This window comes from Gammaproteobacteria bacterium, from assembly GCA_013214945.1.
Lineage (GTDB): Bacteria > Pseudomonadota > Gammaproteobacteria > Enterobacterales > Psychrobiaceae > Psychrobium.
On sequence record JABSRT010000007.1, the window covers coordinates 173,014 to 213,412 of the forward strand.

Annotated in this window: 27 protein-coding genes (1 of these 27 cut by a window edge); 18 read left to right on the plus strand and 9 right to left on the minus strand. The window is 42.8% G+C overall.

What is annotated here, in order from left to right:
• A protein-coding gene (locus HRU23_07265) for a TonB-dependent siderophore receptor (GenBank protein NRA53929.1) crosses the window boundary here: on the minus strand, positions 1-340 show its beginning. The gene continues 1,781 nt to the left of window position 1, outside the view; only the first 340 of its 2,121 coding nucleotides appear in the window; its start codon is at positions 338-340; its stop codon lies beyond the left edge, outside the window.
• 467 nt (positions 341-807) lie between these two features.
• Positions 808-3,522: a TonB-dependent receptor plug domain-containing protein gene (locus HRU23_07270; GenBank protein NRA53930.1), complete on the minus strand. Its 2,715-nt coding sequence runs from the start codon at positions 3,520-3,522 to the stop codon at positions 808-810.
• A 561-nt stretch (positions 3,523-4,083) separates the two neighbouring features.
• Between HRU23_07270 and HRU23_07275 the strand changes: the two genes are divergently transcribed.
• The 4 genes from HRU23_07275 (at position 4,084) to HRU23_07290 (ending at position 12,967) form a co-directional block, all read left to right on the plus strand.
• Positions 4,084-6,885, plus strand: coding sequence for a cadherin-like domain-containing protein (locus tag HRU23_07275; protein NRA53931.1), 2,802 nt, complete (start codon positions 4,084-4,086; stop codon positions 6,883-6,885).
• Between the two features lie 232 nt (positions 6,886-7,117).
• Complete coding sequence (locus HRU23_07280; protein NRA53932.1) at positions 7,118-8,554, plus strand: glycerophosphodiester phosphodiesterase; 1,437 nt, start codon at positions 7,118-7,120, stop codon at positions 8,552-8,554.
• On the plus strand, positions 8,551-11,022 hold the full coding sequence (locus HRU23_07285; GenBank protein NRA53933.1) for a hypothetical protein: 2,472 nt from the start codon (positions 8,551-8,553) through the stop codon (positions 11,020-11,022). Before HRU23_07280 ends, HRU23_07285 begins: the two co-directional genes overlap by 4 nt.
• 55 nt (positions 11,023-11,077) lie before the next feature.
• Positions 11,078-12,967, plus strand: coding sequence for a hypothetical protein (locus tag HRU23_07290; protein NRA53934.1), 1,890 nt, complete (start codon positions 11,078-11,080; stop codon positions 12,965-12,967).
• 108 nt (positions 12,968-13,075) lie between these two features.
• Here the strand turns inward: HRU23_07290 and HRU23_07295 are convergent, their stop codons facing one another.
• Positions 13,076-14,089: an AraC family transcriptional regulator gene (locus tag HRU23_07295; protein ID NRA53935.1), complete on the minus strand. Its 1,014-nt coding sequence runs from the start codon at positions 14,087-14,089 to the stop codon at positions 13,076-13,078.
• A 221-nt stretch (positions 14,090-14,310) separates the two neighbouring features.
• Between HRU23_07295 and HRU23_07300 the strand changes: the two genes are divergently transcribed.
• From HRU23_07300 to HRU23_07310, 3 genes are all read left to right on the plus strand, one after another.
• Positions 14,311-15,006 (plus strand): DUF3313 domain-containing protein, encoded by a 696-nt coding sequence (locus tag HRU23_07300; protein ID NRA53936.1) that lies wholly within the window; start codon positions 14,311-14,313, stop codon positions 15,004-15,006.
• A 94-nt stretch (positions 15,007-15,100) separates the two neighbouring features.
• A complete protein-coding gene (locus HRU23_07305) occupies positions 15,101-16,174 on the plus strand; it encodes an efflux RND transporter periplasmic adaptor subunit (GenBank protein NRA53937.1) in 1,074 nt (357 codons plus the stop codon).
• Between the two features lie 25 nt (positions 16,175-16,199).
• Positions 16,200-19,271 carry an efflux RND transporter permease subunit gene (locus HRU23_07310; GenBank protein NRA53938.1) on the plus strand — a complete coding sequence of 1,024 codons (3,072 nt, stop codon included), beginning with the start codon at positions 16,200-16,202 and terminating at the stop codon, positions 19,269-19,271.
• A 79-nt stretch (positions 19,272-19,350) separates the two neighbouring features.
• Here HRU23_07310 and HRU23_07315 read toward each other — a convergent pair whose 3' ends face one another.
• The gene (locus tag HRU23_07315; GenBank protein NRA53939.1) at positions 19,351-20,262 is read right to left on the minus strand and encodes a LysR family transcriptional regulator; all 912 of its coding nucleotides are present in this window, start codon (positions 20,260-20,262) and stop codon (positions 19,351-19,353) included.
• 129 nt (positions 20,263-20,391) lie between these two features.
• Here HRU23_07315 and HRU23_07320 point away from each other — a divergent pair, with 129 nt between their 5' ends.
• Together HRU23_07320 and HRU23_07325 are read left to right on the plus strand one after the other, a co-directional pair.
• Positions 20,392-21,084 (plus strand): type 1 glutamine amidotransferase domain-containing protein, encoded by a 693-nt coding sequence (locus HRU23_07320; protein ID NRA53940.1) that lies wholly within the window; start codon positions 20,392-20,394, stop codon positions 21,082-21,084.
• A 519-nt stretch (positions 21,085-21,603) separates the two neighbouring features.
• Positions 21,604-22,128, plus strand: coding sequence for an NAD(P)H-dependent oxidoreductase (locus tag HRU23_07325; protein NRA53941.1), 525 nt, complete (start codon positions 21,604-21,606; stop codon positions 22,126-22,128).
• Between the two features lie 208 nt (positions 22,129-22,336).
• Here the strand turns inward: HRU23_07325 and HRU23_07330 are convergent, their stop codons facing one another.
• Positions 22,337-23,323 (minus strand): transposase, encoded by a 987-nt coding sequence (locus tag HRU23_07330; GenBank protein ID NRA53942.1) that lies wholly within the window; start codon positions 23,321-23,323, stop codon positions 22,337-22,339.
• 481 nt (positions 23,324-23,804) lie between these two features.
• On the opposite strand from HRU23_07330, the gene HRU23_07335 reads away from it, so the two are divergent.
• From HRU23_07335 to HRU23_07365, 7 genes are all read left to right on the plus strand, one after another.
• Positions 23,805-24,842: an amino acid ABC transporter substrate-binding protein gene (locus tag HRU23_07335; protein ID NRA53943.1), complete on the plus strand. Its 1,038-nt coding sequence runs from the start codon at positions 23,805-23,807 to the stop codon at positions 24,840-24,842.
• Positions 24,843-25,001: 159 nt separating this feature from the next.
• A complete protein-coding gene (locus HRU23_07340; protein ID NRA53944.1) occupies positions 25,002-26,219 on the plus strand; it encodes an ABC transporter permease subunit in 1,218 nt (405 codons plus the stop codon).
• 2 nt (positions 26,220-26,221) lie between these two features.
• On the plus strand, positions 26,222-27,526 hold the full coding sequence (locus HRU23_07345) for an amino acid ABC transporter permease (GenBank protein NRA53945.1): 1,305 nt from the start codon (positions 26,222-26,224) through the stop codon (positions 27,524-27,526).
• Positions 27,514-28,302 carry an amino acid ABC transporter ATP-binding protein gene (locus tag HRU23_07350; protein ID NRA53946.1) on the plus strand — a complete coding sequence of 263 codons (789 nt, stop codon included), beginning with the start codon at positions 27,514-27,516 and terminating at the stop codon, positions 28,300-28,302. The genes HRU23_07345 and HRU23_07350 overlap by 13 nt, the downstream gene beginning before the upstream one ends.
• Before the next feature lie 27 nt (positions 28,303-28,329).
• On the plus strand, positions 28,330-29,397 hold the full coding sequence (locus HRU23_07355; GenBank protein ID NRA53947.1) for a saccharopine dehydrogenase: 1,068 nt from the start codon (positions 28,330-28,332) through the stop codon (positions 29,395-29,397).
• Between the two features lie 217 nt (positions 29,398-29,614).
• Positions 29,615-30,775 (plus strand): iron-containing alcohol dehydrogenase, encoded by a 1,161-nt coding sequence (locus tag HRU23_07360; GenBank protein ID NRA53948.1) that lies wholly within the window; start codon positions 29,615-29,617, stop codon positions 30,773-30,775.
• Positions 30,776-30,840: 65 nt separating this feature from the next.
• Entirely contained in the window at positions 30,841-32,331 is a 1,491-nt protein-coding gene (locus HRU23_07365) for a CoA-acylating methylmalonate-semialdehyde dehydrogenase (GenBank protein ID NRA53949.1), read from the plus strand.
• Positions 32,332-32,460: 129 nt separating this feature from the next.
• On the opposite strand, the gene HRU23_07370 is transcribed toward HRU23_07365, so the two are convergent.
• The 4 genes from HRU23_07370 to HRU23_07385 form a co-directional block, all read right to left on the minus strand.
• The gene (locus tag HRU23_07370; protein NRA53950.1) at positions 32,461-34,257 is read right to left on the minus strand and encodes an ATP-binding cassette domain-containing protein; all 1,797 of its coding nucleotides are present in this window, start codon (positions 34,255-34,257) and stop codon (positions 32,461-32,463) included.
• Between the two features lie 217 nt (positions 34,258-34,474).
• The gene (locus HRU23_07375; GenBank protein NRA53951.1) at positions 34,475-35,278 is read right to left on the minus strand and encodes an IclR family transcriptional regulator; all 804 of its coding nucleotides are present in this window, start codon (positions 35,276-35,278) and stop codon (positions 34,475-34,477) included.
• A gap of 136 nt (positions 35,279-35,414) precedes the next feature.
• Entirely contained in the window at positions 35,415-36,593 is a 1,179-nt protein-coding gene (locus HRU23_07380; GenBank protein NRA53952.1) for a GGDEF domain-containing protein, read from the minus strand.
• A gap of 215 nt (positions 36,594-36,808) precedes the next feature.
• Positions 36,809-37,768 carry a hypothetical protein gene (locus HRU23_07385; protein NRA53953.1) on the minus strand — a complete coding sequence of 320 codons (960 nt, stop codon included), beginning with the start codon at positions 37,766-37,768 and terminating at the stop codon, positions 36,809-36,811.
• Between the two features lie 148 nt (positions 37,769-37,916).
• On the opposite strand from HRU23_07385, the gene HRU23_07390 reads away from it, so the two are divergent.
• Complete coding sequence (locus tag HRU23_07390) at positions 37,917-38,378, plus strand: Lrp/AsnC family transcriptional regulator (GenBank protein ID NRA53954.1); 462 nt, start codon at positions 37,917-37,919, stop codon at positions 38,376-38,378.
• A gap of 171 nt (positions 38,379-38,549) precedes the next feature.
• On the plus strand, positions 38,550-40,196 hold the full coding sequence (locus tag HRU23_07395) for an EAL domain-containing protein (GenBank protein NRA53955.1): 1,647 nt from the start codon (positions 38,550-38,552) through the stop codon (positions 40,194-40,196).
• Positions 40,197-40,399 lie beyond the last annotated feature (203 nt).

Below are 40,399 nucleotides of genomic sequence, written 5' to 3' on the forward strand. Positions count from 1 at the left end.
CACCATCTACTTGATAGTTTTCAATGTCAAAACCACGCGCTTGAAACGTGTTACGGACGTTATCGACTTCTTTAACTGAGATACCTACCGCACTAACTGCAACATCGGCTAGGCTATCGAAGGCTTGATCTTTAATTCTTTGGGCGGTCATTACACTAACAGACTGCGGCGTTTCTCTTAAGCTAAGCCCTAATCCGGTTGCGGTATCAATGTTCTCACCGACTGTGTATACACCCGTGACTGTAATTTTTTCAGTTTGTTCGGTGGCCAATGCCAAGCTTGGATTTAAAGCAAAATTAACTGCAACAACCAGTGGCAGTAATTTAAAACGCAGCTTCATATAATGGTCCCATTTATTATTAATAGAAAAAAGAAGCGCAATGCTAATGTAAATGATAATCGCTATCTATAACTGTTTTTGACGGTTACTGATACTATTTTGTCATTTAATTTTTGTTACTTATTTAACTAGTTGAAATGTAAGCACTATAACAGGCTGTTCTATGTAAATGGTAATGATTGTTAATATCGATATTATTAAGGGTGTGCTGAGACGATTTGTCTTAATAATTAGGCAGGGGACAAAAAATGGCTAAAAGATCGCTGATCCGGCTATTTTTTGTCAGTAACAGAGGTTTAGCGTTACGAGCTAATTACAGAGCGAATTCAATGAGGAACCAATTGTGGCGGTGAAACAATGGCACCTGTATTTCTGGATTATTTTATCAATGTTGCGCTGGTAACGGCGTAACTTGAATTTTTAACTATCAGCGCACTAAACCGATAATGCGCTGATATGCTATTACCTTAATTAAAGTGATATTTCGCGGCCAACCAGAATTGTCGCCCTACTTCAATGCCGGTACCTCCGGTCGAAACTGTATAGGTACGGGTATTAAACACATTGCTGATGTCTGCGCGTAAATTTAGCTTGTGCAGATGGCTTAGCTTAAGATCCCAATTAAGCCCAAGGTTGACAAGTACCCGTGGTGAGTACGACTCTTTTTTGTATTCCGTTAATGCATAGGTATTATTAGTACATTCGTTACAGATGTTACTTAGTTCAGAAGACTCTGCATAGTCACCCGTTGTTACTGCTTTGTCATAGGCGCTGGTGTAAGTTGCACTAATGCTTGAGTTTAAGCGATCAGTCCAGCGGCTATTTATACCAAATTTCACGCTAATCGGGTTGCCAAAAGTACTATTAATATTATTAAGTTCAGCCTGGGTAATAGTGGTGCCTTCATAAACTACTAATTGATCAATTGACGCATCGTCTATGGAGTTATCATAGTCATCAAAATTAGATTTGCTGCTGCTGTAACTGGTATTGGCCCATAAAGAATGGTTGGCGATCTGGCCGCTCCATGCCAGCGATATGCGGCGGCTAGTACCCTTAGCGGTGTTGTCTTGCTCTATGTAGCTATACCCGTCGCTACCTAGATAATACTCGCCAGATCTCGCTAATTGATCTTGTTGCCAGCGCGCGACCATTTTTAACGAAATTTGGCCAAACTGCGCCAGTGACTGTTTCCAGCCGAGTACTAATTCATCGTTATATGGCGTTTTAAGGTTTTGGTAGCGATAGCGGAAATCACTATCGGAACTTGAACGTTGCCAGCCCTGTAAGTAACTGCCACTGATATCGCGATATTGAATGTAATAAGGTATTTGCGCTTCTCTGGTTTTGTAGGTTAATAAACCAGCATCATAATAACGGCTGGCCCCAAAGATGAGTAAACTCGAATTATCAGAAAATACGTCATAGCCAAAACTGGTGCGCGGCGCAATATTAACGTTGTCAAAAACGTCATCATAATCAATACGCATACCTAAATTAAGGCTTAAGTCGCCCCATTCAATGGTGTCGGTAACAAACCCATGCAACTTAATTAAATCAACACTGATATCTTCAGCACTATAAACAACGCGCGATTGAAAATATTGTGGGGCGACGGCTATATTATTTGAATACGCAATAATATCGTTACCATCGGTCGGATCGATTGCATGGCCAAGCTCTTGTTCGAGTTGAGCTAATGGTTTGTAATAACTAATTTCAACACAATCGAGCTGATAACCACTGCAATTTAATGGCTCGCTGGTTGGGGCAACTGGGTATATAAAGGCTGAATTATATTTATAACTGTCCTGAGCACGTTGGCGATCTAATTGTTCGTGTTCAATACCAAAGCCAAGTTTAATGTCATGGTATAGCTCACCGGTGCTTAATGAATTTAAAGTGAAAGTATTTTTCCAGCTGGTGGTTTGCTGTTGTTTTTCAAGTGAACCATAACCACCTTCTAATGAGTAAGGGTTGTCCTCTGAATTGCTGGAAGCTAGCTGGCCCCAATCTTTGCCGGTGGCTTGGCGCCAAATATAATAATGATCAGGTGCTTCACGGCTATTGTCACTGCTATTAAATTGTAACTTGCTGTTGGCATCGCCAAAATCGAATTGGTGATTGAGGTTAAGTGTGGTACCGAAACCACCACCATTAATGGTGAGGTTGCTGTTTAAGGTGTCTTTTAAGCCTTCTTCCTTTTGGTAAGGGGCATAAATAACACTAAAATCGATGCTATCAATCAAGGTATCGCGCTGTGAGTATTTTAGTAATACATTACTGCTGCTGCGTTCCTTAGTGGTATTTTGCTGTAGGGATATTCCACTGACGGTACTGGTTAAATAATTGCCACTTATTACGATGCCATGGTGTTGATTAAACTGATGGCTTGCCATCACATTATACGATTGCTTGTTGAATACCGGGACTATAGGTGTATCACTGATCGAATCTTCTGATTCAATAATGTGATATTGGCCCCAGCTGCTTTGAGTGCCGCGATAACCTAGGCTAAATGAATTTTGTTCAGTATCAAACGCGTTAATTGATGAGACACTGACAACTCCCCCCGAAAAGTCACCATACTCTGCAGGAATGTTATTGTCATACACATCAATTGATTGAACAATTTCACTGTTGATACTGTAAGTTTGTGGCGAGCCTTGCACATCGTTAATTGAGCTGATTGCACGATTGTACGCATTGGGATCTTGGCGGCTGTTGTAATTCATGCCATCGAGGAAAAATCCGGTCTGCCATGGCTGACCGCCAGAAATAGACAGCTGTTTGGCGCGTACGTCGGTTAACGCTTCTATCGAATAGGCGTCATCGAGCATTTCTACCCCAGGTAATAAAGCAACTAAATCATTAATATCGCCCGTTGTGCGGGGGCTTTGCTCAATAAATTTTTTGTCTAAATGAAAACGTCCGCTCATGCCAGAGGCTTCTAAACCAACATAACGGGTACCGATCACGGTCCGTTGCTCGGTGTGTAATTGTTTTACACACTCGGCCAGCGTTGCTTGGTCAGCTTGTGGATGTTTCTCATTACACTGTTGTTGTAACACTGTGTTTGCATCGCTTGTCGCTTTTTGCGTGTTAGCTTGCTGCGATAGAGGGGCATTTTGAGCCTGAGAGGCAAATGATATTACCAGTAAGCTGAAAAGATAACTGCGCATTTTAGAGCACTCCCTTGAGCGAGTCACAAGTGCAGTGCATTGAGACGTTTAAAATCGAGCAAGAGAGTTTACTCTTGGTAAAGCGGCGCATAGTTACCTCGTAATATTGGATAGTTAAAACGGGCGTATAATAAACGTAAACGCAATCGAGATCAATTATCGTTTGCATTATCAGTTACTGTTTTTTGTCGGGTTATTTTTCGTCATAGCTGTTTGAAATTGATAAGATCTATCAAGATGATAAAGACGGTGGCTAGCCCCATTAATACTGTAATTTTGGATGAGTCGTTATCGACATCGCAGAAAAACAATCCAATATTAATTGTATGATGCTAGCCAATGAGGATTGCAGAGCTTATTAATCGCGGTCTTAACAACGTTATTAATGACTCATTTAGCCAGCTAAGTTCACAGGTTTTTCATGCTAATTAAACTCAGTAACCTAATATAATAAAAATTGAGTAATTACTTTAATGCAATTGAGAATGCTAATAGATCTCATTAATATTATGGTGTAATATGCGCGTGTTTTAATCATATTAATTTAATGAGGTAGTAGTTATGCGTCGATTTACCAAGAGCAAACTCAGTTGCTCGATGTTTTTAATTTCTATGCTATCCGCTTGTGGTGGCTCTGAAAGTTCCAACTTAGCGCCAAATGTTAGCTCGGCTAATCTGGCGCCGATATTAACTGAAGACAGTGTTTTTCAGGGGGTAATCACGGCTACGGACGATAACAATAGCTCATTAAACTTTACCGTTGGTTCGGCTGCGTCACACGGTATTTTTGCGTTAAATAGCGATGGCAGTTATACCTATACACCAACGGCTAACTTTGTTGGTACTGATACCGTAACCGTTAATGTGTCTGACGGTGAAATGACGACAGCAACGACACTGACTTTCACTTCGACTAATGTCAACGATGCGCCAGTTTTACTTAGTCATAATGTTTCAATTGATCTTCAAGGGGTAACTCAGGGGAATCTGGTTGTTGAAGATGCTGATGGCGATGATTTAACGTTTGCGATTGTTACAGATGTCGATACCTTAAATGGTGCCTTAACGCTAGACTCTGCGACTGGTACTTTTACTTATACCGCCCAAGGTGAGCTTGACACTGAGTTTAGAATTTCATATACCGACGGTATTATTGATGAGCCGATTGTTGCAGTAATATCAATTCAGCCTAGTTATGTGACGAATCAAAATAAGTCAGACTATTACTATAGTTCGGAAAAGTCTCACTTAGTTAAAGCGCAAGCGGTATCAGCTGAGTTAACCGGTGATAATGCGGTTAACGAATTAACCTCGCAACTCGCTAATGGATATATGCTTGCGAGTGATCAGATTAAAGCTAATGCGTTATTAGACTCGATAGCCGAATTAGTGTCTCAAGCTAAAGCATATCGTTTATCTGCTGATACGTTACAAGAAAAGGGTGATTTTGCCGGTGCTCAAGCTTTACGAGTTAAAGCGGAAATAGCGTATAATTATTATTTAGGGCAAAAAGGCATCGCTAATATCAGCAGCAGTGATGCTTCTTTTATGTATGCATTGTTTAACGATTATATTGATGGCGGCAGCAGCAGTAGCAGCGAAAAAGCGATAGCTTATGGGGCGACGATTGCCACTTTTTCTGCTGAGGTTAACACCGACGTTTCCTCTAGACCCTATGGTTATTTTGTTAGTGCTTTGGCTAGTAGTGCTCAAGATCGTTTCAATCGTTATATTAGCGATCGTACAAGCAGTAATTATGATATTGCTCTGCAGGCGATTTCTGACTATGCAAGCTTAGCTGAAGGCATGGGCTATTTAGTCAAGTCTAGTGGCACCTACTATAGTACAGCCGTTTATAACACAGCAAAGGCGGCAGGTTTGTTCAACCGTTTGGGCGCGCAGGAATTGGCAAAAGAGTATACCGCCAAGGCGTTATCTTATTACCAAGCAGTAAATTACGATAGTGATTTTACATACCCAGTTAAAGAATACGCAGCAACCACGCTAACTAAATACCCAACAGGACTTACCGCAATCAGCGGTTTATTTGCCGCATTGTACCCAAATGAGCCAAATCTACCGTTGGCGTTAGTGCTTGCCGAGGAAGGGGCGGCAGACAAAGATTACACTAAAGCGGTTGAACTTCAATTGGCTTACACTGCTTATAATGCGGTTTTAAATGGCACTGATATAGCGACAGCAATTGTGCCACTTAAAGAACATTTCATTGAAGAAGAAGGCGACTACCGTAGCTACTACCAAGCGTTAGTTGAATATGATGTAAACAATCCACGTTTAGGCACGCTATTAGCAGAGAAAGGAGAAACAAATAAAGCGCTTGAGGTGTATCAGACCGCCTCAACGTTATTAACCAGTGAAGCTTATGTCGGCTCTCAAACCATGAGTATGTATGTGACAGGTTATAAGGGTTGTACACGCCTCACTCAGCTAACGATAGCAGCTGGTGGCGATAGCCTAAATCAAGCCGCAGAGTGCCAAAAAATTGTTGATCAGTATTTTAAGTTGGCGACAGGGAAATTCACACAAGATACGTTATTCGCGGCTAAGTACGAAGTAATGCGCGCACATTGGGACATCGAAAGTCTTGCTGCAATCGATGCTGTAGCTGTGACGTTAAATAGTGAACTCGAGAGCTTAGAAAGCGACAGTGCGACGCTAGAAGAGCAATTTGGACTGGCTGAGCGTTATTTGAAACTTGCCGGTTATTTAGCGACTTACCAGCGTTATGATGATGCTAAAGCTGCTTACACTACGGCAATGGTTAAATTGCAAAGTTTGAGCGAAAACGATCAAACCGACGCCGCTTTACTTAAAGATATTTTGGGTCTGGTTGAAAATGACATTGCGTCTTATGATCCTGCTAAAACAGGTGCCTTCGAGCGCAAAGCTTATTTAGTTGCGCTACGCCATGGAGCTGGACAATTTAATGAATATGAGAACCAGCTTAGCGAAACACTTGCAGCGTTAGCTAACTTAACGGCGGTGAACAATAGCAAGGTTGCACTGCTATCGGTTAATGAGCAGCAAGGTGTTATTGAAGATCAGCTATTGATTAATCTGCACGCTGGTCTTAATGATAGCGCTGATGCATTAATTAACAGTGTGGTTAACGAAGCGGTAGAGCAGCAGGAGCTATTATTGCTTAAGGGCGGATTCTTAGCACAGCAAAATGCATTTCCAGCGAGTAATATCGCCAGTGTCGATACTGATAGCGATGGCATGCCAGACTTCTTTACGTTAGAAGCAACAGCAGCACAAATTGTTGCTAGTGGCCTGACGATGGACAACGACAACGATAACGATAATGTTCCGAATGCCGCAGATATTACGCCGATTGGTTAATAAGTACTAATTAAGTAAAAACACAAGAAAGGGTGGAGACACCCACAGTAAGTGTTGAAAGGGCAGTGCAAGAGTGGGGAGACCTGATTTTGCACTGCCTTTTTTTGTCATGAGACGATAAATTGAACCGTTTGTGCGAGGTATTTAAGCAAGAAAGTTGTTCTCATCCGACTTTATTTTTTGATGTTAGTCTGTATACTCTGGTAACTTTTCATAAAAATCATAAGATTGCATGGCAGTTATATTAAATAGGAAGTTTAATTTCGGTCTACTTATCTTGGGAGTATTGATTTTACTGTCGGGGTGTCAATCGACAAGCAAACCAACCTCAACTGCCGATTTTCCGGCACAACTACTGTCGTTTCCGCGTGATAGCAAGATACTGGGTGACGATATTGTCGATGTTCAGTTAGCGTTGGCCGATCGTAACCTTTACCTGTCAAATAACGACCGGATTAAGATGTTGGCTACAGAGCAATGTAGCATAGATATTTCTGCTCATCGTGGTGACTTTCGCGAGCCAGAAAATAGCGCGCGAGCGATTACCAGCGCGTTAAAAGATAACTTTAATAGTGTCGAAATTGACGTGATGTTATTGCGAGATGGTACTTGGGTTAATCATCATGATAAACAATCTGGTCGTGCGACGGTTTATTATTCTGGCCAACGCCATAAAATAGAAAAGATGAGTCTGCGTAATTTTGGTGGCTTAAAGCTTCGCGCTAAAAACAGCAATGAGTTGCTGGATGAGCGCCCGATTACCGCTTATGAATCGTTTAAAGCCTTTGCTGATTATCGCAATAATCAGCAACAACTCAATGTTGAGGTTAAATCTGACGCGACTGGGCATCAGTTGAATAAACTCGACCAAATGTTACGTTTAACAGTTGGGCAAGGCGGGTTTTATTATTCGTCGTTAAATCGCGAGGTGTTACGTAAATTACGAGGCATTAATGCCAAGGTTTATATTGGCTTTATTGCCGGCGCACACCCAACGAGTGTCAGCAAGCTTCGCGCCGCACTGAAAAAAGGGGTGAAGGACGACAGCTTATATCGTCGGTATATGAAAGAAATTGAGACGGTAGGCAATTACTCGATCAAAAGGTACCGCGCCAAATATAAAAGCTATAGCTCCGCCGCTGCGATTAAAAGCCTGCATCGTGATTTTGGCGCCAACTCAGGACTTCACCTTGATATTCGCCAGTACGTAAGAAAACCAAAAATAAAACAGTATGCTCAGCGCTTAGGCATGAAGGTATACACCTATGCAATCAACGGTTCTGACTATCACCAAGGCCGGTTAGTTGCTTTAGGGAAAAATCGGTTACCCGACGGGGTGATTGTTGACGCAACACCGTATCGGTTGTGCCAAAAATTATTCAAACCATCAATCGCGGCTCAGCGCCATCATGCGTTAAGCCCAAGTGGCGCCTATATTATGAGCCTGCCAAACGATGCCGACTTTGACCGACTCGAAGAAATGCTCGGTTACCGCCAAGAAAATTATTATATTGCGCTTTCAAGTCGCCTCGCCCCGATTAAAAAATTGCCGAGTAAATCAAGTGTAACTAAGCGGCTTACAGTGGCTTTTCCAACGATTAAAGATCAAACAATAAAGTCTAATACCAGTAAAGCAATTGTGATTAAATTATCAGGCTATCAACAATGACCGATGAGCAGTTAAGTCCATTTTCAAAGCAGCTTTTAAACCAAGCGCCAACGCAAAACAAAATGCGCCAAGCCGAGCAAGTGCTAAAAACAAGCCAAGCTAAGCAAATTAAGCAGCAACAATCTCAAGCGTCTCAAGCAACCCAGGCAGCGCAAATTGCTAAGGTGGGCAAGCCGCTGTGGTGGCTGGTATTTATGTTCGTTTGCTCGGTATTGTATTTATTTCCTGAAGCGGTTTTTAACGCGGCGCTAACCGATGTTGCGGGTGGTAAAAGTTCGACCGACGATGAACTGCGCGCCATTGAGTTATTTGGCCGGGCAATTAGTGGCATTGGCGTTACCTTGTTGTTGGCCGACTTATTACTTAAAGGCAGGTTGTTAACCAGTGGCGTTAAAGCAATCGGCAGTTTGCTGTTGATTGGGGTAATTGTGTGGCCGACGGTTTTTTTTGGTCAAAAATGGTTAGTTGATCATTATATCGTTGATGCCTCTACGGGGGCAGAGCGGCAACGGGCTTATTTGTCGCAAGTTATTCGCCGGGCATTAATTGAAAAGTCGGTCGAGATAGAGGGCATTCATTACCAGCCAGATCAGCCGCACTCAGGGGTTGAAAAAACCTTTTTATCGGTCTTTGGTGGCTTGGTGTATGCCGACGATCAAGTTATTGCGACGTTAGAGCAGCAAAAGCGCCAAATTATGGAGCGGTTTGTACGTGATCACGCAATGTCTAGCTTTGATCAGCATTACGCGCAATACGATCAGTTTCGTCAAACCCTTAAGGGCCATTATACGACCTACGCGACTAAGTCTAATCAATATAACGATGCGATTGGTGGTTCGTCGCGCCGCTCTGATCAATATTGGCTCGACACTCAAAATGAGATTAAGCAAGGCTGGGCTAAATACCAAAAAGGGCTAACGGCCTATGAAGCACGGGTTGAAGCGCGGGCGCAAAAAATAGCTCCCAAGGTGTTTGATTATTTTAAACGGCGTCAAAAATGTGCAACTTATAGCAGTAACAGCAGTAAAAATCGTTGTTATCAACGACTGCAAAAGGGCTATGACAAAGAAATTAAGAAATATGGCATTGGATATATTCCGGCTAATGATTGGTTAAAGCGTGAAGAAATTAGCACCGCCAGCAACATCGGCAGCTCATTGCTAACGGGTGTCTTAACCGGTGGCTTATCGACAATTTTACAAGCGGCCAATGCCGCGATGGGTGGTGACGGTGGTTTTAAAGATCACCGAATGATTTTCACTAATGACGTTAACCATTATAAAGCGATTCTCATGGTTAAAATGGCGGGCAGTTTTGTCAAAAGTTCAGGCGGTTATCCGCTGGGCATTAGCTCTATTCATAAGTTTCGCCATCATAAAGTCACGGCTAAAAAAGTAAGAAAAAGCTTAAACGCTAAGGGACTTAAATTACCAAGCAGCTGGACGTTGGCCCAACGAGCCACGTTTAACCGCGCGGTATTAAATAAAGTGACGGCTCAGGCTAAGGCTAAATGGCGTAGTGGCATGCAAGCGCGTGGCAGTAAAATTGGGCCAAATTTATCTTGGCGTAAATTTCAATTACACCCAGAAATTCAAGCGCGCCTAGCAAACCAAATGGCCGAGCTATATGTTAAGCCAATGCTGGCTGATTGGAACAACCGCCAGTTTAAGCAACGGGTTATTGACGTAAATATTAAGCGTAAAACCAATGAATATCTTAAGGTGATGAACGCGCAAATAGTTGAATTTGAAGACGGCGGTTCGTTCGAGTCGACAGGCAAGGCGGCGTTGCGCGGCATTATTATTCCGCCGATTTCGATGTCGATATCCTTAATGCTGGTACTGCTTACACTATTAAAACTGCCGATAAAAGCGGTTGAGCTGGTTAAGGCTAAACGAGCGACTCAAGAGGTTACGCCAGTTAAAACCAAAGGCTATATTAGCGTCTTAGTTTCAGGTGCTTTAATCGCAGCTATTGTTGCTTTGCCTTTGCTTGTTGGTGGCAACAAATTTACCCAGTCTGGATCTGCGGTTAATTACTTCTTGGTGCAAATGGATAAAAATGACTCGGCGTTAGTGTCTTTCTCGCTTAAGTGGTTATTAACGACGCAGCCATTAGTGCAACCGACCGGACTTGCGATTGATAATCTTTTGGGAATAACGACCGTGTTTAACGCCATTAGCGAGCCGCTAAATCAGTTTGACCAGCGTTTTTTTGCTGAACATGAAACGAGTGAGTTAGCAGCGAAATCTCTCGGTAAGTCGTCTAATAATACGTTGCCATTAACCATTACCACCAATGTTAAGGGCGCTAAGGTATTTATTATGAATATCAAACCCAAATATAGCCCAGGCATGATGCTGCCCAAAGGCGCCTATGATATTAAGGTTGTAAAATCGGGTTATCAATCAGTTAGAAAGTGGATTTATTTAAAAGAACGCCAAAGCAGTTTCGCGATTAATTTGTAAATGATTTTTGTGTCATTGAACAGCAATAATATTAGCAGTGGATAGGGAATTAAAATTGACTACATTAGATAAGTTTCAAGCTTTTGTGCGAAAACAAGGCGAGGAAATTACCGGGTTAGCAGTACCAGTGGTATTAAGCGAGCAAGATCAAAAAAACTCGCCACTAAAATATACCTTTGGTTGGTCAATTGAAATTGGCGTATCAGGCCATGATCACGGGGCTTATTGTCCGTCTGGTGCTGGTGTTATTAATTGTGGCAACATGCAAGGCGCCAAAGAACAAGCGCACAGCGATGCTAAAAACTATATCAGTGGTCAGCACTCTTTGTTTAACGATCGGTTGCTCGGCAATTTATCGTCTAATGTCGCGACAAATTTTACGATGGGTAATACAGATTTGGCCAGTGCGCCTCATCGTTATACCGGATCTGATCCTTGCTATAGCTGCCATGGTCGCGGTGAAAAAACATGTGGTGGTTGTAATGGCCATGGCAAAACCCGTTGCAGTTATTGCAGCGGATCGGGGCGGGTTGATACGCAGCATTACGATAGCCAAGCGCAGCGGACTATTTACTCCACCAAGGGCTGCCCAACTTGTTATGGCAGTGGTTCAAACACCTGTAGTAGCTGTCATGGTAGTGGCGATGTCCGTTGTAATGTCTGTAGTGGTGGTGGGTACCTTTATTATAGTTTTACTATTGATGGCGAAGCCAAGCGACGTACCCGTTGGAGTTTTGAAAATAACGATCGCCATGACTGGGCTGAAAGCTTTATAAATAAGCGCGGCTTGCATATTATTTCGAGCCTAACAAATATCGAAGAAGTTGATGTTCAGGGTGGTTTTGACGGCTGTACCTTTGTTTATGCAATGGCTGCTACGCTGTCGACATTACAGTTCAAAGCAACGGTCGACAGCGGTGATACTCGATTATGCTTTGCTGGCAGCAATCATCTGGTGCACGACGCAGGCGGGGTGTATGACCCAGCCGTTTGGAGTATTGGCCAGCAATTAGGTGGCGGCAATCAACAAACAGACAAAGCAGTATTGGGAGTGCCCGTAATAAAAAGCATTCTTGAAAGCCATGAAACCGATGAAAAAGTGGATTTGGTGGAACAAAACTGGGTGTCAAAAGACATCGCTAAGGCAGTGGTTGATAATTACTTGGTGCTGGTGCAGCAATTAAAACAGGCGAGCACCCAAGGCATGTTGGGGCACATGATTAAAGGGCTGTGTAAAAATGGTTACTTACTTATCGGCGTTATGCTGTTGGCCGCATTGTTAATGCCTAGTTTTGCTGATGGCGTTGGCAGGCGTTTTAATCTAGGTATTTACCCGTCATTGGTCGATGATTTTTTTACGGGCTATTATGGTTTATTTGGATTGCCGCATTGGGCCAATTATGGCTTTGCATTAGCCTATGTTGCACTGATTTCTTGGGCTGTTAATAAATTATATTGGAAACGAATTGGTAAACTAAAAAATTATTCAATAACACTATTTATCGCGTTAACCATTCCTTATGTGCTTATTTTAGCGCTAACAACCCTGCCTCAAATGTTTAATACCCGTTACGATGTCGGTCAGCTAATAGCTGGTGGCACTGTGTTTACTGGCTTTTATCTGCTGTGTTGGTGTTTGGCTCGGCCGATAAAGTGGTATTTAAAACTGACCGCTGCAATGGTGTTTTCAGCATTATTATTGGGAGCCGAAAAGCTCAATGCCAGCTTTGAACTAATTAAGTTAACGCAAGGCAGTCTGCTTAATCAGTTTAAATTTATCATGGAGCCTGCTTTAAGTTATGTCGGCTCAAATGTTATTGAGCTGAGCATAATCACGATAGCGCTAACGATTGTAGTCGTACGCAGAAGATTATGGCTGAACACTAAATCGGTGGTTGTAGACTATGACAGCCCAGTGTTGCTAAAGTCGATGAAAATGGATTAACAGCGCTATTCGGTCGCTTTGCTCTGTAGGTTGTTAAAACTATTGCATGTTCAATTACCCTAATTGAACATGCAAGTGCACCACTAGCGATAACTTATACGCGACAACTTATACGCGAAGACTCGCCCGGTATTGCAGCGGTGATAAGTTTGTGTGTTTCTTAAAGGCGCGGGCGAATGCACTAGGAGAGTTGTAACCTAGCTGATAGGTTATTTCAGTAATTGAACAGCCGCTCATTTCTAGTTGTTGCTTAGCCAATAATAAACGGACTGAACTTAGCAATTGCACAAAAGATTGATTTTCAGAGTGTAACTTTCGTTGCAGCGTGCGTTTACTCAAGTGCAGCTTAAAAGCGACATTTTCTTCATTAGCGCAGCCGGTTGGTAATAGCTCGGTAATTATCTTGGTCACCTTGGCACTGATTTCACCATTTTTCATGGCACTGAGGTATTTATTGACCGCCATTTCGTTTATCTGTGCTAACTCAGGATCGTGACTTGGCAATTGCTCATTGAGCAATGATTTTGAAAACGAAATCCCATTAATCTCTTGGTTGTCGTGGATCGGGCACTGGAAAAAATCTTGGTAAGCTTTTTTGTTACCTGTGATCGCAAAGCTAAAATAAACACCGGTTGCCGGAATGTTTTTTGCCGCTGCGATGCGAAACATCTGCAGAAAAAAACCAATGCCGAGCTGAATACCACACGGGTGGCCCTTAACTCGCTGGGCTGGCGCTAGTTTTGAATGATATTGAATTAATAGTTGATCGCCTTGTTCAATCAGCTTGATTTGCATCGCTGAATTAATTAGCTGGCTTTGCTCGACAAAACGGCGCAGACCTTGTTCTAGGTTGGCACTGGCCATCCATGCGAGCCCAATACCCTTTAAGTAAGTCGGCTGAAATAGCGAAGCGGCCACTAAGCCCAACTCGTTATTTTGGGTGGCGTCGACAGCCAGCTGCCATAAATGAAACACTTGGGTCATCGGTACCTGATGTTCCTTGCTTGAAGGAGCATTAATATCTATGCCTGCTTGCTTAAAAAGAGGAGCGGCTTCAATGTCGTAAACCGACAGAGCTTGCGATATTAGCTGAAGGACAGTTGAAATTGTTGTTTGGCTCATTATTAACTTTACGTGGCAGCAATGTATAACTTGATCCTACCCTATTGCTGACACCAAATGGACATTTTTTGGCGCGCGATGTCGCGTAAGTGATATCGGAGATAATTAAAATAGCAGACAAAATTATTAAGGAATTATGTTAGTGATTAAGTAATAATTAATGTTAATTTTATAGCAGTAGCTGTATCTAATATTTGAAGTTTTCAAGGGTTTTATAAAAAATGAAAAATAAAATGAAAGTTGTTGTTAGTAACAAAAGTGGCTTGTTGCTGATGTTATGTCTGTTTTTAGCCGGTTGCAGTAATACGATACCTCAAGTGAAGTCGGGCTTTCTTGGTGATTACTCACAATTGCAGCCTTCGACTCAATATGACAATACCAGCATCTATCAGGCGCCAGGATTTGACCGGTCAAGCTTGGCTGCTGTTACAGAGATAAAACTAGAACCGTTTGAGGTATGGATTAAGCAAAGTCAAATAACCAGCATCAATCGTGAGCAGTTACTTGAGTTGCATTCATACTTTCATCGTGAACTGACCCAAGCACTAGCGGCAGATTATAAAATAGTGACGGTTGCCAGTGCTAATACATTAACTATCCGTGGCGCTTTTTCAGGAGTTAAACTAACCAAACCAGGTTGGTCAGTATTAGATGTCACGCCATTTCGAATCGTGATTAATTCTGGTAATGCCGCATATTTAATGGCTACTGACCAAAAAGATTTATTATCAGAGGTTTCGATTGAGGCTGAGTTTTTATTGGGTACTAACCCTAATCGCGTGTTTGCGATGACCGCGAGCAAAGAATTAGATGTAACTGTTAGCCAGCAAAGTGCTGGCAATGTCGACGCTGTGACTCAAGTACTCGATATTTGGGTAGAACAGTTTGCAGCGGCTTTAGCTAATGCTCGTCAATAGCTAGTTCGTCAAAATGAAGCGGATCAAGAACAAACGGATCTAGACCTAACTAATATAAGCACCGGTTTTATAGACAAACCGATTGGAGTGACCAATGTTTAAGCGTGATTTTATCAACAGAAAAATTATATTGTGGGCTGTTGTCGCCAGTGTTCTAAGCGGTTGTAGCGAGCCTGAGCCCCCGCAAACTAAAAAACCATTGCGACCGGTTCGAACCATGACGGTGGCAGTGCCAGATTTAAGTCGTGCTTATGAGTTCACTGCCGTGGTCGATGCGCTGCGTAAAGCAGACTTGTCTTTTAAGGTGTCTGGCGAACTAATTGAGTTTAATGTCAATCAAGGCGAGCGTGTAGTTAAAGGGCAGGTCATTGCCAAGCTCAACGATCGCGATCTTAAAGTGCAGCAGCAAGATGTAAAGTCGTCATATCAAAAAGCGACCGCAGATTACCAGCGCGCTAAAAAGTTGATCAGATCAAAGATGATTTCTCAGGTCGATTTTGACCAATTAAAAGCTCAATTCAACTCAGCTAAAGCCAAACTTGCAAGCGCTAATAATAACCTCGAATATACCGAGCTTAAAGCGTCATTCGACGGTGTTATTGCTAAAAAATACACTGAGAATTTTCAAGAAATTCAGGCCAAGTCCGCAGTAGTCGCATTACATGATTTGAGCAGTGTGGTGCTAAAGATTGAAGTGCCAGAAACCTTGATGATTAGATCGCAACGCCTGGATGAACCGCTAAAATTTGTCGCTACCTTTGCCGGTATTAGCGGGGTAGAATTTCCCGTTGAGTTCAAAGAGGTGGCGACTCAGGCCGATGAAGTTACCAAGTCTTATCAGGTGACTTTAGTGATGGTAGCCCCTAAAACTCATAACATTTTGCCCGGCATGACCGCTGTGGTTAAGGCGCAACGAACGCTGTCACAAGCTAGCCTGAAATCTCAGTTTTATTTACCGGCGAATACGGTTTTAAAAGATAGCAATGGTCATTATATCTTTAGCGTGGTGAGAACCGCGGACGGTGTTGGAGAAATTAAACGTCGCGCGGTCACTATCGGCAACATTACGCCGCTGGGCATCGAAATAGCATCTGGCATTAAGCAAGGTGATGTGGTGCTAACAGCTGGCATGAGCAAAGTTACTGACGGCATGGCCGTTAAGTATTAGAAGTAACCGAATTTAGGAGTTCGATTTGAATATCACACGTTTGGCGATTACTAATAATCGCACCTCGTTTATGCTGCTCTTTGTGATGATTTTTTTTGGTGTATCGGCCTACAAGCAAATGCCCAAAGATTATGATCCGGGTTTTATTATTCGTACAGCGCAGGTTATTACCTATTTCCCCGGGGCTAGCCCAGAACGGGTTGAGCAGTTAGTTACCGATCGTTTAGAAAAAGTAATTCAGGAAATTCCTGAGCTGGACTTTGTTGCCAGTGAGTCACGTACTGGCGTATCAATAATTAGCGCTAACATCAAAGAAAGCTACAAAGATATGCGGCCGATTTGGGACAACTTGCGACGAAAAGTTGATGCAGTACAAAATCAATTACCCAGTGACGCCCAACCGTCGATTGTTAATGATGACTTTGGTGATGTCTTTGGCATTGTGATTGGCCTGACTGCTGAGGGTTTTTCATACCAAGAAATGAAAGATGTTGCCGAGCAGGCCAAAGATGATTTATTGCGTTTGAGTGAAGCGGCAAAGGTCGACATTTTTGGCGTTCAAGACGAGCGTATTTTTATTGAATATAACAATGCACGTTTGGCCGAATTAAATTTATCACCTTCGCAGTTACGCGATCAGTTAACCAGTCGCAATATTGTTATTCCCGGTGGTTCGATTAATATTTTAGATGAAAAAATTGCCCTTGAACCCACGGGAAATTTCGAGTCAGTTGACGAAATAAGAAAAACCGTTATTCAAATTCCCGGCAGTGATCAGGTTTTACATTTAAGTGATATTGCTAAGGTCTATCGCGACTACGTTGATCCTGCGACCAATATTGTTAATTACAATGGTGAACGTGCGTTAACTATTGCTATTTCAATGCGCTTAGGCGGCAATAATATTTTATTGGGGCAACAAGTAAAGACAGCGCTTGAGCAATTAACTGCGGTTTATCCAATAGGGGTCGACTTCTCGCTAATTTCCTTTTTGCCACAAGAAGTCGAGAAAAAGGTCGATGACTTTGTCAGCAATCTTGTACAAGCGATAGCGATAGTGACGCTGGTTATGCTGTTAAGTTTGGGCCTGCGTACTGGGCTTATCGTCGCCAGTTTAATTCCTGCTAGCATGATCTTTGGCATTTTGATCATGTCATTTTTTAATATTAGCATCGACCAAATTTCGTTGGCGGCCTTGATTATTGCGCTAGGCATGTTAGTTGATAACGGCATCGTGATGTCCGAAAGCATTATGGTGCAAATGGGTGAGGGGAAACCGCCGATTGAGGCGGCCGTTGATTCAGCCAACGAGCTGAAAATTCCGTTATTAACCTCGTCGTTAACCACCGCAGCGGCTTTTTTGCCGATATTTTTAGCCGAATCGACTACCGGCGAATATACCGCTTCGTTATTTAAAGTGGTGACCATAACGTTATTATGTTCATGGTTGTTGTCGATGACCATTGTGCCAATGTTGTGCGTTTATTTCATGAAACCTAAATTGCAACAGCAGCGTTTTACTAGCAAGTTTTATAGCGGTTATCATCGGTTATTATCGGGTTTGTTAAAGTTTCGCTGGACCACGTTAATTGCAACCGTTGTGGTGTTCTCAGTCGCGGTGATGGGGCTTAAGTATGTCCCTAAATTGTTTTTTCCACCGTCAGATCGTGCGTACTTTAAACTTGATTTAGAGCTGCCTGTTGGTACCCGCATTGAGGCAACCGAGAAAATAGCCAAGCAGGTTGAAGCTTATCTTCGGGAAGAGTTGTTGGTTAATGAAAACCGAGAACAGGGCATTACTGACTGGGTCACTTACGTCGGTTCAGGTGGGCCAAGATTTTTGCTGACCCACAGCCCTAAACCCGCCAGTGCCCATTATGCGTTATTGGTCATTAACGTCACCTCAGATAAAGTAATTAATGGTTTAATCGAAAAAATTGATCGTTATACCTTCGATACCTTCCCCGATTTGTTGGTCAAAGCACGTAAGATTGAAAATGGCGCGCCAATCCCCAATCCGGTTGAGGTGCGATTAAGTGGTGCTAATGCCCAAGAGCTCTTTGTTATTGTCGATCAAATTAAGCAGCAATTGGCTGAAATTAATGGCCTTAAAGCGATTAATGATAACTGGGGTTTACCGATCAAGAAGTTGCAGGTCAAGATTAACCAGACTCGTGCCCGTCGGGCTGGCGTATCGTCAAAAGACATTGCTATTTCACTGCAAACGGGTCTCACTGGGCTTGAGTTAACTCAGTACCGCGAGGGTGACAATGTTATCCCGTTGGTGATGCGTTCGAGTGCTGCCGATCGCCAAGATATCGGTAAACTTGAAGCTTTGGCGGTATATTCTCAGGCCACGGGCAGCTCGGTATCACTAAAACAAGTAGCCGACATTGAAGTTGTGTGGGAGCCAGCCACTATTTTACGCCGTGATCGTTTAAAAACAGTGACCATTGGGGCGCAAATAGACAATACCATTACTGCCAGTGAAGCCTTTGCAAAACTGACTCCTTGGCTTGATCAGCAGCAACAAACTTGGCCGTTTGGTTACCGTTATGAACTGGGTGGTGAAGCCGAGTCATCGGGCAAAGCGAATCAATCTATTGCTGATAAATTGCCGATAGCGGTCTTTATTATCGTGTTGTTATTGGTGGCGCAGTTTAACTCGATTCGTAAATCAATCATTGTAATGGCAACTATTCCGTTGGGCATTATCGGTGTTACCGTTGGTTTATTAGCGGGGCAGTCATTCTTTGGATTTATGACCTTGTTAGGCATTATTTCGCTGGCGGGCATCGTGATAAACAATGCAATTGTGTTATTAGAGCGAATTGGTATCGAATTGGAACTGGGGCAAGAGGCACCGGCCTTGGCTATCGTGACCGCTTGTCAAAAACGGTTGCGACCAATCTTGCTAACCACTGCCACGACGGTGCTAGGTTTAGTGCCTTTATACCTTGGTGGCGGCGAAATGTGGGAGCCAATGGCGTTGTCAATTATCGGTGGTTTGCTGTTTTCTACTCTACTAACCCTTGGCGTGGTGCCAGTACTTTACGCCTTGTTGTTTGGTATTAAAAACACTAATAAATCAGCGTAATAAATAATGCAACGCAGGCATTAACAGTAGTTTACTAAGACGCTGTTGATGTCTCTGCGATGTTGGTAATACATTGATATTAATCCTGGTTGATACTCATTTTTTTGCTAAAGAAGTCTTGTAAATAATTAAGTAACAACCTCAGTTTCTTGGTATTGGCGGTGCCCGGTGGAAAAACACCATACACATCGATTGCTTTAAGTTGGTAATCACTTAGCACTCTTTCTAAACTGCCCGCTTTAATTTTCGGCCACGCATCATAAACTGGAATGCGGCCAAGGCCATGCCCACCCTCGACAAAGGCGGTTCGTGCTGCCGCATTATTGGTGCTAATCGTGCCTGAAATCGCAACGCTATAAGATCTAGTCCCCTTCATTAGCTCAAGTGCGCCCGACGCTAATTTATAAATCACCCAGTTATGTTGGCTTAAATCGGCTGGCTTATTGGGGCGGCCATATTGATTCAAATAACTAGGCGAACCGCATAAGCAGGTTGGTAAGGTCGCAAGTTTGCTCGCTTGCAGCCCTGAGTCTGGCAATGGCGCACCGCGAATCGCCAAATCAATGCCTTCTTTAATAATGTTAACTACTTCGTCGGTTAGCATGACGTCGAGTTCGATTTTGGGGTAAAGCTGGCGAAACTCATTTAGCGCAGGCACGATAGTTTGCAAACCGACATTCACTGGGCAGGTTATTTTTAATAAACCCACGGGCTCATTTTTATAATTTTCGACTTGCTGGTTGGCTGCACTTGCCTGCTGAGCAATGATCCGACAGCGTTGATAATATTGGTCACCCGCTTGGGTTAAGCTAAGCGAACGGGTGGTACGATTTAGCAGTTTGATCTCAAGTTGCGTTTCGAGTTTTTTTAGGTGGTAACTGACTACGGCTCTGGACAAGCCAATATGTTTCGCCGCGGCGCTTAAACTACCTTGCTCAACGATTTGAGCAAACACCATCATACTTTTTAGCTGTTCGAATGAAACGTCCATCATCTAACTCCTGATCTCAATAATCACATTGTATCAATAAATGGAACAGTGAAGTTGATTTTATCTGCATTGTCGGTTGCTGTCGATGAGTCTATAGTGACCTCATTAAACAAACATAAGGTAATTACAATGAACAAGAAAATATTGATGGTATTAACGTCACACGATCAAATGGGCGACAGCGGCACTAAGACTGGTTTTTGGGTTGAAGAATTTGCGGCGCCGTATTATGCATTTCTTGATGCTGGAGTTGAAATTACGCTAGCCTCACCATTAGGTGGTCAAGCGCCAGTTGATCCAACGAGCGAACTTGCTGACTTTCAAACTGCTGCAACTGAACGTTTCAACAACGACGAAACGGCACAAGAAAAAGTAGCAACCACTGCAGTATTAGCATCGGTTGCCGCTAGTGATTTTGACGCAATATTTTACCCAGGCGGCCATGGTCCATTATGGGATTTAACCGATAACAGTGACTCTATCGCATTGATTGAATCATTCTTGAGTCAAGATAAAGCGGTTGCAACGGTATGTCATTCAACGGCTGCTTTGTTAAATGTTAAACAAGCCAATGGTGAGTTTGCGATTAAAGGCAAGGCAATCACAGGTTTCTCAAATACTGAAGAAGCGGCAGTTGGCCTAACTGAAATAGTGCCATTTTTACTGGAAGACGAACTCATTAAGCGCGGCGGCGATTACCAAAAAGTTGAAGACTGGGCAGCCTTTGCTGTGCAAGACGGCTTGCTGATTTCAGGACAAAACCCTGCGAGCTCAGAGCTAGCGGCTAACAAGTTATTATCGCACCTAAATATTAGCGTATAAGCAAAGCGATAACTCAAGTGACTCCCACCAAAGCCCCGCTCTAAGGGCTTTGGTTTTTATTTTCAATCAATCAATACTTATCATTTTATTGCCCCCTTCATATTGATTAGTTGGTATTAGTTGGGACGGTATTAGTTGGGACAGGCATAACTATATCTTTGATTTAACAACCTCCTAATCATAAATTTGTTATGTATGGCCATGTGTTCTCCAATATTAAAAATTTATAAATTAACTAAAGAAGTGAAACTTGGATAAGAGATAACTCAGAGCTATATTTATATCAATGGTTTATGTGGTAACTCCCCTTGAGGATATCTGTTTGGATACTTTAAATAGTGATGGAAGAATTTAGCAGTATTAATTTTGAATAATATAAAAAAAGCTTTACCTCATGTTAGGTTGAGGTTTTAAAGTGAGTGCAAATCACATCAAATATTAAGTAAACCTGATGTATCAAAGCAACGCTGATTATCAGGTAACTTAATGTTAGAACTATTGAAATGAATAAGGAAAACAATGAAAATTCTTGCATTTGCTGCCAGTAATAATAAAAAGTCCATTAACCGTAAACTCGCATCTTATACCGCTGATTTACACCCGACTGCTCAGGTTGAGGTCATTGATATTGATGATTATGAGATGCCAATTTTCAGCGATGAACGCGAAGCAGAGTTGGGACAACCGGAATTAGCAAAGTTATTTTTTAGTAAAATTGGTGCCGCTGATGCCATTATTATCTCGTTCGCGGAGCATAATGGCACATTCACTGCTGCTTATAAAAATTTGTTCGATTGGACATCACGGATTAATCAAAAAGTATTTCAAGATAAGCCGGCATTGTTTTTATCAACTTCACCTGGTCCTAGCGGTGCTGCTAGTGTGCTTGCCGCGGCTACAAATTCTGCGCAGTATTTTGCAGCCAACCTTAAAGCGAGTATTTCTATTCCAAGCTTTTATGAAAATTTTGATAGTGAGACTAATCTATTAACTAACGGTGAGCTAAAAGACCAATTGCAGCAAGCAGTTAAGTTACTGGGCTGATTTAAGCATAGATTTAAGGGACAGCCATAACTAAATAGTTGATATCACGATTACTGGTTATGGCAGCGAACACCTAGAATTTCCCCGCGTTGGATGCTATCAGGCAGTATTTTCGTAAATTACTTTGTTTCAGTTCATTTGATTAGAATTTAGATAAAGCGGTGCCGGTGATGGCTCGCATCTGCTTGGTATTATGGTAATTAATTGATTAGCTAGGGTGCTTACACCAACTTTTACCGTGAGTGTGGGCAAAGTCGCGTAAATGCTCATTCGTGCCAGCAAAGCTGCCATATTGCCGCCTAAAGTGTTTTACTGCCGTTATAAAATCCTCCTCATCGATACCCAGTGTTGTTAATATTTTAGGTTCGTCGCCATTGATATAACTCGATTTATTAGGGTCAACATGACGACCACTCCATTCAACCAATTCAAAATAATCGCGATAGCTAAATGGAATGGCTTTGGTGTTATCCGTACTAGCGAAGGGCAGTAAGGTATTTGGTTGCTCAGCTCCAGATATATCAGGGTTGTTATTGGCATGGTGTTTTTGGTGAGATTTATATTGCGCAATACGTTTTTGAATTGAGGTGAAATTACTTTCAGATAAGTTGGGTGCAATACCTGCTCTAATCGGATTTAAATCAACATAGGCCATGCAGCTAAGCAGTGCTATGTCATCAAGTAATGCTTGCGATTTAAAGCGGCCTTCCCAAAAGCGTCCTGTGCACTTATCTTCTTTATTTGCTTGTCGAGCAATGTGTTCATTTAGGCACTTCATGTACCACGATATGTCGTAAAGTCTTGCACGCCATAGTTCAACTAACTTTTCTACTGCGTCAAAATGAGCCGGGCTTATTTCGTTTTCGCTTAGGTAACGGTCGACTAATAAGTGACCATTAAACAAGCGGTACCAGCGGTCAATGACTTCATCCATTGACCATGTATCAGCTACCACCTTATCGACCTGAAGCACTAGGTGATAATGATTGCTCATGACCGCATAAGCAGCAATGTTAATTGAAAAAACATCAGACAATGAGGTGAATCTATCGACTAACCACTGCCTGCGGTGGTCAAAGTTTTTACCGCTAACGTCATCATCACCGCATAAATAACTACGACGAACACAACGGTTGATAACGTGATAAAAACTGGTTGCAGTTAAATCGATTTGAGAATGTCTTGCGCGGGTCATATATCACCTCAACTAGCCGAATGTAGCACGGGAGAGTATAGGACAAGGATGGTTGTAATTCTCACAACTTGGCTGTGTCACTGTAAATCAATAACATAGTTATGGCTGTCCCACCTTTATTTTTGCTGTTAAATCAATAATATAGTTATGGCTGTCCCATTATTATGAGCTAAAAGTATGCAATTAAATTTGTTGCTAATAACTCAAGCTTAGCTAGAGACCAAAGTCTAATAAATAAACAAATTCGGCCTATGGACAATAGTTGTAAAGGCGTTTATTGTTTTTAAGTTTTAAATATTTAACAAAAAAATAAGCAATTAAACGTTAATGCGACATTGGCACCTCACCTACGATTAATCGGTCTTAGCACAGACCCTAAGCTGGCATGTTTTCTTGGTATTTATTGGTGCTACCGGTAAATCACATCACAGCTGCATCGTAATTTTTGGGTCGCCATATTGTTTCAAATTAAGGATGAATGATGACAACGAATAAAAAAATTACGGCGACCGCTGTTGCCCTCGCAATTTCAGCTCTGAGCTTTAGTCAAGGCGCTGTGGCTTCAACACTTGATACTGTTAAAGAGCGGGGCGCAGTTAAATGTACTATCGGCAATGCCTTTCCTGGCTTTTATACCATAGGTGAAGACAACGAATGGAGCGGCATGGACATTGATATGTGTCGAGCTGTGGCGGCTGCCGTGTTGGGCGATGCTAACAAAGCGAAATTTACCCCGGTGCAATGGGCGCAAAGCTTTACCTCTTTGAAAAGTGGCTCAACCGATATTATGTCAAAAGGCATGACCTGGACACTGTCGCGTGATACCGCGCAAGGCGTCGACTTTTTAGATACTTATTTTTATGATGGCCAAGGTTTTATGGTGGCTAAAGATCTTGGAGTATCGAGCGTTTATGAGTTAAAGGGCGCGACGGTTTGTATCTTAACTGGGACTTCTTCTGAATTAAATTTAACCGACTTTAATCGATTACACGATCTGCAACTCAAGCCGGTAGTATTTGATGACTCGGGCGTGCGTAATACCGCTTTCTTTAAGGGCAGCTGTGACGTGATGACCAACGATGTCTCGGGGCTAGCATCTGCTCGTTCTTCGGCTCAAAAGCCAGACGACTACCTGATTTTGCCTGAGACTATTTCAAAAGAAGCATTATCGATGGCAGTTCGTCAAAATGACAGCGAATGGGCTAACGTCGTGAAGTGGTCTTTTGCGGCCATGGTGCAAGCAGAAGAGCTCGGAATTACCTCAAAAAACATTGATAAGGTTAAAAAGTTCACTAAGAATCCAGTGATTAAGCGTTTTCTTAGTGTCGAGGGTAATTTATATAAGGGCTTAAAGCTTGATCCAGATTGGGCTTATAACATTATAAAACAGGTTGGTAACTACGGTGAAGTCTTCGACCGTAATTTAGGGCCTAACTCGGCGCTAAAGTTAGATCGTAAAGGTACCCTCAATGCCTTATGGACTGACGGTGGCATGATGTATTCAAAGTCGTTCCGCTAACGGCTAACAAGTTCAGTATATTGCCACTGCAATGGTGGCAATGTACTGCTTAATTTTTGCTAGAGAGGTTGATAACCTAGCCGCTCTTACCGCTTTCATCACTGTTATCGCTCGTGAACGACTCAAGGTCTGACGGGGGAATAACAACGGGTATTTTCCATGAAAATCACTTCTTCGTCACAACAAAAAAATACCGGTTGGTCATGGCATAACCCGACCTTGCGTGGTTGGGTTTATCAGATTTTTACCATTATTACTGTGTTGTTTTTAGTTTATTACCTTGGCAGTAACATGATTGAAAACCTGCGTTTAATGGGTTTACCTTTTGGTTTTGATTTTTTAACCAGCACGGCCAGTTTTGATATTGGCTGGACGATTATCGATTACCGCCCAGACATGAACTATTGGCGGGTTTATCTGGTTGGCATGAGCAATACGCTTATTTTATCTTTTTTAATTATCGTTTTTGCGACCGTTTTAGGTTTTTTGATGGGGGTAGTGCGGCTTTCAAAACATCCGTTAGTGGCAATTTTAGCCCGTGCTTATATTGAAATTTTCCGTAATATTCCATTGTTGATCCAAATTATCTTCTGGTTCGTGGTGGTGTTTCTTGAATTACCCAAACCTAAAAATAGTTTTACCTTGGGCGAGTCGGTGTTTCTTAATAATCGCGGTTTATATACCCCAGAGTTACTGACTAACTCCCCCGTGCTGATGGTTTTGTTGTTAACTGTCGCAGTATGGCTGCTGTATTGGCTGCTGCCGAGCCGATTAAAACCGCAACAATCACAACTAAAGTCACCGTCAGAACCAGAAGCTAAGTCACTGGCTGTGTTGGCCACAACTGGGATCAAATGGCTCGGCTATGGACTCATGCTGTACGTGGTGTTTTTAATTTTTAGCGATGATTTTTCTTGGCAAAATCCTCAACGAGGGCGCTTTAATATTGAGGGTGGACTGTTTTTACCTGCCGCTTTTTGCGCCGCGTTAATCGCGATGACAGTTTATCGCTCGGTTACTATCGCCGAAATGGTCAGGGCTGGGATTTTATCGGTTGATCAGGGCCAAAAAAATGCGGCTCAAGCGATAGGCTTTACTCGCTGGCAAACCTTAAAACTGATACTTATTCCGCAAAGTGCTCGCTCTATTATTCCGCCGCTGATAAATGCATGGCTAACCATCGTTAAGGAGTCGTCGCTGGCCGTCGCGATTGGCTTTCCTGAATTGGTCTCATTGTTTATGCAGACATCACTTAATCAAACCGGACGGGCAATCGAAGTGGTGATGATGGTAATGGCATTTTATGTGGTGACCAGCTTATTGATCTCTGGGCTAATGAATCAGCTCAATAAACGCATGCAGATTAAGGAGCGCTAACGATGACTCAATCTTCTAAGCAAACACAGTTAAAAATATTTGTGCCGATTACTGCAAGACCACCACCCGGCGTTGCAGATACTTGGTTGGCGCGATTACGCCAGCAATATTTCTCATCCGCTTTGTCTGCGGCATTAACCGTAGCGACGCTCTTTTTGTTTTATTTGTTAATCAGTCCTTTGGTTGACTGGGCAATTATCAAAGCTGTTTGGTCGGCAGCCGATCGCCGCGAGTGTTATTCGATCAGCCCTGACGGCGCGTGTTGGGCCGGCATAGTCCACTGGTTTAATAATATTATTTATGGCCGCTATCCCGATCTTGAGCAATGGCGGATAAACCTAGTATTTATTGCGTTGGTCGCGTGGGCTTGGCCGATATTTGTTAGTCGCTTTCCCCATAAAACGCTGGTTTTTCTAAGCCTGTGGTTTATTTTCCCCTTTTTTGCGAGTTACTTATTATTAGGGGGCACACACAATATAGTTGCTCAGATATTTTTTGCCGTGGCCTGTGCCATGGTCATTATTATTGTGGCTTGTCTGGTGTGGTTACTGCTTGGGCGCGGTTTAAACCCAAGCCACAGCAGTTTGATGCGACTTAGGCTGCCAGCGCTTGGGTTGAGCGTGCTGGCCTTTGCTTGCCAATATTATTTAGTGTTAGCTCCGGTCGAAACCACTCGTTGGGGCGGCTTATTTTTAACCTTAGTGATTGCTAGTGTGGCGATAATGATGGCGCTGCCGATTGGAATTTTACTGGCCTTAGGGCGGCGCTCATCACTGCCGGTGATTAAATATTTGTCGATCACATTTATTGAGCTGGTGCGTTCGGTGCCGTTAATTACCGTGTTATTTATGGCGGTCACTATGTTGCCATTTTTTATGCCTAACTCGGTTGAACTCGATAAATTAGCCCAAGTACTGGTGGCCGTTAGTTTATTTTCTGGCGCTTATATGGCCGAAAACGTTCGTGGTGGTTTACAGGCGATAGCACAAGGGCAAACCGAAGCGGCTCAATCATTAGGCATGAATTATTGGCAAACCATGTTGTTCATTGTGCTGCCGCAAGCATTACGCTTGATGATCCCCAATATCGTCACTTCCTTTATTAGCACGTTAAAAGATACCACCTTGGTTTCAATTATTGGTTTGTTTGATATTTTGCTGATGGCAAAAAACATGGCGTTAGATAAAAAGTGGTTAGATCTGCATACAGAGCCGCTGGTATTAATTGCGACAATATTTTTCGTGCTTTGTTATGGCATGAGCCAATACAGCCTGCATTTGGAAAGGAAATTACAATGGAGCCATTAGAGCACCCCAACCAACCAGAAACTGCTATTTCGTTAAGCGGGATTAATCTGTGGTTCGAAAATTTTCATGCCCTTAAAGACATTGAATTTGAAGTGAAGACCGGTGAAATTGTGGTTGTTTGTGGGCCATCGGGGTCTGGCAAGTCAACCATGGTTCGGTGCATTAATCACTTAGAGCAATATCAGCAAGGGCAGGTCGAAATATTTGGTCGCAGCCTTGCCAATAAAAAAGTCGCTAGTCAGATTATTCGGCAAGATGTTGGCATGGTGTTTCAACACTTTCATTTATTTCCTCACTTAAGCATTTTACAAAACTGCACCTTGGGTTTGATTCATATTAAGGGCATGGGGCAATCGCAAGCAGATCACAAAGCAAAAATCTTGCTTGAACGAGTTGGAGTCGCTGATTTAGCTGACAAGTATCCCGGCCAAATTTCTGGTGGTCAAAAACAGCGAGTCGCGATTGCACGCGCATTGGTGATGGATCCAAAAATATTGTTGCTCGACGAACCGACGTCAGCCCTTGATCCTGAAATGATCAAAGAAGTGCTCGACGTAATGGTTGATTTAGCCGAGTCAGGCATGACTATGGTGTGTGTCACGCATGAAATTGGTTTCGCCCGCAAGGTCGCCGATACCGTGGTATTTATGGCTGATGGTTGCATTGTTGAAACCGGACCTGCCCAGCAAGTATTGGGCTCGCCGCAATGGGATCGAACCCAAGACTTCTTGGCCCATGTGGTCGCCAATTCACCGGCAACACAGAACAAAATTTAACTCTTTAATCAAGCTAAGGAAATACAGATGAACACTATTTTTTGGCTGCGAGCCGAAGTTAAAATCGGCGAACGTCGCACTCCTCTAACACCTGTTGGCGCCAAGGCTTTAATTGCTGGTGGCAGCAAGCTGATGGTTGAGCGCTGCGCTAACCGCTTATTTGATGATCAAGATTACTTGGCGGCAGGTTGCCAATTAGTTGAGCCGGGCAGTTGGCCGACCGCGCCTGATCAAGCCATTATTGTTGGTTTAAAAGAGCTTGAACTGCAAGACTTTGGCCTAGTTCACCGCCATATTTATTTTGCCCATGCCTTTAAAGGCCAAGATGAAGCAACGCAAATACTAAGTCGCTTTAAAAGTGGTGGTGGTGAAATTTTAGATTTAGAGTTTTTGCAAGACGATAGCGGTCGTCGTGTTTGCGCCTTTGGTTTTTGGGCCGGCTATGTTGGCGGAGCAATGGCGGTAGCAGGTTATTATCATCATGTAAAAACATCAGCGCCATTCCCGGCTCAAGTCAGTTATAACAACAAAGCCGCTTATCTTAAAAAATTACGTAGCCAAATGCTGGCTGAGGTAAAACCGCCACGCGCTTTAGTGATTGGCGCGCATGGTCGCAGCGGCAAGGGTGCAGTTGAGTTGTTTAAAGAGCTCGGCATTGAGGTGATCTCATGGGATATTGCAGAGACCAAAGTAGGCGGGCCGTTTAGCGCAATTAATGACTTTGACATTATGGTCAACTGCGCTTATTTAGCCCCCGGCACCTTGCCTTTTGTCACAAAAAAAAGCCTTGGCTGCACACCACAACTTAGCTTAATTAGCGATGTCAGTTGCGATCCAAACAGTGCTGACAACCCCATTCCTATTTATCAAGCCATTACCAAGTTACCGCGCCCTATTATTGAATCGGCCGTCGCCGGGCTTTACATTCAGGCGGTTGATCATTTGCCAACGGTCTTGCCCAAAGAAAGCAGCGAAGACTTTGCCGCGCAGTTATTGCCTCATTTACTGACTTTAGCGCAAGAAACCGACGACCAAGTCGTATGGAACAAGGCTCGAAGTTTCTATCAGCAAGCACTAGCCCAATTAAACACTTAAATATTCTGAGTTCTGAATCTACCTTTGTATGAAACAATGCAAAAAAGTACAGTTTGGAACTCAAGGTTCCATTATGAAAACAATTTGACATTAAACTTTTTCTCTATTATGGTACATACAGTTCCATTATGTTGATTTGGTCCGGTATGTTTTTTAAATTGAATCAACTTAGCGGTAAGATTGTTGTTAGCTAATAATAAATAAAATGGAGAGAGCAATGTCGACGCAAATAGTACTGCCACGAATTATGCAAGTTGGCGCTGGAGCCAGCCTTGAGATCCCTAACGTTTTACGCAGTTTAGACTGTAAACGTGCGCTTATTGTGACCGATAAAATGATGGTGCAATTGGGATACGCCGCTACTATTAGCGACGCTTTGGCCCAACAAGATATCGCGTGTGACGTATTTGACGACACTATGCCCGAGCCAACCGTTGCTTCTATTCAGGCTGGCGTTGCGGCGGCACGCGACGGTGATTACGACTGTATTATTGCCCTTGGTGGCGGTAGCCCGATTGACAGCGCTAAAGCAATTTCAATCTTGGCGCGCTTTGGCGGCGTAATGCAAGACTATCGCTTTCCACGTATGGTTAACGAGCAAGGTTTACCGCTTATTGCAATTCCGACCACTGCTGGTACGGGCTCTGAAGTAACGCGCTTTACCATTATTACTGATGAAACCAGTGATGAAAAAATGCTATGCGTTGGCCTAGGTTTTATGCCAATTGCGGCATTGGTTGATTACAACTTGACCATGAGTTTGCCAGCGCGGATAACCGCTGATACAGGCATCGACGCATTAACGCACGCAATGGAAGCTTATGTCAGCAAAAAGGCTAACCCATATAGCGATAGCCAAGCAATTGCCGCGATGAAGTTAATTGGCCCTAATTTACGCCCGACTTATCACGACGGCAGTAATAAGGCTGCGCGTGAAGCGATGATGTTAGGTTCAACCTTAGCGGGTGTTGCATTTTCTAATGCGTCTGTTGCGTTAGTTCACGGCATGAGCCGACCTATTGGGGCCTTTTTCCATGTGCCTCATGGCCTGTCGAACGCGATGTTATTGCCAAGCGTAACCGAGTTTTCAATCCCTGCTGCGCCAGAGCGTTATGCTGATTGTGCACGTGCTATGGGCGTTGCGACCTCGCAAGACAGTGATGAAATCGCTAACCAAAAGTTATTAGTTGAATTGCGTGCACTAAACGCCGAGTTGGCTGTGCCGACGCCGGAGCAATTTGGCATTGAACGTGAACAATTTTTTGAAGTATGTCAAACCATGGCTGAGCAGGCATTAGCCTCTGGTTCGCCAGGTAATAATCCACGTGTGCCATCGGTAGAACAGATGGTTACTATTTATCAAGGGCTTTGGGATTAAGACTCTTTAGTTAAAACAAAGAGAATTAACCCTGCCATTTTATATAATTTTTTTAGGAATTTGTTATGAACATTATTGGGCACCTAATTAATGGTGAAATCACTACCGACGCAGAGCGCACACAAGATGTATTTAACCCAGCCACTGGTAAGTCAGATCGCCAAGTTGCTATTGCCTCAGTTGAAACTGTAGAGCAAGCAATTGCCAGTGCACAAGCTGCATACCCAGCATGGCGCAACACGCCACCACTTAAGCGTGCTCGAGTAATGTTTAAATTTAAACAATTACTTGAAGAAAATAGCGAAAAAATCTGTCAATTAATCGGTCAAGAGCACGGTAAAATTTCACACGATGCTGCGGGTGAATTACTACGCGGTATTGAAAACGTTGAATACGCTTGTGGCGCACCTGAATTACTAAAAGGCGAGCACAGCAAAAACGTGGGTCCTAACATTGATTCATGGAGCGAGTTCCAGCCATTAGGTGTTGTTGCTGGTATTACTCCATTTAACTTCCCAGCGATGGTGCCATTATGGATGTTCCCAATGGCTATCGTGTGCGGTAACTGTTTTATCTTAAAGCCGTCGGAACGCGATCCTAGCTCAACGTTATTCATTGCCCAGTTATTAAAAGAAGCAGGTTTGCCTGATGGCGTAATGAGCGTAGTTAACGGTGATAAAGTAGCCGTTGATGTTTTATTATCAGATCAGCGTGTTAAAGCCGTTAGTTTTGTTGGTTCAACTCCAATTGCTGAATACATTTACTCAACAGCCACTAAAAATGGCAAACGTTGTCAGGCACTAGGCGGCGCGAAAAATCACGCGATTATCATGCCTGATGCTGACATGGACAACGCAGTAAACCAATTATTAGGCGCAGCTTTTGGTTCGTCTGGCGAGCGTTGCATGGCCTTGTCTGTTGCCGTAGCCGTTGGCGATTCAGCAGCTGATGCTTTAGTTGAAAAAATGACAGCAGCAATGGCGTCATTAAAAGTCGGTGCTTATAGCGATAGCAGCAACGATTTTGGTCCAGTAATCACCAAACAGCACCTTGATAAAGTAGTTGGTTATATCAACCATGCTCAAGAGCAGGGCGCAACCATTGTGGTTGATGGTCGTGAGCCACAAGTTGAAGGGTACAGTGATGGTTTCTTTGTTGGCGGCACCTTAATTGATAACGTTACGCCAGAAATGACCAGCTACAAAGAAGAGATCTTTGGTCCTGTCTTGCAAGTGGTTCGAGTAGACAGCATGGAACAGGCGATGAAGCTAATTAACGATCACGAATACGGCAACGGTACTTGTATCTTTACTCGTGACGGTGAAGCAGCACGTTACTTCGCAGACAATATTGAAGTGGGTATGGTTGGTATTAACGTACCACTACCAGTGCCTGTTGCTTCACATAGTTTCGGTGGTTGGAAGCGTTCATTATTTGGTGATTTACACGCATACGGTCCAGATGCAGTACGTTTTTACACTAAGCGTAAAACCATTACTCAGCGTTGGCCGTCAAGCGGTGTGCGTGAAGGCGCGCAGTTTGCTTTCCCGTCTTAATCATTAAGATATAAAATCGCAGCATAACTTCTGCACAAAATAAGTAAATAAAAATCCGGTGAGTCTATCACCGGATTTTTTTTGTTTATAGCTTATTTATAACGGCCGAATTAGCCTTTTTTATCAATGTTATTCGCTGTCGCTCAAGTGCTTAAACTGTAACTTAACTAATCGTTGGTACAAATCGCAACTGGCCATTAAGGATTGGTGATCGCCCATTGCAACTAAACCGCCATGATCAAGCACCGCAATTTGATCGGCATGTTTAATGGTCGACAAACGGTGAGCGATAATTAAGGTGGTGCGGTTTCGCATTAATTCAACTAAGGCTTGTTGAACATGATCTTCGCTCTCACTGTCTAAGGCACTGGTTGCCTCGTCGAGTAATAAAATAGCCGGATCTTTTAAAATGGCGCGGGCAATCGCGATACGCTGCCGTTGCCCGCCCGAAAGTCGAGCCCCGCGTTCGCCAAGGAAGCTATGGTAACCGTCGGGTAAATTAATAATGAAGTCATGTGCATGAGCGAGTTTTGCCGCCGCGATCACTTCTTGATCTGTCGCGTCGGGTTTGCCATAACGAATATTATAAAAAACATCGTTGGTAAACAGCGCCGGTTGTTGTGGTACCAGCGCCATTTTCTGGCGTAACTCTTTTGGATCTAGCTCGCGGATATCGACCCCGCCTAGGGTTATATTACCCGTTTGCGGATCGTAAAAACGTAATAACAGTTCAAACAAGGTTGATTTACCCGCGCCAGAAGGGCCTACTAACGCCAGCACCTTGCCTTGTTGTGCGGTTAAGCTAAGTGAAGTTATTGCCGCTTGATCTGGTCGCGATGGGTAATTAAAACTGACATTAACTAAGCTAAGTTCAGCGGCTAAATCAGCGACAGCACTCGGTTTATCAACGGGTGCCTTAATATGACTATCTACTTGTAAAATCTCAATTAATCGCTCAGTGGCGCCAGCAGCTCGTTGCAATTCACCTAATACTTCCGAAATAGTGGCCAGCGCTGAGGCGACTAAAATGGCATAAAAAACAAAGGCAGCAAGGTCGCCCCCACTCATTACCCCGGCAATAACGTCACTGCCACCAACCCATAACATGCCGGTAATCGCGCCAAACACAATCACAATAACCCCAGCAATTAATACCGCTCGTTGCTGAACTCGACGACGACCAATTTCAAATGATTTTTCGACCTCAATCGCAAATGAAGCACGCTCTTGGGGCTCTCGGGTATAACTTTGCACCGTTTTAATGTGCTCAATCGCCTCACCGGCATAACTGCCGACGCTTGCCATTGAGTCTTGGCTTTTACGTGACAAGGTTCTTACTCGTCGGCCATAAAATAAAATAGGCACCAAGATAAAAGGCACGACTGCTAATACCACTAACGTTAGTTTAATATTGGTCGCAAATAACATCACTACAGCACCAATCAACATTAAACCACTGCGCAGCGCCATCGAAAACGAGGAGCCAATAATGCTTTGCAATAAGGTGGTGTCAGTGGTTATTCGCGACATTATGTCACCACTACCACTAGTTTCAAAATAGCTCGGGTGCAAGGTAATAACATGATTAAATACTGCTAAGCGAATGTCGGCACTGATCCTTTCACCCAACCACGACACTAAATAAAATCGGGTATAGGTGCCAGCAGCAATTAATAGCGTGATGATAAAGATAAATAACACCGCATTTTTTAATTGCTCGCTTGATTGCTGGGCGAAACCTTGGTCGATCAGCATTCTGATCGCTTGGCCAACAGACAGCATTACTGTCGCGGTAAAAATTAAGGCGATAACGGCAGCCAGTACTCGGCCTTGATAAGGACGAATAAATTGGATTAACTCGGCTAAGATGTTTAATTTTTTGGTGTTAGCCTGCGCCGTATTTGGTGCTGATGATACCCTCGACATAGTGGTCCTTATTAACGGTTTAAATGGTGACGTTTGCATTCTTGGTTACTGAATATTAAACGTCTATTTATTATCACGATTATGCAGGGTAGTTGTAACCTATGCCAAGCTAAAATTGGTTAGCTAACGCAGCGCGTTGGTATGATTGACTGATATAAAAAAAGCGTATCAGCGGTTAACTGATACGCTTTGTAACGAATGCTTTTGGTGTGGAAATTTATTCGCCGCTATCAGCGATAGGGGAGCTGACCAGATTACTGATGTCTTCGGCCGCTTTTCGTAATAAAGGCTCAAGGGCTATCAGTTGCGGCAAGCTTTTTCTAATGATTGGGGCATGGGTATAAAGGCTGGCAATAAAATGGCCTTCAGCGTTAACAATCGGCACTGAGCAGCCAACCATACCATCCATAAACTCTTCATTATCAACGCCCATTTCATTGGCCCTGATTGTGGTTAGCGAGTCTTCCAATTTTTTTGTATCGGTAATGGTCGCACGCGAGTATCGGACTAACGGCAAGTTGTTGATGATGCGACTGCGCATATTTTTAGGCAAAGAGCTTAAATATAATTTGCCACTTGAAGTACACCACAGTGGTACGTGGCTACCTGTTTTTAAATTCATTTGCAGTGGCCAGTTCGACTCAACGCGATCGTAATAGGTCATTTCGATCCCGTCGGGGATAGCGATACCACAGGTTTCATCTAATTCACGGCTAAGTCGCTGCAAAATAGCTTGGCGCTGAACCTGATAACGACTGCTATAAATAACCCCAAGCGCTACTTTATACATTCGTTTGCCTGAAACAACCTTGCCGCGCATATTGGTTTGCAAATAACCGTCACTTTCAAGTTGCTGCAACAGACGATGGAGACTGGCTTTGGGGATCTCTAATTGAAACGACAGATCAGCCGGTGACATCGGTTGTGCCGCCAAGGCTACAGCCTCTATTATTTCCATTACCCGAGTGACCGACGGGCCACGCCCGTTACGGTTGGTGCTAGAGCTGGCTGTTGAGGTCATAAAGTTAATGCTTATTTTGGGGTTATGTGTCCCATTATAGCGCGTAAACATTTCAAGTTACTAGATTATCAATGCAATAGATGACGCTGTAATGTTTAACGGTGAGAATTTGATCACTATTTAACTGACTGCGCTCTTAAGTGAGCGCGAGTTTTTGTTGTTTGTGATAGTACATGTTTTTATCGGCACAACAGATTAACTCATCAACACTATCGCCATCGGTAGGATAGGTTGCGGTGCCAATACTGGCACCAATATTAAAGTCGACCCCATTGATCGAGTAGGTTTGCCCGAGTCGAAACTCGATCGACTGAGCCAACTCTTGCAGCTGTTGTTGACCAATAACATTTTTAATTAAAATGCAAAATTCATCACCGCCCATTCGACACACTAAGTCTGATTGTCGAGCGCAGCAAGCATTTAATCGTTGTGCCATTTCCTGTAACACCAAATCGCCATAAATATGGCCAAAGGTATCATTGATAGGTTTGAATTTGTCGAGATCAATATAGACCACCCCAAAACTGATATTGCCTAACTTGGCATTATTCTCAAGCTCACTGGCACTACTCTCAAATTTACGCCGATTGGCCAACCCAGTTAATTCATCATGCTCAGATTGGTGCTTTATAGTTTGCTGCAGCTCAAGCATCTCGGCCATTTGCTTGGTGAGCATTAGGCTTAGTGCTATTTCGTTAATCGCCCGGTGTGACATTTCAGTTGCCTTCAATGTCATCATTAGTACCCCTACGGGACATACCAGCGATGCAATCATAAGAAAGCCCTCACTGTGCCCACTGGCATGAGTCGAGGTATGGGTTAGTATTAAACTAATGATTATAAAGCCATAACCGAAATAGTATTCAGGGAACGTAATGTTGCTGATTAAGATGATTGCGAGTAAGCAAACAAGAAAAATATAATATAAGGCTAAATGATCAAAGGGAGTCTCATCGGGCAGTAAGAAACAGCTGGCTCCAAACAATACCGCAATGCCTAGACCGTAAATTAAACGTCGAGTAATTCGCGATTTCAGCAATAGGTATTGGCGCTCAATATCCGGTGAGTATTGCTGCTGGTGGTCAATTTTATAAATGGCGACAATAAAAAAAACTAACAAAGTTTGCCATATTATCAGCTGTAAAGTTGGGGTATTAAGATAAACCTGATAAGCCGCTAACACAAACGAAGCGAGCAGTAATAAAGGGCTGTTTTTTTTACTTTGCTTGAAATAACGCTCAAATCTAGCGATGAAAAGGCGGGTTTCAAACTTATTTTCAGGGGATGAACACAGCAAAAATAATTTATTTTTCATTAACCCTCCATTGGCACTAACCTTTACCAGCAGATTAACATGAAATAACAGGTTGTTAACAGGTTAAATTATCGACTTTATTTTAACTCGCTTAGCTTGCAGGTGGCCGCTGATTTTTTTGATATGCTTAATATAGATTATAGGCAGAGTTACTGCAATTATCGCTGTAACTCTGTGTATTGAACTTAACCGCCAGCATGGCTAATAATCTACGTTCACTTAACCGTTTGGTATAAATACCGTTCACAAAATTTGGTGTCTAATGCTCTTAGTCCCGCAGCAATCAGTGCTACCAGTAAGACAGAAAAGACTAATCGGCCCCAGAAGATGGTATTAAAATCGGCACCAATTAACAAAATTAATAAGGTATCTTCAATTAGGCTGTGCAGTAAATTTAGCAGCATAAAAGCGGTGAATATATCACGTGCTGGAATGTGGCCCTTTTTTGCCTCGTTAATCAGCAAACCGCCACCAAAAGACAGCCCTAAAGTGACGCCAATAATGGTTAGGTTAGTCGCCTCTTTGCTGATCCCTAATAACTTTAATAATGGGCTTAACAGTACTGCCATTAATCGCTCAATACCCAGTAGTTTTAATACTTTAAGGGTAAACATTAAGACTGAAATTATTACAAATATCATCACCAAGCTTTCAAGTTGAGCCAAGGTCCAAGCTAAATAACTGTGATCTGAATTTTGAGTGGGTTGCCACACGATTTGAGCTGTTTGCTGCAAGGCACCAGTGCTTTGGTAAGTTAGGTGTAATATCCAAGCGAGTAATAAGCTGCCGCCGATCCGAATTAGCAGGGTAACCCACAGGCTTACTCCGGCTCTTTTGGTTATCGCCGCCTCAACAGGCAATGAATGGGCAACTAACATTAAGGTCCCGAGAATTGAAACTTGCGCAATGGTTAATTCCATATCTAGGTTTACAAAGACCATTAGTCCGGCATAAATACCGGTCGCTAAAGTCGTGGCCCAAACTAAGCCCAGCTCACTTGGCAGGCCAATAGCAGACATTAATGGCTCGAGCCATTGGCTAAGTAATACAATGCCGCCCATTTCTTCGATAATTTTTATAACGATAATAATAGGGATCATCACTTTAAATAAAGTGATGGTGACCTCAATAACTTCTTGCGCGAGTTGTTTGAAAAATGTGATGAATGCGCTCATTGCCTAATTCCGGTTTAGTAATTCAGAGCCATATAATAACGTTGTTTGTGATAATTATATTTTTAATTGAGGTCGTAAACTAGACTAAAATTTCTTTTTTGACTACATTATGAAATATTAGGTAGTTATATGGTGCTTCTGAGAAATAATGGAAATTGACCAACTAGACCGTAGAATTTTAGTGCTATTGCAGCAAGATAACCGTAAATCCAATGTTGAACTCGCCGCAGAGGTTGGTCTGTCACCGCCGGCTTGTCTAAAGCGAGTTAAGCGGTTACGTGATAACGGGGTGATTTATGCCGATGTCGCGCTGGTAAACCCAGAGTTAGCCGGTAACAAAATGACCTTAATGGTGTCGGTAGAAATGGAACGTGACCGCCAAGATATTTATCAGGCGTTTCGCCGTTCAATTTTACAGGCCGCTGAAGTTACTCAATGTTATCAAATAACTGGCAGTTACGATTTTGTTTTACTGATTTCAGTGCCAGATATTCAAGCGTTTGAGGCCTTTGTTGAGCGCGTATTGCATACAGATTTAAATATTCGTAAGTTTCATACATCGTTGTCTATTAGAACCGTTAAATTTACCACTGAAATTTCGTTAAGTTAGCCATTGATATCAGCTTGTTTTTGCGAATAAATTTAGTTGTTTGATTGTTTTGTAATAGCTAAGCTTGGCTTTTAGAAAGCATGAAAGTCCGATATTCGGCCTGTCTATGCTATAGTGCGGCGGTTGTGGCCTACGCGTCTCAATATATTTTTAGTTCCAGTGAGCGCTACAATGAACAATGCAGAAAACCTATTACTGCCAGTCATTACAGTCGAAAATGGCTTTGTAATAACGTGTAATGAATTATTTTTAGAATTATTTGGTTATGCCGAGTTAGATATTATCGGCAATCGATTACAAGATCTATTATCAGTTGAGGCCCAACAACCAGAGGAAATAGCGAGTCTTGACCAGCTATATACCGATGCTAGTTGTACTAAAACTGGTGTTTTTGGCGCTGGTAATTTAAAAAATCAACACCATTATTGTTTGCCCGTTAAGCTGCATTGCCAAAGCGATAGCGAGGGCAAGTACCAGTTGCGTTTTAGAATAGTAACTGACAAATCAATAGATCCTATTACTGGCCTGCCTAATGGCTGGGCGATTAGCTCTAAAGGTAATTACCTGCTCAACCAACCTGAAACTACGCCTTTTGATCTGGCGCTGGTTATGTTTCGGGTTGATAATTTTTCAACGATTAACTTTCGCCATAGTTATCAAGTCGGTGATGATTATTTAGCAATTCTGGGTCAGAAACTGCAACAAATAGTGCAAAATAATGGTTTAGTCGTCCGTTATTCAAATGCTAAATTTGGTATTTTATTGGATAATCATCAAAAATTAGACACGAGTAAATTCCGAAAATATATCGCTACTTTATGCCAAACGTTATGCGATTTGTCCGCCCAACCAATTGAGCTAGCAAACGATATTAAGATTAGTAAATCTTTTAGTATTGGCATCAGTGAATTAGGTGGTGAATACGATAGTTACTTTGAAATGGAGGTTGCTACCGATACGGCGATGCAGCAAGCCGGAAAATACAGCACCTCAGAATATGCTTATGCAACCACGCAAGCAACCAACAGTTTGCTGTTCAATAAGATAGTTATTGATGAGTTTCCTAATGCAATCGAACAACACCAAATCGAAATATATTATCAGCCGCAATATGATCTTGGCAGCAATAAATTAGTCGGTTTAGAAGCGTTATCTCGGTGGCACCATCGAGAACTCGGTACCATATCGCCAGATGTTTTCGTGACGATTGCCGAAGACATAGGTTTACATTTTGAATTTGATTTATCGGTATTTACCCGGGTGTGCTCGCAAATAGTTGCGTGGACCGAGCAGGGGCTCAAGCCACCAAAAATAGCCATTAATATCTCATTTAAAACCTTAGAGATGACCACGTTTATTCCCCGCATCGCTCAAATTATTGAGCAAACCAATTGCCCGACCTCGTTAATAGAAATTGAAATAACAGAAACGACCAGCGCTAAAAATCTTAATGTATTGATTGAGAATGTCGTTAAAGTTAAGCAACTTGGCATTGCTATTGCGGTTGACGACTTTGGTTCTGGTTACTCGTCATTAAGCTTAATTCGGACCTTGAATTTATCATTGGACAAATTAAAACTTGATCGAAGTTTGGTTGAAAACATCTGCAATACGACAGTTGATCGAGAATTTGTTCGACAAATTATTAGCTTAGGTAATGTCTTGAACGTTCAGATATTGGCCGAAGGCATTGAAGATGCGCAGCAGTTCCAATTATTACAACAACTTGGCTGTGAGTTAGGCCAAGGTTATTATTTTTCAAAAGCGCTTTCTAAGCAGAAAATCGAGCTGCTTATTCGCGAAAAACTGCCTCAATAACATTCATAAAAACACTCACATGAACACACTGTACTGACTTCTCTATGGCGGGACAACGCCATAGAATATGCTGCTTATCGCAAATTAAAGTTCGAGCCCTCTTTATCGTGTACTGTCAGAGTCATTTAATACCATATATGGACCCTCTCCTATTGCAAGACAATTTAGATCTTTGAAATAGAGTACATTGCAGCCATATATCC

Coding starts and splice junctions, on each gene's coding strand:
- HRU23_07300 (NRA53936.1), top strand. CDS start 14,311: ATGAAAAATAAAATGAAAGTTGTTGTTAGTAACAAAAGTGGCTTGTTG.
- HRU23_07330 (NRA53942.1), bottom strand. CDS start 23,323: ATGACCCGCGCAAGACATTCTCAAATCGATTTAACTGCAACCAGTTTT.
- HRU23_07320 (NRA53940.1), top strand. CDS start 20,392: ATGAACAAGAAAATATTGATGGTATTAACGTCACACGATCAAATGGGC.
- HRU23_07315 (NRA53939.1), bottom strand. CDS start 20,262: ATGGACGTTTCATTCGAACAGCTAAAAAGTATGATGGTGTTTGCTCAA.
- HRU23_07325 (NRA53941.1), top strand. CDS start 21,604: ATGAAAATTCTTGCATTTGCTGCCAGTAATAATAAAAAGTCCATTAAC.
- HRU23_07350 (NRA53946.1), top strand. CDS start 27,514: ATGGAGCCATTAGAGCACCCCAACCAACCAGAAACTGCTATTTCGTTA.
- HRU23_07385 (NRA53953.1), bottom strand. CDS start 37,768: ATGAGCGCATTCATCACATTTTTCAAACAACTCGCGCAAGAAGTTATT.
- HRU23_07285 (NRA53933.1), top strand. CDS start 8,551: ATGACCGATGAGCAGTTAAGTCCATTTTCAAAGCAGCTTTTAAACCAA.
- HRU23_07275 (NRA53931.1), top strand. CDS start 4,084: ATGCGTCGATTTACCAAGAGCAAACTCAGTTGCTCGATGTTTTTAATT.
- HRU23_07335 (NRA53943.1), top strand. CDS start 23,805: ATGACAACGAATAAAAAAATTACGGCGACCGCTGTTGCCCTCGCAATT.
- HRU23_07345 (NRA53945.1), top strand. CDS start 26,222: ATGACTCAATCTTCTAAGCAAACACAGTTAAAAATATTTGTGCCGATT.
- HRU23_07280 (NRA53932.1), top strand. CDS start 7,118: ATGGCAGTTATATTAAATAGGAAGTTTAATTTCGGTCTACTTATCTTG.
- HRU23_07355 (NRA53947.1), top strand. CDS start 28,330: ATGAACACTATTTTTTGGCTGCGAGCCGAAGTTAAAATCGGCGAACGT.
- HRU23_07340 (NRA53944.1), top strand. CDS start 25,002: ATGAAAATCACTTCTTCGTCACAACAAAAAAATACCGGTTGGTCATGG.
- HRU23_07360 (NRA53948.1), top strand. CDS start 29,615: ATGTCGACGCAAATAGTACTGCCACGAATTATGCAAGTTGGCGCTGGA.
- HRU23_07270 (NRA53930.1), bottom strand. CDS start 3,522: ATGCGCAGTTATCTTTTCAGCTTACTGGTAATATCATTTGCCTCTCAG.
- HRU23_07295 (NRA53935.1), bottom strand. CDS start 14,089: ATGAGCCAAACAACAATTTCAACTGTCCTTCAGCTAATATCGCAAGCT.
- HRU23_07390 (NRA53954.1), top strand. CDS start 37,917: ATGGAAATTGACCAACTAGACCGTAGAATTTTAGTGCTATTGCAGCAA.
- HRU23_07395 (NRA53955.1), top strand. CDS start 38,550: ATGAACAATGCAGAAAACCTATTACTGCCAGTCATTACAGTCGAAAAT.
- HRU23_07370 (NRA53950.1), bottom strand. CDS start 34,257: ATGTCGAGGGTATCATCAGCACCAAATACGGCGCAGGCTAACACCAAA.
- HRU23_07375 (NRA53951.1), bottom strand. CDS start 35,278: ATGACCTCAACAGCCAGCTCTAGCACCAACCGTAACGGGCGTGGCCCG.
- HRU23_07365 (NRA53949.1), top strand. CDS start 30,841: ATGAACATTATTGGGCACCTAATTAATGGTGAAATCACTACCGACGCA.
- HRU23_07305 (NRA53937.1), top strand. CDS start 15,101: ATGTTTAAGCGTGATTTTATCAACAGAAAAATTATATTGTGGGCTGTT.
- HRU23_07380 (NRA53952.1), bottom strand. CDS start 36,593: ATGAAAAATAAATTATTTTTGCTGTGTTCATCCCCTGAAAATAAGTTT.